Here is a 54389-nt window from a genome sequence, read left to right on the forward strand (position 1 = left end):
ATCGCGGCGATGACCACGGCCAGCATGTTCTTCAACGCATTGAGCTTGTGGTAGTCGCCGGCCTGCGTCAGGCCGAGCGTCGCCAGCATCATGACGCCCATGCCGGCGCCGAAGAAGCCGCCATAGACCGATGTCGCGAACTGCGCCAGCGAACCGGCGAGCGAGCCGACCGAGGCCTGGTGCTCCGGTCCCGCCGTCGGCTTGAGCCACGGCCCGGCGGCGAACAAGGCGGTGGCGGCAATCAGCAGCCACGGCACCAGCGTGCGGAAGGACGGGTTGGAGAGCGCGAGCAGGATGAGCGAGCCGGCCAGCGCGCCGAGCGCCGAGATCAGGCAAAGCAGCAGGGCCCGGCGCCAGAAATGCCTGATGTCGTCGCGATAGGCGAGCGTCGAGGTGATGTAGCCAGGGAACTGCGTCACCGAGGAGGTGGCGTTGGCGACGATTGGCGGCACGCCGACCAGCGTCATGGCGCCGAAGGTGACGAAGGTGCCGCCGCCGGCGACGGCATTCACCGCGCCGGAGACAAAACCCGCGGCAAAGAGAAGGACGGCATCGAAGAAGGTCATCGGGGGAAGGCCTGGGGGATACACTTTCCCCCGCTTAGGAAGCTTGCGAGGCTCGCGCAACCCGACACGACGGCGATATGATGGTGCCATGGCGCAAAAAAAAGCCTCGAAGGCGTGACAAAGCGCCGAAATAGCTGTATGTGGCCGCCCGAACCGGAAGAACGATCTTGCAAGAACGCTCTTCCGGGCCCGTCAACAATGGCGGTGTAGCCGTCCCTGTCCGATGCTTACGGCAAAGGGCATAGCCGAGCGGTCAATGGAACTGCAAGGCGAGCCGAGGACGCTCTGACTGTCGGAAGAACAAGAAGTGGATTTTTGAGATGGATCTCATCCGTCAGCTCGAGGCCGAGCAGGCCGCCAAGATCGAAGCCAAGCGCAAGCTGCCCGAATTCCAGCCCGGCGACACCGTGCGCGTCCAGGTGCGCGTCACCGAAGGCAGCCGCACCCGCGTCCAGGCCTATGAGGGCGTCGTCATCGCCCGCTCCGGCTCCGGCTTCCAGGAGAATTTCACCGTCCGCAAGATTTCCTACGGCGAAGGCGTCGAGCGCGTTTTCCCGGTCTACTCGCCGATGGTCGAGGGCGTCGAGATCGTGCGCCGCGGCAAGGTGCGCCGCGCCAAGCTCTATTACCTGCGCGACCGTCGCGGCAAGTCGGCCCGTATTTCGGAAAACACCGGCGTGCGCGCCCGCAAGCTGAACGACGAAGAGCGTGATGCCCTTGCCGCCGAGCGCGCCCGCATTGAGGCCGAGAAGGTCGCCGCCGCCCAGGCACTGGCCGCCGAGACGGCCGCCAAGGAAGCCGCCGAGAAGAAGGCCGCTGCCGAGGCTGCTTCGGCCGAATAAGACACTACGACGGCATTGTTTTGGAAGAGGCGGCTTCGGCCGCCTTTTCATTTTGGCGGAACGCAAGCGTTTGGAATTTGATCGAAGCCCTTCGCTTTTCGTCATTCTAGGGCGAAGCGAAGCGGAGACCCTAGAATCCATGCCGTTACCTTCGCGAGGTGTGCGGCGGTAGAGAATGGGACTCCGTCGAACCTTCGAAAAGGTTGGTCTGCGCCGTAGCAGCACTCGGAGGTCACGGCATGGATGGGTCTGCGCGCGTCGCTTCGCTCCTTGCTCCGCCCTAGAATGACGACGGTGATAGGGCCAGCGTTCCTTGGCACGCCTTCTATTCTGCGCGTCCGCTTCGCTCCCGCTCCGCCCGTGGATGACGACATTGGGGGTTGACACTCTATTACCTTGTACACTAAATAATCGCGCACAAGATAAATGGAGACCAAAATGTCAGCACTCTACACCACCCAGGCCCGCGTCGTTGGCGGCCGCGCGGGCCATGCCGAGACCAGCGACGGCCTGCTCAAGGTCGATCTGGCGATGCCGAAGGAACTCGGCGGCAAGGGCGGCGCAACCAACCCCGAACAACTCTTCGCAGTCGGCTATGCGGCCTGTTTCGAGAGCGCGGTGCGTTTCGTCGCCCGTCAGCAGAAGCTGCCGCTGGAGGACGCTTCGGTCACGTCCACGGTGAGCCTCCATCCGAACGATCAGGGCGGCTTCAGGCTGGGCGTCGCGCTGGCGGCGGAGATCAAGGGCCTTGATCAGGCGGCCGCGGAAGCGCTTGTATCGGAGGCGCACCAGATCTGCCCCTATTCCAACGCCATCCGGGGCAATATCGACGTGGCGCTTTCCACGGTGGCGCTCGCGGCAAAGGCGGCATGACGACTGAAACCGAAATTCGAGCAAGCGACGTCCCGGCCGATAGCGCCGGGACGATTGCCGTTCCACGGCTCGATCAGCAGCTCTGCTTCGCGCTCTATTCGGCGAGCGGGCTGATGACCAGGCTTTACCGGCCGCTGCTCGACCCGCTCGGCCTCACCTATCCGCAATATCTGGCGATGCTGGCGCTGTGGAAGCGCTCGCCCATGACCGTCGGCGAGCTTGGCGAGGCGCTGGGGCTGGATTCGGCGACGCTGACGCCGCTGATCAAGCGGATGGAAGCGGGCGGCCTGGTCACGCGTCGGCGCGACAGCGCGGACGAGCGCCGGGTGCTGGTCGAGCCGACGGCAAAAGGCCAGGCCCTGCGCGCGAACATGAAGGACGTGCAGGCGGCGCTTGCCTGCAGCATGCCGCTGGAGCGGACCGAGCTCAAAGCCCTGCACAGCACGCTGACGCGACTGGTCGCCGGTTTGCGCGAAGTGGTTGCGGACCCTTCGGAATAATCGCTCCCCCGGCTGCGTTCGGAAAACTGTGCCGATCAGAGCATGGGAATCCGCCTTGGCGCTTGTCCATGCAGCGGATCGGCTTGCAAGGCGCCTGCGGAAAGCTAAAGTCGGCGCCGGGTTTTCATGCGTGCCCCGCATAGCGAGGCATTTCAGGTTCTGGGAGTTTGTCATGACCAAGTCGAAACTGTTGCTGGCCGCCATGCTGGCCTGCCTTCTCGCGCCTGCCGCTGCGCTGGCCGACACGCTGCCCGATCTCGGCGGCAAAAAGGTCGTGGTGGTGACGGAAAACGCCTACCCGCCGCTGCAGTTCATCGACAAGAAGACCGGCAAGCAGATCGGCTGGGAATATGACGCGATGGACGAAATCGCCAAGCGGCTGAACTTCAAGGTCGAATACCAGAATACTTCCTGGGACGCGATGATCCAGGCGGTTTCCGACAACCAGTACAACATCGGCATGACCGGCATCACCATCAAGGACGACCGCAAGGCGAAGGTCGACTTCTCCGACCCCTATATGCGCTCGGAGCAGTTCATGCTGGTGCGCGGCGACGAAAGCCGCTTCACCGATGCCAAGACCTTCGGCGCCTTCAAGGACGGGCTGATCGGGGCGCAGCCCGGCACGACGCCCTTCTACACCGCCGTCTACAGCGTGCTCGACGGCAACGAGCAGAACCCGCGCATAAAGCTGTTCGAGACCTTCGGCGCGACCGTGCAGGCGCTGAAGGCGGGCGACGTCGACGTGGTGCTGACCGACGGCACTGCCGGCAAGGGCTATGTCGATGCCTCCGAAGGCAAGCTCAAGCTGATCGGCGGCCCGCTCGGCACCGAGGATTTCGGCTTCATCTTCCCGAAGGGCTCCGACCTGGTGAAGCCGGTCAACGCCGCGATCGCCGCGCTCAAGGGCGACGGCACGCTCGATGCGCTGAACAAGAAGTGGTTCCTCGACTACAAGATGGGGCAGTGAGCTCGTCTTGTCACGTGCAGCGGGTTTGCAGGAAATCGCGCTGACATTGCGCCAGGGGGCTGTATCGGAACGCGGCCTCCACAACTATATTGTTTGCATTGCCTAATGGCGGCACCGTCCAACTCCACTCCCAAATCCGAATTTCCCTGGTGGCTGGCGACGGCGCTGGCGATGGCATTGGCGGCGGCGCTGGCGATCGCCGCCAGCGATCTCTATGCCGAGGTCTTCGCCACGGTCGCCAAGGGCATCGGCATCACCGTCTTCGTCACCGTCGTCGCCTTCGCACTGGCCTCGGCGTTCGGGCTCGGCATCGCGCTGATGGCGCTGTCGGGGTCGCAATGGCTGCGCCAGATCGCCCGCTTCTATGTCGAGATCATCCGCGGCGTGCCGATCCTGGTGCTTTTGTTCTGGATCGCCTTCGCCGGCGCGCCTGCCTTCGTGGCGGCCTGGAACGCACTGACGGCGCCGCTGCAAAGCGCCGGCTTCATGGGCGAGCTTCTGGTGCGCGACGTCTCGCTGCTGTGGCGCGCCATCATGGCGCTCACCATCGGCTATTCCGCCTTCATCTCGGAAGTCTTCCGGGCCGGCATCCAGTCAGTCGAGAAGAGCCAGATCGAAGCCGCCAAAGCGCTGGGCCTGACGCGCGTGCAGCGCTTCCGGCTGATCATCTTCCCGCAGGCGATCCGCACCATCCTGCCGCCGCTCGGCAACGACTTCGTCGCCATGGTCAAGGATTCCTCGCTGGTCTCGGTGCTGGGCGTCGCCGACATCACCCAGATCGGCAAGGTCTATGCCGCCGGCTCCTTCCGCTTCTTCGAGACCTATTCGATCGTCGCCTATATCTATCTGATCCTGACCGTCGGCCTGTCGCTGGCGCTGAGGGCGCTGGAACAGCGGCTGCGTCGGCAGCACGGGGAATAGCCGCCGGGCACGGAGCGCGCTACTTTCGAGGCGACATTCATCCGGCGCGGAGGAGCCGACCTATGAATTTCGACAAGGCCAATGCTGCGCTGGATTCCGTCTACACGGCCGAGACGCCGGAAGCGCTGGCCAAGGCCTATGCCGAGTGGGCCGCGACCTATGACAGCGAGACCGCCTCGCTCGGCTATCTCCTGCCGTTCCTCATCACCGCCTGGGTGGCGCGCCATGTGCCTGCGGGCGAAGGCCCGCTGCTCGACGCAGGCTGCGGCACGGGGCTTTCGGGACCGTCGCTCAAGGCGCTGGGTTATGGCGACATCGCCGGCCTCGACCTCTCCGACGGCATGCTGAAGATCGCGGGCAGCCGCGGGGCGAATGGCAGGCCGGCCTACAGCGAGCTGAGGAAGGCCATGCTCGGCGGCCCGCTGCCGTGGCCGGACGGCCATTTCCGCGCCTTCCTCTCGACCGGCGTCTTCACCATCGGCCACGCGCCGGCCTCCGGCCTGCACGAGTTGGTGCGCATCACGAGGAGCGGCGGCCACGCCATCTTCACCGTCCGCGACCAGGTTTTTGAAAGCGGCGGCTTCCAGGCGGTGTTCAACGAACTTACGCAAGCTGGGAAATGGCGGGCGGTGGAGGAAAGCCCGTGGTTCCGCTGCTACGCGATCGGCGACCCGGAAGCGCTGGTGAAGACGTTTGTCTTCGAGGTGTTGTGAGCGAGACTCCCCTTCTCCCACGAGGGGAGAAGGGGGCGTCGCGCCAATTGCCGAAAAGCCAAAACATTGCTATCTACGCCGCCATGGAAGAGCTTTTCGGCGATCCGGCCTACAAGGGCTTCGTGCTGCAGGACAGGAAGCGCCTGCCGTCGCGATTTGCCGCGCGCGTCTGCGGCGCGCTCACCAGCCGACTTAGCTGAGGCCGACCGATCCAGGTCGATTCGCCGGTTCGAAACCCGGCGCCAGCCTTTCCCATTCTCGTATCGACGGATTTACGCACATGAGCGCACCGCGCACCCTCTACGACAAGATCTTCGACGACCATGTCGTCGACCGCCAGGACGACGGCACCTGCCTGCTCTATATCGACCGCCACCTGGTCCACGAAGTCACCAGCCCGCAGGCCTTCGAAGGCCTGCGCATGAGCAACCGCAAGGTTCGCCATCCCGAAAAGACGCTCGCCGTGGTCGACCATAACGTGCCGACCTCGCCCGAGCGCAAGTTCGGCATCAAGAACGAGGAAAGCCGCATCCAGGTCGAGGCGCTGGCCAGGAACGCCAAGGATTTCGGCATCGAATATTACTCAGAGAACGACGTCCGCCAGGGCATCGTCCACATCATCGGGCCCGAGCAGGGCTTCACGCTGCCCGGCATGACCATCGTTTGCGGCGACAGCCACACCTCGACGCATGGCGCATTCGGCGCGCTGGCGCACGGCATCGGCACCTCGGAGGTCGAGCATGTGCTGGCGACGCAAACGCTGATCCAGCGCAAGGCCAAGAACATGCTGGTGCGCGTCGACGGCCAGCTTCCGGAAGGCGTCACCGCCAAGGACATCATCCTCGCCATCATCGGCGAGATCGGCACCGCCGGCGGCACCGGCTACGTCATCGAATATGCCGGCGAGGCGATCCGCTCGCTGTCGATGGAAGGCCGCATGACGATCTGCAACATGTCGATCGAAGGCGGGGCGCGGGCCGGCCTGATCGCGCCGGACGAGACGACCTTCGCCTATGTCAAAGACAAGCCCCGCGCGCCGAAGGGCACCGCCTGGGACGCCGCGCTCGCCTACTGGAAGACGATGCATTCCGACGAAGGCGCGCATTTCGACAAGGTGGTCGTGCTCGACGCGCAGAAACTGCCGCCGATCGTCTCCTGGGGCTCGTCGCCCGAGGACGTCGTCTCGGTGCAGGGTTTCGTGCCCGATCCGGCCGGTATTGCCGATGAGAACAAGCGCTCATCGAAGCTGCGCGCGCTCGACTATATGGGGCTGACGCCGGGAACCAAGATCACCGACATCGCGCTCGACCGCGTCTTCATCGGCTCCTGCACCAATGGCCGCATCGAGGACCTGCGCGCCGCGGCCAAGGTGGTCGAGGGCAAGAAGGTAAACCCGCGCGTCAACGCCATGATCGTGCCGGGCTCCGGCCTGGTGAAGGAGCAGGCCGAGGCCGAAGGCCTCGACAAGATCTTCGTCGCCGCCGGCTTCGACTGGCGCGAGCCCGGCTGTTCGATGTGCCTTGCCATGAACGACGACCGGCTGAAGCCGCATGAACGCTGCGCCTCGACCTCGAACCGCAATTTCGAGGGTCGGCAGGGCTTCAAGGGCCGCACCCATCTGGTGTCGCCGGCCATGGCGGCGGCCGCCGCGATCGCCGGCCACTTCGTCGACATCCGCGACTGGAAATAGGCGCGTTTGCAAGGAGGCGCGGCTTGAGCCAGGCCCGCGCCGCAATCCGTCATCGGAACCCCGAGCCGCGCCGCGGCTCGGGGTTTTTCATGGCTGACCGGAGCAAGATTGCGCCTGCGTCAGCTTCCGCTTAACTGCTTGTTTGCGCTTCCGGACTAGCATTCCCCCTGGGTCAAGTGGGGAAAGTCACGGTCCGTTGGACACCGGTCTGCTCATAGCGCTGCTCAATCCGACGATAGCGCTGGCGCTTGGCGCCGCGTTCCTCGTGCTGTGGTTTCATCAGCGCCATCGTCCGTATCTGGCGGTGCTGGCGGCAAGCTACTGCCTGTCGGCGCCGGGCTTCCTGCTGCAATATTTCACGCTTCCGGTCGGCATCGTGGCGACCAAGCTGATCTCCAACATATGCTTCACGATCGCCGCCTGCTGCCTTTCCGGTGCGATCGTCGCGCGCTACGGCAGGCGCGTGCCCTATATCGGCATCGGCATCATGACCGGCGGCGGGCTCGCCGCCTTCGCGTGGTTCATGTTCATGCAGCCGGATCTCACCTGGCGCGTGCTGGCCATGAATTTCGGCTTCGGCGGTCTCAGCCTGCTCGTCGCCGCCGAGCTCAGGACGGTGCGCAACAACGGGCCGACCGAAAAAATCCTGTTCATTCTGGCGCTGCTTTCCGGGCTGAACTTCACCGCCCGCACACTGATCGTCGTCATCGCGCATGGACCGTTCCCGAGCTATGACGGCTTCTACGGCTCGTCCTACTGGACGACGGCGCTGCTTTCGCATGCGCTTTTGTCGCTGCTCATCGCGCTCTGCCTGTTCACGGCGGCGGCGCTCGACGTGCTGAAGGCGCTGAAGGCCGAGACCCATACCGATCCGCTGTCCGGCCTGCTCAACCGCCGCGGCTTCGAGGAACGGGCGGCAGCTCTGCTCGATCAATGCGCCAGGGCGGGGTTTCCCGTGGCGCTGGTGCTTGCCGACCTCGATCACTTCAAGGCGCTCAACGACCGGCACGGACATGAGGCGGGCGACCGGGTGATTGCCGATTTCTCCGCCAAGCTGCGCTTTGCCACGGGCGCCCGCGGTGCCGCGGGCCGCATCGGCGGCGAGGAGTTCGCCGTGCTTCTGCCGCTCAGCGATCTCGCCGCGGCGCGCCTGTTCGCCGAAGCGATCCGCAGCTTCTATTCGGCCGGGGCCGTCGACGGCCTGCCGCCCGGCACCAGGGTGACCGCGAGCTTCGGCGTCGCCGCCCGCACCGGCAATGAAGGGCTGGCGCCGCTGATGCGGCGCGCCGACGAGGCGCTCTACAAGGCCAAGAGGAACGGCCGCGACAGTGTCCGCCTTTCGTACGAGCGCCCCGAAACCGCCTTCGTGCCCGAAGCGGCCAGCGTCGGCTGAGACGGACGGGTCTGGGTCATCGGAGACACCACGCCGTTCGAGATGACCCCCGAGCCATCGCGACCGCCAAGGACGCTTCGCCAAATCTCGAAGATATGCAGCCACCCTAGCCCGCGTTAACATGTTTTTCGCCCGTCGGTGGTTTTCTGTGCCGGGGACTCGAGGAACATGGGCAGCGCTGATTTCATCCTGGTGATCAATCTGTTCGTCGCCGGGCTGCTGGCGGCGGCCTTCATGACGATCGCCATCCATGACGTCGGGCGCGTGTCGGCGCGCTGGCTCGCTTTCGGCTATGGACTCGGCATGGCCTATTTCGCCATCGAGTTCAGCATTCCCGCCTTTGCCGATGCCCGGCTGCCGGTTGTCGTGGCCTTTGCCGTCTTCCTCGGCGCAACCATCGCCTTCAACGGCGGGCTTGCCCACAAATACGGCGTGCGCCCGCCCTGGGCGCCGATGCTGTTCTTCCTGGCTGTCGCCTCGGCCGCCGTCTATCTGGTGCAGGACCTGCCCCGCCACTCGCTCACCCGCATGATGGCCTATCAGCTTCCCTATGCCGCCATGCAGTTCACCGCTCTCGGCATCGTGCTGTCCTCCAGGCAAAGGCTTGGCCGGCTCGATCACCTCTTGATGGCCGTGCTCGCGGCAAGCGCGGCGCAGTTCGCATCAAAGCCTTTCATCGCCGGCGCGCTGGGCGGCTGGGGCGCCAATCCGCAATCCTATGTGCAGACGGGCTATGCGCTGGTGTCGCAGTCGCTCGGCACCGTGTTCGGTCTGGCTGTGGCGCTGCTCGCGCTCGCCATACTGGTGCGCGACGTGCTCGCCGAGGCGATGTCGAAATCGGAGACCGACACGCTGTCGCGGCTGCTCAACCGCGGTGGCTTCGAACGTCATGCCGAGCTCGCAATGAGGGATGCGGTGCGCCAGGGCATTCCGGTGGCGCTGGTCATCGCCGATCTCGACCACTTCAAGAACATCAACGACAGCTACGGCCATGCCAGCGGCGACCGCGTCATCGAAACCTTCGCGGGTCTCCTGCGCGAGGCGGCGGCGGAGCATCATGTCGCCGGCCGCATCGGCGGCGAGGAGTTCGCCATCATCCTGCCCGGCACCAACCTTGCCGCCGCGCGGCTGTTCGCGGAGGGGGCGCGCAACGCCTTCGGCGCGCTGCCGATCGAGGGACTGCCCGCCGGTCACCGCTGCAGCGCGAGCTTCGGCGTCGCCGAGCTTGCCGCGGACGAGGGTTTCTCAGATCTGTTGCGGCGCGCCGACGAGGCACTCTACGCGGCCAAGAATGCCGGCCGCGACTGCGTGCGCGTCGGGCTGGCGACTTTGCGGGGAAAGGCGCTCAGCGGCAGGGGCTGAGATTGGGCATCTCGCCGTCGGAAAGCCCGTACATGTAGGAGCGGCCCTTCACGAAGACCGGCGGCTGATAGCAACCCGGCGCGCCAGCGTCGTCGGAGTCATATATGACATCGGGCTGGCCGGCGCCGGTAAAGTTGGAGAGCTCCTTGGCGTGCCTGCCCTCGCCGACGATGATGCGCTTGTAGCCGGCGGCGCTGTCGATGACGAGATTGCCGAAGGAATCGGCATAGACGCGGTCATGATGGCGCAAACCCGCCTCGGCCGGCGCGGCAATCGCGGTGGCGAGTGCCGCCAGCGTGACAGCCGCGAAGCTTGCCCGCACTGAATTCGAACGCATGTCGCTCTCCCTTAAGCGCTGCGACCTTGTCGGATCGCGCTGCACAACGTCGAATCAGAAATTAACTCTTTCTTAACCTTTGTTAAGAGGCGGATGGCCTCCGCTGGCGGATCTTAATCAACATGGTTAATTTCGGCGGCGTGGATCGCATCGTCCAGCCCAACCCGGCTGACTCAGGGTGAACTTGATCTTGGCGCGCCGCGTGGCTAGCGTGCCGCGCACGAAAGGGGCCGCATATGAGCTTTGGCCGCACGGTTCGGGTGTCGATCGCCATCCCGCTGCTTCTCGTGGCCGCTGCCTGCGTGCCGCAGGACGGCGCGCCGAAGGCGGTGAATGCTGCATCGTCCGCGGTCACGCCCGCACCGGTTCAGCCGCCCGCCGCGCCAGCGGCGCCCCCGACATCCGCAGCACCCCCGATATCCGCAGGGCCCCCGATATCCGCAGGGCCCAAGACGCCCGGAACCTCCCCGGCACCCGCAACAAAGATCATCACCGACCTGACGGCGCCGCGATCCGGCGTCGGAACGGCCACCTACAGATGCGGCAATGGCGGCATGATCACCATCCAGAATCTTGGCCGGTCGCTGCGTGTCATTGGACCGGACGGCGCGGCCGAGGAGTTTGGGGCGTCGCCGGCCAACCAGAGCAGCCGCTACCAGGAAGCGGCGACGCATGACGCAATCGTGATCGACGGACGCGAGGCGCTGGTGATGAAGAGAGGGTCGACGCCGCAGACCTGCAGAAGGTAGCGATCCTCGTTGCCATACCGCACTGCAGCGACGTTGCGCCGGCTTCGCGTCGCCCGCTAATCGATTGAAGCGGATTTCCCCCTTTTTGTCAGACTAAATGACGTTTCCAAAACGATTTTCCGGCTTTGACGCGGTGCAAAAAGCGCATTAGAAACCGCCTATCCGAAGCCATATATGGAGGCGGCAAACGCCGCGCCTGTCGCGGCTCCGGAACGCCGAACTGGGGGAGCCATGAGCAAATCACCAGCCACCCGCGCAGTTGCCAGACATGAGCGGCCGCTTTCGCCGCATCTGACGATCTACCGGCCGCCGATCACGATGACGATGTCGATCATCCATCGCATCACGGGCGGCGCGCTCTATTTCGGCACGCTGCTGGTGGCGGCATGGCTGATCGCGGCTTCGACCTCGCAGGCCGCCTTCGATCTCGTCAACTGGGCCTTCGGCTCCTGGCTCGGCCGGCTGGTCCTGTTCGGCTATACCTGGGCGCTGATGCACCACATGCTGGGCGGGCTGCGCCATCTCGTCTGGGACACCGGCGCAGGGCTTGAGAAACACACCGCCTCGAAGATCGCCTGGGCGACGCTCGCCGGCTCGATCGTGCTGACGCTGCTGATCTGGATCGCCGGCTACATGGCGCGGGGAGCACTCTGATGACCGCAAAGAATTCGGACATGCGCACGCCGCTGGGCAAGGTCCGCGGCCTCGGCTCGGCCCGCGAAGGCACCGGCCATTTCTGGCGCCAGCGGCTGACGGCGATCGCCAACATTCCGCTCATCCTGTTCTTCGTCGGCTTCCTGATCGCGGTCAACGGCCACGGCTATACGGAAGTGCGGGCTTCGCTTGCCAATCCCTTCGTGGCGCTGGTGCTGTCGCTGGTGCTGATCTCCGGGCTCTACCACATGCGGCTCGGCATGCAGGTGATCATCGAGGATTACGTGCATGGCGAAGGCATGAGGCTGGCGCTGATCGCCCTCAACACATTCTTCTCAATAGTAGTGGGCGTCGCTTCGCTCTTCGCCCTGCTCAAACTCGCATTCGGAGGCTGACGTCTTGGCCAAGGACACATCAACCGCCAACACGGCTTCCGCCTACACTTTCGTCGATCACAAATTCGATGTGGTGATCGTCGGCGCCGGCGGCGCCGGGTTGCGCGCCACGCTCGGCATGGCCGAGCAGGGGCTGCGCACCGCCTGCATCACCAAAGTGTTCCCGACCCGCTCGCATACGGTTGCCGCGCAAGGCGGCATCGCCGCCTCGCTCGCCAATATGGGGCCCGACAACTGGCAGTGGCATCTCTTCGACACCGTCAAGGGCTCGGACTGGCTGGGCGACATCGACGCGCAGGAATACATGGTGCGCGAGGCGCCCGCCGCCGTCTACGAACTCGAGCATTACGGCGTGCCGTTCTCGCGCACGGAAGAGGGCAAGATCTACCAGCGGCCATTCGGCGGCATGATGATGAATTTCGGCGAAGGGCCGCCGGTGCAGCGCACCTGCGCCGCCGCCGACCGCACCGGCCACGCCATGCTGCACACGCTCTACGGCCAGTCGCTGAAGAACAACGCGCAGTTCTTCATCGAGTATTTCGCGCTCGACCTGATCATGGAGCCGGATGGCACCTGCACCGGGGTCGTGGCCTGGAACCTCGACGACGGCACCATCCACCGCTTCTCGGCCAAGATGGTGGTGCTGGCGACCGGCGGCTATGGCCGCGCCTATTTCTCCGCCACCTCGGCGCATACCTGCACCGGCGACGGCGGCGGCATGGCCGCACGCGCCGGGCTTGCGCTGCAGGACATGGAGTTCGTGCAGTTCCACCCGACCGGCATCTACGGCGCCGGCTGCCTGATCACCGAAGGCGCGCGCGGCGAGGGCGGCTATCTCGTCAATTCAGAAGGCGAGCGCTTCATGGAGCGCTATGCGCCGTCGGCCAAGGACCTTGCCTCGCGCGACGTGGTCTCGCGCTGCATGACGATGGAGATCCGCGAAGGCCGCGGCGTCGGGCCGAAGAAGGATCACATCTTCCTGCATCTCGACCATCTCGACCCGGCCGTCCTGCATGAAAGGCTGCCTGGCATTTCGGAGTCGGCGAAGATCTTCGCCGGCGTCGACCTAACCAAGGAGCCGATCCCGGTGCTGCCGACGGTGCACTACAATATGGGCGGCGTGCCGACCAACTATTGGGGCGAAGTGCTCGACCCGACGGCCGAGGATCCGGATCGCGTGCTGCCCGGGCTGATGGCGGTGGGCGAGGCCGCCTGCGCCTCGGTGCACGGTGCCAACCGGCTGGGCTCGAATTCGCTGATCGATCTGGTCGTCTTCGGCCGCGCCGCGGCGATCAGAGCCGGTGAGGTGGTCGACCGCAATTCGCCGATCCCGTCGCCGAACGCGGCCTCGGTCGAGAAGATCATGGATCGCTTCGACCGGCTGCGCCACGCCAACGGCTCGACGCCGACGGCGGTCCTGCGTGAGAAGATGCAGAAGGCGATGCAGGAAGACGCGGCGGTGTTCCGCACGCAGGAGTCGCTGGACAATGGCTGCAAGCGCGTTTCCGAGATCTGGGGTGAGCTCACGGACCTCAAGGTGTTCGACCGCTCGATGATCTGGAACTCCGATCTCGTCGAGACGCTGGAGCTGGAGAATTTGATGGCCAACGCCATCACCACGGTCCATGGCGCTGCGGCGCGCAAAGAGAGCCGCGGCGCGCATGCGCGTGAAGATTTCTCGGCCCGCGACGACGCCAACTGGCGCAAGCACACGCTGGCCCACGTCAGCGAGGACGGCAAGGTGACGCTCACTTACCGGCCGGTGCATACCGAGACGCTGCTGGCGGAAAAGGACGGCGGCATCAATCCGGCCAAGATCGCGCCGAAGGCCAGGGTGTACTGACCATGGCATTGGTGGCCGCGGGATATTCCGGCACGCCTCTTCCGGCCAAGCTCGGCCTGAAAGACGGCATGGTCGCCGCCTTCATCGCGCTGCCGCCGGAGCTCGATGAGCTTGCCGACGCCGTATCCTTTGCCGGGGTCGATCGGCTGCCAAAGTGGTCCGCGATCTCGGGCAACCGGAAATACGACGCCGTGCACGCCTTCACCCGGCAGCGCGCCGAGATCGAGGACGGCCTGGCCGGCATCGAGACGGCGATCAAGCGTGACGGCATGGTCTGGGTGTCCTGGCCGAAGAAGGCATCGAAAGTGGCGACAGACGTCACCGAGGACATCATCCGCGCCGAGGCGCTGAAGCGCGACCTGGTCGACGTCAAGGTCGCCGCCGTCAACGAAATCTGGTCCGGGCTGAAGCTCGTCATCCGAAAGGACCGCAGGTAATGGTCGAACTCACGCTTCCCAAGAATTCCAAGGTCCAGCAGGGCAAGACCTGGCCGAAGCCGGAGGGCGCCACAAATCTGCGCGAATACCGGATCTATCGCTGGTCGCCGGACGACGGCCAGAACCCGCGCATGGACACCTATTTCGTCGACATGGACGATTGCGGGCCGATGGTGCTCGACGCGCTGCTGTGGATCAAGAACAAGATCGACCCGACGCTGACGCTGCGCCGCTCCTGCCGCGAAGGCATTTGCGGCTCCTGCGCCATGAACATCGACGGCTCGAACACGCTCGCCTGCACCAAGGGGGCGGAGGACATTTCGGGCGCGGTGAAGGTCTATCCGCTGCCGCATATGGCTGTGATCAAGGACCTGGTGCCAGACCTCACCAATTTCTACGCCCAGCACGCCTCGATCGAGCCATGGCTGAAGACGGTGTCGCCAACGCCCGCCACCGAGTGGCTACAGAGCCATGAGGACCGTGCGAAGCTCGACGGGCTCTACGAATGCATCCTGTGCGCCTGCTGCTCCACCTCCTGCCCGAGCTACTGGTGGAACGGCGAGCGCTATCTCGGCCCGGCGACGCTATTGCAGGCCTATCGCTGGCTGATCGACAGCCGCGACGAGGCAACCGGCGAGCGGCTCGACAATCTCGAAGACCCGTTCCGGCTCTATCGCTGTCACACCATCATGAATTGCGCGCAGACCTGCCCCAAGGGTCTGAACCCGGCCAAGGCGATCGCGGAGATAAAGAAGATGATGGTGGAAAGAAGGGTTTAAGGTTTCGGCCCAATGACCGACCTCCCCGTTCTCTCCCCCGCCGAAGCGCGTGTGCTCGGCTGTCTGATCGAGAAGAAGGAGCTGACGCCGGACGTCTATCCGCTGACGCTCAACGGCGCGCATCAGGCCGCCAACCAGAAGACGGCGCGCGAGCCGGTGATGGCACTGGAACTGACGGAGGTCCGGCGGGCGCTGAGCCAGCTCGAGCAGAAGGGCCTGGTGCGCCAGGCCTTCGCCTCGCGCGTCGAGCGCTACGAGCATCTGATGGCGCAGCGGTTTTCGCTCACCACGCCGCAGATCGCCGTGATCGGGCTTTTGCTCCTGCGAGGCGCGCAGACCGCGCATGAACTGCTCGCGCGTTCGGAGCGGATGGCGCGCTTCGCCTCGATCGAGGAGCTTCGCGACAATCTCGACCTGATGATCGGCCGCCGGCCGCCGCTGGTGCAATTGCTTGAACGCGCGCCCGGCCAGCGCGAGGAGCGCTATGTGCACCTGCTGAGCGGGCCGGTTGAGCCAGCGGCGGTCTCGCCTTGGCAGCCGACAGCGTCGGCATTGGACTCCGATCTGGAGGCGCGTGTGAAGGCGCTGGAGGAAGAGGTCGCGGCGCTGCGGGCGAAGATCGAGGCGCTGGGCGGTTAACCTTACCCGAAGCGTTGGCGCGAGGCCCCCCTCTCTGTCCTGCCGGACAGAGAGGGGGCTAAGGATCGCCGCCCTCCAAAACCAGTCACCCCAACTTAGCGTCCAACGAAACCTTTATCGCCCCGAGCGCCTTCGACACCGGGCATTCGGCCTTGGCCTTCTCGGCCAGCTCCTTGAACTTTGCCGCGTCGATGCCCGGCACCTTGCCGACGACGGTGAGAGCGCTGCCGGTGATGCCGGTGCCGGGCACCAGCGTCACCACCGCCTTGGCGTCGAGTTCGGTGGCGGGCGTGCCGTTCTCGGCGAGGAAATGCGAGAACTGCATGGCGTAGCAGCCGGCATGCGCGGCGGCGATGAGCTCCTCCGGGTTGGTGCCGGATTTGCCGCTCTCGTCCTCGAAGCGCGCCTTGAACGAATAGGGTGTGCCTTTAAGCGCCCCGCTCTGGCTGTCGAGCGTGCCCTTGCCTTCCTTCAGATTGCCATTCCAGACGGCGTTCGCGGTGCGGTCCATGAAATCCTCCTTGATCGTCGGGGTTGCGCCGGCGGAACGCCAGCGTTCCCCCGAACTATAGCGCGGGCACGCGCGAAGGCCACCGCGCTCTTGGAGCGGCGGCGTCCAAAATTCTTTTTTAAAAAGGCGCGCGCAAAAATGTCGACTTCCATCGGGCTCGACCGTCCTGCGGGCGGCCACGGATTTCGCGGTCGGATGGAGGCTCACATGGACAATCTGTTTTTCACGCTGTGGAAATGCCCCTGGGCACAAGGCCGGGCGACAGGAAGACTATTGGCTCGATCCGCCGCCCTCCGGCTTCGGCCGGCTGCTGGCAGCGGTCGCCATCATCGGCATCGCGGCATGCCTTCTCGATCATGCGGCGGCGTTCGGAGGCGCGGCTGACACCATCATCACCGCATCCTATGGTCCATCACAACACGGGAGATCGGAATGAGATATGTCTGCCTGGTCTATGGCGAGGAACAGAGCCTGTATGCGTTGACCCCGGAAGGATCGGCCAAGCTAGACGCCGATTCGCTGGCCTATGACAGATCGTTGGACCAACAAGGCAAGCTGATCATCGCGCAGGCGCTGCAATCGGTGAAGACGTCGAAGAGCGTGCGGCGGCGCAACGGGAAAAGACTGGTCACCGACGGCCCGTTCGCCGAAACCAAGGAGCAATTGCTCGGCTTCGTCATGGTCGAGGCGGCGGATCTCGACGAGGCGCTGGCGATCGCCGACGGCATTCCGCTGGCCGAACTGGGCACCGTCGAGGTCAGGGCGATCTACGACATACCGGGTTCATAACCGCCGGTCAGGCTGGGCGCGCCGCATTGAAGCTGTCTCTCGCGGGAAACATCTTCAGGGTTTCTTCACAGACGCAACCGTTGCGTGTTGAAGCAGGGCCGCACTTCTCTTATCGTCGCCGCGATTTCGGGGGAATTCGGCATGCCTTTCCTGATTGCGATCCTTGGCCTGCTCGGAGCGGCCGCCATCTGGTGGTACCGGCTGAAATATATGAGCGACGCCGCGCGCGAAGTCGCCGACGTCGTCGGCCGGGTTCAGGGAAATATCCGCCGCAAGAAGTTGCGCAAGCAGGCGGCGCTGTCGCCGCTGACGGCGATCGATGACCCGGTCGTCGCGGCCGCGACGCTGATCACCGCGATCGTTTCGGAACAGGGCCCGGTCCTGCCGCAGCGCGAAGCCGTCATCCGCGAGGTGATTTCGCAGATCGCGAGCAGCCAGAAGAAGACCGACGAGGCGGTGGTCTACGCCAAATGGGCCGCCGCGCAGATCGACGATACGACGATCGTCATCGACAAGCTGGCGCCATTCCTGCGCGAACGCCTCGACCCGCACGAGCGGGACGATCTGCTCAGGATGCTGAACCGCGTCGCGCAAGGCGGCGAACAGAGCCTGAAGATACCGGACCAGCGGATGCTGAGGCTGCGGCAGAAGCTCGGCTTCGAGGTCAATTGATCTAGGCGACCATCGATCTTTGAACGCGAGACAGTTGTGCCTACATCAGTGGTGGGTACACCGAACCGTCAAGGCACAGATGGAAGCAATTGCCTACGTGGCTGCCGAATTGGCCGATCTGATTGACACGCTGTTTGGAGACAGGTTGCGCAAATCCAGGGCCGGCAGGTTGGTGATCGGCATGCTGGCCGCCGTCGTGGTCTTCTATTATCTCCTTTGGCTGCTAGATCGCCTCGCCCTTCAATAGCCGCGGCGTGTCGCCGGACAGGCCCGAGGCCTGGCGGATGAAGAAATCCTTGAGCTTCGGCATGCGCTCGACGAGGCCGAGGCCGATGTCGCGTACCGCGCGCAGCGGGCCGATGTCGTTGGAGAAGAGCCGGTTCAGCACGTCGGTGGTGACGCCCATCTGCAGCGTGTCGAAACGCCGCCACTGCTGGTAGCGTTCAAGCACGTCGAGGGCGCCGATGTCCTGGCCGAGGCGGTCGGCCTCGACCACCACTTCGGCCAGCGCGGCGACATCCTTGAAGCCGAGATTGAGGCCCTGCCCGGCGATCGGATGGATGCCGTGCGCGGCGTCGCCGGCAAGCGCGATGCGGGGCGCGACGAAGGCACGGGCAAGCGTGAGGCCGAGCGGCCAGGCGCGCGGTTTGTCGGCGACGTGGATCTCGCCGAGCTTGAGCCCAAAACGCTGCTCCAGTTCGTGCTCGAAGACGAACTCGTCGCCGTCGACCAGTTTCCGGGCATCTTCCGATCGCTCGACCCAGACGATCGAGGAGCGGTTGGTGCCGTCCTTGCCGGGCTTCAGCGGCAAGGTGGCGAAGGGGCCGGCCGGCAGAAAATGCTCCTCGGCGCGGCCGTTATGCGGGCGCTCGTGGGCTATCGTGCAGACGATGCCGGACTGGCCGTATTCCCATTTCACCGTCTTTATGCCGGCCATGTCGCGCAGCTTCGAATGGACGCCGTCGGCGGCAATCAGCAGCCGCGCCTTGAGCGTCGCGCCATCCGCCAGATGCACGGTGATGCCGGCGCCGCCCGGGTCGAAGGCGCTGACGGCCACGCCTTCGATGATGTCGATGCCGAGCTTTTCGGCACGGCGGCGCAGCGCCCCGTTCAGATCCCGGTTTGCGACCATATGCGCGAACGGTTCGCCGGGCGCCACCTCGCCGTCGAAGGTCAGGAACACCGGGCGCACCGGATCGGCGGCGCGAGAGTCGGTGATGATCATCTCGGTGATCGCCTGCGCCTCGGGCGCGATCTCGTCCCAGACGCCGAGCAGCTCCAGCATGCGGCACGCCGCGGCGGCGATCGCCGAGGCCCGGCCGTCCTTTTCCCAGACGCCGGCGGGCGCGGCGTCGACGATCGCGACGCCCAGGCTCGGGCGCGCCTGCTTCAGCGATACCGCGGCGGCAAGGCCGACATAGCCGGCACCGGCCACCAACACATCCAGCGACGCCTCGCCTGCTCTATCCGCCTTGCGATCGACCATGGCACTTTCCTTTCGCGGCTTCCGGTCCCGGCTGCCGCCGTAGCAGCTTGACTGCTTGCCTGTCCTGTCCGAAACCCGCCATGGCACATCTTTTCAAGGACGTGGAACATGACGGCAGCCATGGACGAGCTTCTCGACATTCTCGACCTCGAGCAGCTCGAACACAATCTGTATCGTGGTCGCAGCCCGAAGCTCGACTGGCAGCGCGTGTTCGGCGGCCAGACCATCGCCCAGGCGCTGGTCGCGGCCCAGCGCACCGTCGAGCCGGAGCGCCATGTGCACTCGCTGCATGGCTATTTCATGCGGCCCGGCGACACCAAGGTGCCGATCGTCTACGAGGTCGACCGCATCCGCGACGGCGGTTCCTTCACCACGCGCCGGGTGGTGGCGATCCAGCATGGGCAGGCGATCTTCTCGCTGGAAGCTTCCTTCCAGCAGGACGAGGTGGGTCTGGAGCATCAGCTGCCGATGCCGCGCGACGTGCCGGCGCCCGACACGCTTTTGTCGCAGCGCGAGCTGCTCGGCAAGTTCGGCGAGGCGGTGCCGGAAGGCATCAAGCGCTACTGGGAGCGCGACCGGCCGATCGAGATGAAGCCGGTGATGCTGAAGCACTATACCAGCCGCGAGAAGCTGGAGCCTGAGCAGAACATCTGGATCCGCACCACCGGCCCGGTGCCGGAAGACCGCGCGACGCAGGCGGCGGTGCTTGCCTATCTCTCCGACATGACGCTGCTCGACACCTCGACCTTCGCGCATGGCCGCGCCATCTTCGACCGCGACATCCAGGCGGCCAGCCTCGACCACGCCATGTGGTTCCACCGCAGCCATTCGCTGGACGACTGGATCCTCTACACGCAGGACAGCCCCTCCACGCAAGGCTCGCGCGGTTTCACCCGGGGCTCGCTGTTCGCGCGCGACGGAACGCTGATCGCCTCGGTCGCCCAGGAAGGCCTCATCCGGCTGAAGCGCTGAGCCGGCTTCCGGTTAAAGCCTATAAAGCGGGCATTTTCGAAATTTTGCCTATTTCTTAATCAGTTGCCCTGACGCCGCTGCGCACGATTTCTGTGCAAGGGCCGCCCATTCCCTTTGTTTACAACAGGTTAACGGCCTGCTTCGGCAATTGGCACGGAGCTTGAATCCTGTCCGGCACTCTCCGGCTCTCATGGGATCGGCGAAGGTGTGCAAACGCGGGGGACCGCAACAGCAAAGGGTGAAACCTTATGAAAATCGTGATGGCAATCATCAAGCCGTTCAAGCTCGACGAGGTGCGCGAAGCGCTCACCGCCGTCGGCATCCAGGGCCTGACCGTCACCGAAGTCAAAGGCTACGGGCGTCAGAAGGGACATACGGAAATCTACCGCGGCGCGGAATATGCGGTGAGCTTCCTGCCCAAGATCAAGATCGAAGTCGCCGTCGGCGCCGACATGGTCGACAAGGCCGTCGAAGCCATCACCGCGGCCGCCAAGACCGGTCAGATCGGCGACGGCAAGATCTTCGTCTTCGGCATCGACCAGGCGGTGCGCATCCGCACCGGCGAAACAGACACCGACGCGCTGTAAAGCGGCGACCAGCTATTCCAACGGAGAGTTCAATGAATATTCCTTCCACCTTGAAGACGACGGGACGCGCCGCCGCTGCGCTCGCCCTCGTAGCGCTCAGCACGGCCGCCGCTTTCGCCCAGGAGGCCGCCCCGGCCGCGCCCGCCGCACCCGCCGCGCCGACCCCGGTGCTCGACACCGGCAATACCGCCTGGATGCTGACCTCGACGGCGCTGGTGCTGATGATGACCATTCCTGGCCTGGCGCTGTTCTACGGCGGCATGGTGCGCAAGAAGAACGTGCTCGCCACCATCATGCAGAGCTTCGCCATCACCTGCCTGGTGACGGTGCTGTGGTTCATGTTCGGCTATTCGCTGGCCTTCTCCGACGGCGGCGGCATGAACGCCTATCTCGGCGGCTTCTCGAAATTCTTCCATCACGGCATCACCACCTCGACGCTGTGGCTGCCGGGCGTGGCGAACATCCCTGAATTCGTCTTCTCGATGTTCCAGATGACCTTCGCCATCATCACGCCGGCGCTGATCGCCGGCGCGTTCGCCGAGCGCATGAAGTTCTCGGCGCTGCTCATCTTCATGGGCTTGTGGCTGGTCTTCGTCTACGCCCCGATCGCGCACTGGGTCTGGGGCGGCGGCTTCCTCGGTTCGGCCGGCGTTCTCGACTTCGCCGGCGGCACGGTCGTCCATATCAACGCCGGTGTCGCGGGCCTGGTCTGCGCGCTCGTCCTCGGCAAGCGCGAGGGCTACGGCACCACCAACATGGCGCCGCACAACCTCGTCTATTCGGTGATCGGCGCCTCGCTGCTGTGGGTCGGCTGGTTCGGCTTCAACGCCGGCTCGGAGCTTGCGGCCGACGGCCTCGCCGGCGCGGCGATGATGAACACGCAGGTCGCCACCGCCGCGGCGGCGCTGGCCTGGATGTTCGCCGAATGGATCGTCGCCAAGAAGCCTTCGGTGCTCGGCATCATCTCGGGCGCCGTCGCCGGCCTCGTCGCGGTGACGCCGGCTTCCGGCTTCGTCAACCCGACCGGCGCCTTCATCGTCGGCCTCATCGCCGGCGTCGTCTGCTACCTCTCGGCGGTCAAGCTCAAGCATGCCATGGGCTATGACGACTCGCTCGATGCCTTCGGCGTCCACGGCGTTGGCGGTGTGGTCGGCGCCCTGCTCACCGGCGCGCTCGCCGATCCAGCGATCAATGCGCTCGGCAAGGGCGCTTCGGTCGGCACGCAGATCTACGGCATCGTCTTCACCATCCTGTGGACGGCGATCGCCACCTTCGTCATCCTCTTCATCGTCAAGGCGCTGGTCGGCCTGCGTCCGAGCAGCCAGGAAGAGGTCGAGGGCCTCGACGTCACCCAGCACGGCGAAGTGGTGCCGTAAGGCGGGCTTTGCCAAAGGGCCGGCGGATCCTCCTCCCGCCGGCCCGGATATCAACGAAGACACCAACGAAAGCCGCGCTGCGGCTTTCTGGATCTCCTCCCAAGATCCCGTCGTGATGTTCTCGAAAGAGGCTCACGCCTTGAGGCCCGGAAAGACCTTCCGGGCCTCCTTTTTGTTTGGCGGATCGTCAGGCGGACTTTCGATCACATTCACTTGATTGCGCCTGCATGAAACGCTGGCTGTCGCGGTTTCGTACTTGGATGGCGACCGCTGCCGTGGCGCTCGCCAAACAAAAGGGAAGGAACCAACCCATGAACGTCAAGAATATCTTCCTGGGAGCAATGGCTCTGTCGATGGTCAGCGGGGTTGCACTTGCTGGCGCGCTCGACGAGCCGGACAACATGGCGCCGTTCTTCACCGATGCCGGCATGAAGACCATGAAGCCCGAGGCCGATTTCAAGGCCGCCTGGGCCGCGACAGCCAAGGACAAGCAGGACATGATGATGAAGGAGTGCCAGGACGCGGCGATGAGCAAGCCCCACGCCGAATTCTGCGCCAACCTGATGATGTACGCCGGTCACATGTGATTTGCGGCAGATCGGGTCCGGACGGGCCTGATCGTTTCAGCGTCGCCGATGAGAGATGGCGGGCTCCACCGGCCCGCCATTTGCTTTCCGAGGGCATCCCGTAAAGGGCCATGGTTAATGCGGCCTTAACCTTCCCGCCGATAGTCTGTCGTCCGAATCTGCCGGAGTGCGCCAAGCGCCGGCCAGGCAACGACTAACGGGGAAGAGGCATGCGTTCAGGCGCTTCAGCACCGCTCGCGCTGACCGATACGGGGCACGGCATCCAGGCGTTCGCGCGGCGGCAGGTCGGACGGCTGGTCGGCGCCGGCCTGTTCGTGTTCACCGCTTTCGGCGTCGCCAGCCTCGCCACCTGGAACGTGGCCGATCCGAGCTTCTCGCACGCCACCAACAACATCGTCACCAACGCCATGGGCTATGCAGGCGCGGTGTTTTCCGACCTCGCCATGCAGTTCTTCGGCCTGGCCGCCGTCGCGGGCCTGGTGCCGGCGGTGGTCTGGGGCTTTCTTCTCTTCTCCGCGCGCGGTGTCGACAGGCTGCCGAAACGCGGGCTGGCCTGGTTCGGCTATGCGCTCACCGCAGCGGCGATGGCCGGATGCGTCACGCCGCCCAACACCTGGCCGCTGCCGACGGGTCTTGGCGGTGTGTTCGGCGACATGGTGCTGAAAATCCCCGGCATCGCCGTCGGCGGCTATCCGAAGGGCCTTTTCGCCAGCATCATCGCGGTGGTTCTCGCCGCGCCGGCGCTGTGGCTGTTCGCCTATGGCTCGGCGCTGATTGCGCGCAGGAACGGCTTTGCCGTCATGGAGCGCGCCGCCGCGCCCGATCCGCGCGAGCAGGACGATCTGCTCTTCGACGAGGATGAGGACGAAGGCGACGAAGGCATCCTGGCGCTTGGCGCCGTCACCCACTGGTGGCTGTCGTTCCGCGCATGGATGCACCGCCGCGCCGCGCGCCGCAGGCAGGAGCGCGACGAGTTCGAGCCACCGATGGAGCCGCGGGCAAGCGCCTGGCGGCGCGCCGCCGAGCGGGTCGAATCGGCCGAATATGCGGAGGCCAGGATGAGCCCCGGCGGCCGCGCCCGCGTCGAGCCGGAATTCTTCGCCGCCATGGTCAACGACCGCAGCGCTTCGGTCGACCCGGTCGATGACGACGTCTTCGACGACGAGGAAGACGCCGATCTCGACGAATTCGATGACGAGCAGCCGGTACAGCGCCGTGCCAATGTGCGCAACTTCCGCTCGGACGCGGCGACCCGCGTCGAAGCCCCGGCGCCGCGCCCGGTGCAGGGCGCGCGCGTCCAGCGCGAAGCGCAGACCTCGCTGATAGGCTCCGGCGCGTTCGAGATGCCGTCGCTGCATTTTTTGTCCGAGCCGAAGAACGTGGCGAAGGATCCGAGCTTGTCGAAGGATGCGCTGGAGCAGAACGCAAGGCTGCTCGAAGGCGTGCTCGAGGATTTCGGCGTCAAGGGCGAGATCATCCATGTCCGCCCCGGCCCGGTCGTAACGCTCTATGAGCTGGAGCCCGCGCCCGGCATCAAGTCCTCGCGCGTCATCGGCCTTTCCGACGACATCGCCCGCTCGATGAGCGCGATCGCCTGCCGCGTCGCCGTCGTGCCCGGCCGTAACGCCATCGGCATCGAATTGCCGAACGCCAAGCGCGAGACGGTCTATCTGCGGGAAATCATGGCAAGCCGCGACTTCGAGACGACGAAGGCCAAGCTCGCGCTGGCGCTCGGCAAGACCATCAACGGCGAGGCGGTCATTGTCGACATCGCCAAGATGCCGCACGTGCTGGTCGCCGGCACCACCGGCTCGGGCAAGTCGGTCGCCATCAACACCATGATCCTGTCGCTGCTCTACCGGCTGACGCCGCAGGAATGCCGGCTGATCATGATCGATCCGAAGATGCTCGAGCTCTCGGTCTATGACGGCATACCGCATCTGCTGACGCCCGTCGTCACCGATCCGAAGAAGGCGGTGGTGGCGCTGAAGTGGACCGTGCGCGAGATGGAGGACCGCTACCGCAAGATGTCCAAGGTCGGCGTGCGCAACATCGACGGTTTCAACGCGCGCGTCCAACAGGCGGAGAAGAAGGGCGAGAAGATCTCGCGCACGGTGCAGACCGGCTTCGACCGGCAGACCGGCGAGGCGATCTACGAGACGGAGGATCTCGATCTCGAGCCGATGCCCTACATCGTCGTCATCATCGACGAGATGGCCGACCTGATGATGGTCGCCGGCAAGGACATCGAAGGCGCGGTGCAGCGCCTGGCGCAGATGGCGCGCGCCGCCGGCATCCATGTCATCATGGCCACGCAGCGCCCCTCGGTCGACGTCATCACCGGCACCATCAAGGCCAACTTCCCGACGCGCATCTCCTTCCAGGTGACGTCGAAGATCGACAGCCGCACCATCCTCGGCGAGCAGGGCGCCGAGCAGCTGCTCGGCATGGGCGACATGCTCTACATGGCCGGCGGCGGCCGCATCCAGCGCGTCCACGGCCCGTTCGTGTCGGATGACGAGGTCGAGCGGATCGTCGGCCATCTCAAGCTGCAGGGCGTGCCCGAATATCTCGACGCCATCACCGAGGACGACGATGAAGATGACGAGGACGGTTCGCCGAGCAAAGGCTCCGGCGGCGGCGGCAATTTCGAGGATTCCGACGATCCCTACGACCAGGCGGTGGCGGTGGTGCTGCGCGACGGCAAGGCCTCGACCAGCTATATCCAGCGCCGGCTCGGCATCGGCTACAACCGCGCCGCCTCGATCATCGAGAAGATGGAGAAGGAAGGCATCGTCGGCCCGGCCAACCACGCCGGCAAGCGCGAGATCCTGGTGCCGACGGACGAAGATAAGTTTTAGGCCATGTCGGCGGACGGCAACTTTGAACCTTCCGGCGCGTTCATGCGACCAAGCGCCCGTGTGACCCGCCAAACTTAGGCCCAACTGGGGGTCCAGAGACTGCGACCAAGAACGAATCACAGGAAGTGACCGGCATGAAGACCCAGACAGATTTCGCCCCGACCCGCCGGCAGGTGCTCGGCCTCGGGCTTGCGCTCGCGGGCGCGGCCGCAATCAATGTCATGCCGGGCTTCCAGCTCCTGGCCCAGGCGCAGGCCGCGATTCCGCCGGCGGCGCAAAAGATCGCCGACCACTTCTCCTCGGTCAAATCGATGAGCGGCGAGTTCGTGCAGTTCGGCCCGAAGGGCGAGCAGACCGGCGGCAAGTTCTTCCTCGAACGTCCCGGCAAGATCCGCTTCAACTATGACGGGTCGTCGAATTTCCGGGTGATCTCCGACGGCAAGTCGGTGGTGATCCTCAACAAGAAGCTCAACACGTCAGACCTCTATCCGCTGTCGAAGACGCCGCTGAAACTATTGCTCGACGACAGGATCGACCTCTCCGGCGGGCGCGTGAAGGCGGTCAAGGAAGAGGACGACCTCACCACAATCCAGCTCTCCGACAAATCGGTGTTCGGCAACGCCCGGATCACCATGATGTTCGATCCGAAGAGCTATGAGCTGCGCCAGTGGACGATCACCGACGCGCAGGGCAAGGACACGACGGTGATGATCTTCAATGTCAAGGAAGGCGTCTCCATCCCGCCGGACACCTTCGCCATCGACTATACGGCGAACCGCGAGCTGAACACGAAGACGCGCTGACCGCCAATTTAGCGCGTCGATCCATAGCTTTCGTCATCCTAGGGCGAAGCGACGCGAAGCGGAGCGCAGACCCTAGGATCCATGCCGTTACCTCTGACGAAAGATGCAGAGGTTTGGAATGTGGCGCACGGCAAGCGCTCCGTTTTGCACCGCTGGCTTGCCGTTGATCGAACGGCATGGATCCTAGGGTCTACGCGCGTCGCGTCGCTCCTTGCTCCGCCCTAGGATGACGAAGTTGGGAAGCCTTGGCCGATCTCGAAGATTGGCAACATGCTTGGCTTGTCTTCGCTGCCCGTCACTGGCAGGGTCCGGCACGGACTCTTTTCATAAAAAGCGTCATTTCCCGTCAGCGTCATCCCAGTCCTGGCAGGTCTTGCGCTTATCCCGGACCCGCCTGAATGCCCTTCACCATCGCCACCTGGAACATCAACTCCGTGCGCCTGCGCATGCCGATCGTCGAGCGGCTGCTCAGGGAGCATGCGCCGGATGTGCTCTGCCTGCAGGAAACCAAGGTGCCGGACGAGCTTTTTCCCGAGAAGGCCTTCCGCAAGGCGGGCTACGAGCACATCCATTTCCATGGCCAGAAGGGCTATCACGGCGTGGCGACCGTGGCGCGCCGGCCGATCGAGCTGGTCGAGAAACGGCGTTTCTGCGAGATCGACGACAGCCGGCATCTGTCGGTCAAAGTGCAGGCCGGCGACAGGTCGATCCTGCTGCACAATTTCTATGTGCCGGCCGGCGGCGACGAGCCAGACCCGGAGATCAACCGGAAATTCCGACACAAGCTCGACTTCGTCCACGAGATGAACGGCGTGCCGGCGAGCCGGGACGATCAACCCGCCTCGATCCTGGTCGGCGACCTCAACATCGCGCCGCAGGAGCATGACGTCTGGTCGCACAAGCAATTGCTCAACGTCGTCAGCCACACGCCGGTCGAGACCGAAAACTTCGAGGCGATGCGGCAGGCCGGCGGCTGGGTCGACCTGATGCGGCTCAACGTGCCCGCCGAGCAGAAGCTCTACACCTGGTGGAGCTACCGCGCGAAGGACTGGGAGGCTTCGGATCGCGGCCGCCGGCTCGACCATGTCTGGTCGTCGGCCAATCTGGTGCCGAGCTTCAAAGGCTACGAGATCCTGAAGGTGGCGCGCGGCTGGGAGAAGCCGTCGGATCATGTGCCGGTGATTGCCAGGTTCGATCTGGATTGACGCCCGGTGACGAGAGAGAGCGCCTGCATTTCCGTCGCCATTGCGCCGTTCGTCAGGCCGCTCACCCCGTAAAGCGCGGCGCGAGTTCCTCGATGCGGGCGATCATCTCTCGGAATTCTTCCAGGATGCGCTCGTGCAGCTGCGCCGCCAGCTCCGGATATTCCTCCAGGATGCGGCGGAACATCTTGCGGCTCAAGCGGATCACCTCCGAATCGGCCGCGGCCGAGGCGCTGGTCAGGCGTCTGGTGTCGGCGATCAAAGCGAGCTCGCTGAGCATGGCGCCCGGGCCGGCCGTGCCGATCGGGATGCGCTCGCCGCCCTGCTCGCGGTAGAGCGCGATCAAGCCGCTGACCACGATATAGGCCGAGTCGGCCTCGTCATCCTCGAGATAGAGCTTGCGATCGGCCTGCAGGAAGGTGTTTTCCGCGCCGAAGGCGAGCAGGCGCAACTGTTCCTGCGTGAAGCCCTGAAAAAGCTTCACGGCGGACAGGATGCGGATGTCGTCATCGAGCGCCATCCTAGCTGTGTCCCCGAGCGGTCAGTCCAGTCCCTCCTTTGGAGCGTCGCGTCCCTTCGGATGCGCGCACTCCAACCTTCCAATCGCGCATCGTGCGATGCGTCCGGCAAGCCGATCCATCACCCTCCAGCACCAGGATCGCACCCGAAGCGGTCCCGCCCGACCGCTCAGTCTGTCTGTTTCGACGCAATTCCGGACGGAAAACCGCCTCACACTTTCCTGGAATTGCTCTAGATCATGAAATGTTTAAGGAACCAGCTTGTAGCCGCCGCTTTCTGTCACAAGAATTTCGGCATTGGAAGGATCGCGCTCAATCTTCTGGCGCAGCCGGTAGACATGGGTTTCAAGCGTATGCGTGGTGACGCCTGAATTGTAGCCCCACACCTCTTCCAGGAGCACGTCGCGCGTTACCACTTTCTGGTCGGCGCGGTAGAGATATTTGATGATCGAGGCCTCCTTTTCGGTCAGCCGCACCTTGGCGCCGCGCGAATCGATCAGAAGCTTCTGGCTGGGCTTGAACGTGTAGGGGCCGACCGAGAAAGTGGCGTCCTCGCTCTGCTCGTGCTGGCGCAGTTGCGCACGGACGCGCGCCAGGAGCACGGCGAAGCGGAAGGGCTTGGTGACATAGTCGTTGGCGCCGGCCTCGAGCCCCAGGATCGTGTCGGAATCGGTGTCGTGGCCGGTCAGCATGATGATCGGCGCCTTGTAGCCGCCCTTGCGCAGGATCTTCACCGCCTCGCGGCCGTCCATGTCGGGCAGTCCGACATCCATGATCAGCAGGTCGACGAGGCCGCCGCGCGCCGCGGCGACGCCTTTTGCGGCGGTGGATTCCTGCTGGACGTCGAATTCTTCGTAAAGCGCCAGTTGCTCGACGAGGGTGGCTCGCAGGTCGTCGTCGTCGTCAACGATCAGAATGGTCCGTGATGTCATGATCAATCCGTTGTTTTAAAAAGAATATTCAGTTGACCTCCCCCCATTTATGCGGAAGCTCACCGGCGCAACAGCCGATCACAGTGATTTGTTCCGTGAGACAATCATACAAGAAAAAACGCGCGCGCAATGAGGCAGGCGCATTTTTGCCGAAGGGTCTGCATGTCCTGGTTGTGCGTGCGAGGCCAGGCAACCCTGCGCAGGGGTTGCTGCAAGCCGGCAAAACGGTGTTTCCCTGCGCGCTCGGGCGCGGCGGCATCTCCGCCGGCAAGCGCGAAGGCGACGGCGCGACGCCGCTGGCCGCGATGCGCATATTGTCAGGCTATTTCCGCAACGACCAGTTTCCCGGCGGGCGCCGGACCAGGCTGGCGATGGCGCCGATCGGGCCGGACCTCGGCTGGTGCGAGGTGCCGGACGACCGCAACTACAACCGGCCGGTGAAGATCCCCTATGGCGCCAGCCATGAACGGATGCGTCGGGACGACCGGCTCTACGATGCCTGCCTGGTGCTGGACTGGAACGTCGCGCCGCGCCGTCGCGGGCGCGGCAGCGCGATCTTTTTCCATCTGGCGCGCCCGGGCTTCACGCCGACGCAAGGCTGCGTCGCGGTCACGGCGCGCACCATGGCGAGGCTGCTGCCGCTGTTGTCGGATCGCACGGTGGTGAGGGTGGTGAGGTAGGGGAGTAGGGGAGTAGGGGAGTAGGGGAGTAGGGGAGTAGGGGAGCGGGTACTGCCTTTCCCTACTGCCCTATTGCCTTGGTCCCTTATCGACGCGGCTGCTGCCAGCCCGTATCCAGCAACCCGATCCGGCCAAGCTCGCGGTCCATCGCCTTTGAGACGTCCCGGCGCTCGCCGCCGATGTCGCGCAGCTGGCGGTCGGAGAGATCCTCGACCGCATCGTGGGGAAGCCGGACGGCGACTCGAGCCTGGCGCAGCCAGTCGATCGTGGCGCGCAGCCAAAGGGCTACACCGGAGCGGGGGTTCAAGGCGGTCTTGGGCTTGAGAACGATCTCGGTCATGGCTTCACCCGTGTTCTCCGGACGTCAAATCCGGTTTGATAGTGTTTCGATGACGCCATCATGCCGGATTGAAAAATAAACGAGAAACGAGTAGTTCTTGTTCGATCATAAAGTTTTATTTGGAGATCGGATGTCCCGCCTGCTGCCCGGAACGCGCGCGTTGAGGACTTTCGAGGCGGCGGCCAGGCATCTCAATTTCACCCGCGCCGCCGATGAGCTCGGCCTGACGCCGGCGGCGGTCAGTCATCAGATCAAGGAAATCGAGGATCAGCTCGACCTGGTGCTGTTCACGCGCACCAGCCGCACCATCCGGCTGACCGAAGCGGGCAATGTGCTTCACGAGGCCTCGGTCGATGCGCTCGACCTGCTTGGCCGTGCCGTCAGCCGCGCGCGCAAGATGAGCAGGGGCACGGCGCTGCTCAAGATCACGCTCGACGCGCAGTTCGCCACAAAATGGCTGATGCGGCGCGTCGACGATTTCCGTAGGCAGCGGCCGGGGATCGAGCTCCGCTTCGACATCACCTCCAAGCTGCGCGAGTTCGAACGTGACGATGTCGATGTCGGGATCCGTTTCGGCGCCGGCAAATATCCGGGACTATGCGCTGACCGGCTGTTCGAGAACGTCATCATTCCCGTTTGCAGTCCGGCTCTGCTGCGGGCCGGACCGCCGCTAAAGGAGCCGCGCGACCTTTTCCGTCACACGCTCGCCCATATCGAATGGGCCCGTCAGGGTATCACATGGCCGAACTGGCGCATGTGGATGGCGGCGGCCGGCGTCGATGATTTCGACGACAGCCGGACCATCGTGTTCGACACCTCGACAGATGTCGTCCAGGCGGCACTCGACGGCATTGCCGTCGCGCTTGCCGATTTCGCCATGGTCGCCAAGGATCTGTCCGAGGGCAGGCTGATCCGGCCCTTCGAGCTCGGCATCAAGGTCGCGCCGGAGTTCGCCTACTTCCTGGTCTATCCGGAAGCGATGAAGGATGACGCGCGGATCATTGCCTTCCGCGATTGGCTGCTCGATGAGGTGGCGAAGGACGAAGGGGCGGAGTAGCGATGCTGCGGATCGCTTCGCACTTTCTGACGTCACTTTAGCCCGCAGGAGCCGCCGGCGCGCCGAACCAGCCGATCACCACGCCGATGATGATGAGCACGCCCAGCCAATGGCCGGCGTCGATCAGCGTCAGGTCCCAGCCGAAACCTTCATAGCGGTGGTTGACCGAAAGCGTGGTGGCGACGAAGCCCAGCCAGAGAACGAAACCGAAGATCACACCAGCGAGCGGATTGGGCTCGCCGCCGGTGATCGCGCCGACCACCAGCGTCATGACCAGCGCCATGATCAGCTCCGCGATGAAGCTGATGATGAACGGAGCGACAGAGCGCTTCATGGTTGCCGGGTCGAGCTTTGCCGCTCTGAGCCAAGGCTTGCTCAAGCCCGTATACCAGACAGCACCGAACAGCCACGCCACGACGGCGGCGACGATCACCGCCAGCCAGTTCACCGTTGAGAAATCCATGAGTACCCTCCCGAATGGCAGCCGATGGAATCCCTGTTCGCCGGCGGCGTCAAGCGGGGAGAGCGGGATCCCACCGCCAGACGGTCGTGCGCTTGACCTCGGCATCCTCCAGCACTCGCGTCACCGGCACCTGGTAGACGGCGAGCGATCGCAGCCCCTTCTTCGGCAGGTAGGCTCGGCCGGGATCGCCGACGAGGATCTCGGCGCCGCGCGCTTTCAGGCTGCTGAACCACGGCGCCAGCCTGTCCGCCAGCGGCTTGTCGTAGAAGACGTCGCCGGCGAGCACGACGTCCCAGCCGTCATCCGTACCGATGCAGTCGGCATCCAGGAAATCGGCCTTCACGCCATTGGCTTCCAGGTTGAGCGTGATCACCGTTTGGCAAAAAGGGTCGATATCGGCGGCGATCACTTGCGCCGCGCCGGCCTTCAAGGCGGCGATCGCGACCATGCCGGAGCCGGAAGCGAAATCGAGCACGCTTTTTCCCCGCACCATCGCCGGATGGTCGAGCAGATAGCGGGCGAGGCCCTGGCCGCCGGCCCAGGCGAAGGCCCAGAAGGGCGGCGGCAGGCCGATCTCGGCCAGCTCCACCTCGGTGCGCAGCCACAAATCATGCGCATCGTCGGCCAGGTGCAGCAGCACTTCCGGCACATGCGGCGGCGCCATCAGCGCCGTGTTATCGAGGATGAAAGTCTTTGCGCTTTTGGGCGAGAGCCGGGTCACGGCGCCGGGCTGAGATCGGCCATGCGGCAGACCTCTTTCCACTCTGCCGGCGTCACCGGCTGCACGGAAAGCCGGCCAAGCCGGACCAGCGCCATGTCGGCCAGCTTCGGATTGGCCTTGACCTGTTCCAGCGTCACCGGCTTCGGCACGTCTTCGAAAGCACGGATATCGACGCATTCCCAGCGCGGATCGTCGGTGGTGGTGTCGGGATGGGCGAGCGCGCAGACCTCGGCGATGCCGACGATGTCGAGGCCCTCGTTGGAGTGATAGAAGAAGCCGAGATCGCCGATCTGCATCGCCTTCATGTTGTTGCGTGCGGCGTAGTTGCGCACACCGTCCCACTGCGTGCCGGCCTTGCCTTTCGCCTTCAGCGCCTCGAAGGAAAAGACCGAGGGTTCGGACTTGAACAGCCAGTAGTTCATCTCAGTTGTCCTGTTGCCGTTGTCGGTGAGTCATTATTCAGCGCTGGCGCTGCCCCTCACCCTACCCTCTCCCCGTGAGGACGGGGAGAGGGGGTCGCCAGCGTTGGAGCTTCTCCCTTCTCCCCGTTCTTACGGAGAGAAGATGCCGGTCCACCCTCCGCAGCTGCAGCGCAGCTGCTGCGGAGGACGGGCAGGCGGATGAGGGCAGCGCAAACGAACCTCATTCGGCCGCGGGCTTCTGGAAGACCCAGTTCCACGCTCGGATTTCGACGCTCTCGAACAGGCCGGCCTTGGCATAGGGGTCGGCGGCCGCCAGAGCTTGCGCGCCGGCCATGTCAGGCGCTTCGATCATCACCAGGCTGCCGTCGGGCTTGCCGTCTTTGTCGAGAAACGGGCCGGCAAAGGCAAGTTTCCCCTCGCTGATCAGGCCTTCCAGGAACGCCGCATGCGCCGGCCGCGTGTCGACACGCAGCTGCAGGCTGCCGGGCTTGTCCTTGCAAATCAACGCGAACAGCATGTCTAAAACTCCGATGCTTCAGATGTCGGTTTCGGTTTTGAGCGGCCGCGTCATCAGCGTGGTCACCGCCTGGCCGATGGTCACCTTGCGATCCAGGATGGCGGCGACGGCCGAAATGATCGGCGCCTCGATTTGGCGCTCGGCGGCGATGCGGGCGGCAATGCCGGCCGTCGGCACACCTTCGGCGAGCGGCAGGCCGGCGAGCGGCTTGCCCTGGCCCAGCGCCAGGCCATAGGCGAAGTTGCGCGACTGCGCCGAGGAACAGGTGAGCAGCAAGTCGCCGAGGCCGGAAAGCCCCATCAGCGTCTCCGGCCTGGCGCCGAAGGCCGCGCCGATGCGGCGCAGTTCGACGAAGCCGCGCGTCACCATGGCGGCCTGGGCGCTGGCGCCGAGCCGGGCGCCGGTGACGGCGCCGGCTGCGATGGCGAAGACGTTCTTCAGCGCGCCGCCGATCTCGACGCCGATCAGGTCGTCGCTGGAATAGCAGCGCAGGTTCTCGGCCGAAAAGCGGGCGGCGAGCTCCGCCGCCAGTTGCCCGTCCCGGGCGGCAACCACGACGGCCGTCGGCAGGCCGCGCGCCACATCGCTGGCAAAACTCGGACCGGAAAGTGCCGCGACAGGATTGCCCGGCAGGTTTTCCTCCACGATCGCCGACAGCAGCGCGCCGGTATCGCGCTCGATGCCCTTGGCGCAGAGGACCAGCGGCACGCCGTTCGGCACATGGCCGCCGGCCGTGGCCAGCACCGCGCGCAGCGATTGCGCCGGCGTCACCGCCAGCACGCAATTCGCACCGTCGAGCGCCGCGGCGACATCGCTGGTGGCGACGATGCCCGGCTCGATCGCGATGCCGGGCAGATAGCGTGGGTTTTCGCCACGATCGATCGCGGCGACGGTTTCGGCATCGCGCGCATAGAGGCGCACGAAATGGCCGGCGCGCAGCATGGCCAGCGCCAGTGCCGTGCCCCAGGCGCCGCCGCCGAGCACCGCAACGCGCCATCCGCTCGCAGGTCTTCTTTCGCCGCTCTCGGTCATGCCTTGGCACCGCGCCGGCCGGAGCCGACCAAAGGAGCCGAAATGCTGTCCAGCGGCCAGCGCGAGCGCGGCACGAAGTCGGCGGCATTCTCGCCGACGATCCCGGCGCGCAGCCGCTCGATGCCGGCCCAGGCGATCATCGCGGCATTGTCGGTGCAGAGCTTCTGCGGCGGCGCCACGAATGCAAAGCCGGCTTCGGAGCACAGGGCTTCGAGCGTCGCCTTGATCGTCCGGTTGGCGGCGACACCGCCGGCGACGACCAGCGCGGGGTTCGCCTTGTCGGGAAATTCCTTATGGAAACGGGCGAGCGCGCGGGCGACACGGTCGCCCAGCGCATCGGCCACCGCCGCCTGGAAGGAGGCGCAGATGTCGGCGACATCCTGGTCGCTGAGCGGCGCGATCGCCGTCGCCGCCTGGCGCACGGCGGTCTTCAGGCCGGAGAAGGAGAAATCCGGCTGCGCGGCACCTTTCATCGGACGCGGAAAGGCAAAGCGGCTCGCATCGCCGCTTACCGCCGCCTTCTCGACATTCGGTCCGCCCGGATAGGGCAGGCCGAGCATCTTGGCCGTCTTGTCGAAGGCCTCGCCCAGCGCGTCGTCGATGGTCGTCGCCCAGCGCTGGTAGTCGCCGACGCCGCGCACCGCGACGATCTGGGTGTGGCCGCCTGAGACCAGCAAAAGCAGATAAGGGAAATCCAGCCCATCGGTCAGCCTGGCGGTCAGCGCATGGCCTTCGAGGTGATTGATGGCAATCAACGGCTTGTTGGCGGCGGCGGCGATCGCCTTGGCGGTCATCAGCCCGACGATCAGTCCGCCGACAAGGCCGGGCCCGGCGGTCGCGGCAATCGCATCGACCTCGTCCAGCGAAACCGCCGAATCGGTCAGTGCTGCCGCGACGATGCCGTCCAGCGCCTCGACATGGGCGCGCGCGGCGATCTCGGGCACGACGCCGCCGAAGGCCGCGTGTTCCTCGATCTGGCTCAGCACGATGTTGGACAGGATTTCGGGCGCGGAGCCGCCGTCCAGCGCCACCACGCTGGCCGCCGTCTCGTCGCAGCTCGTCTCAATGCCCAGAACGCGGATCAATTCGTCGCTGTCCTCGAAGATTGTGTCTCAGGCCTTTCCTATATAGGAGGTCAGTCGGTATTCAGGTGATGCCGGCCTGCAAAAGGCGGTTTCTGCGCTTCCGCTGCTCACGTACCAAAAGTACGCTGCGCTCGGCTCTCGAAACCCACCAATGTCGGCGCGGCCTGACCTGAATCTCGGCAGACCTCAAAGCCGCCTGGGGTATCACGGACCGCGCGCCATGCAAACAACCTTGAAAATCGGAACACGCGGCAGCCCGCTGGCGCTGGCCCAGGCGCATGAGACGCGGGCGCGGCTGATGAAGGCGCACGGCCTTCCCGAGCAGGCTTTCGAGGTGGTGCCGATCTCGACCAGCGGCGACCGCATCCAGGACAGGCCGCTTTCGGAAGCCGGCGGCAAGGGCCTGTTCACCAAGGAAATCGAGGAAGCCCTGCTCGATGGCCGCATCGACATCGCGGTGCATTCGTCGAAGGACATGCCGACGGTGCTGCCCGCAGGGCTGGAGCTCGCCACCTTCCTGCCGCGCGAGGACGCGCGCGACGCCTTCATCGGCAAGGCGGTGAAGCGGATCGCCGATCTGCCGCACGGCGCGACGATCGGGTCTTCGTCGCTGCGGCGCCAGGCGCTGATCCGCCGGATGCGGCCGGACCTCGACGTGGTGATGTTCCGCGGCAATGTGCAGACGAGACTGCGCAAGCTGGACGAAGGCGTCGCCGAGGGCACCATCCTCGCCTGTGCCGGGCTGAAGCGGCTCGGGCTCGAGAGCGTCATCACCGATTTGATGCCGCTGGATGTTTTCCCGCCGGCGCCTGGCCAGGGCGCGATCGGCATCGAAAGCCGCATCGGCGACGGCCCGGTGGCAAAAATGCTGGCGGCCATCCACGATGTGCCGACCGGTCAGGCATTGGCCTGCGAGCGCGCCTTCCTCGCCGCGCTCGACGGCTCCTGCCGCATGCCGATCGCCGGCCACGCGACCATATCGGGCGAAAAACTGGCTTTCGCCGGGCTGATCATCTCGCCCGACGGCACCGAGTCGCATGAGGTCCGGCTGGACGGCCCGGCTCGGGACGCGGCGAAAATTGGCGCAGAGGCTGCACGGACGGTGCGCGCCAAGGCCGGCGCCAAATTCTTCGAGGGTTGGGCCTGACATGATCCGCGTCCTGGTGACGAGGCCGGAGCCGGGCGCCTCGCGTACGGCCCGAAGGCTTGAAGCCCAGGGATTTCAGCCCATCCTGCTGCCGCTGACCGAAACGGCGGCGCTGCCGGTCGAGGCCAGCGTCTTTCCCGCCGCAGCGGTCGCCGTCACCAGCGCCAACGCGGTTCGTCTCGCGCCGGCGAAACTGGTCGCGGCGCTTGCCGCCTTGCCTTGCCACGCGGTCGGGAAAAGGACCGCCGAAGCCTGCCGAACGGCTGGATTTACGTCCGTCTCCGAAGGCCCCGGCGACGCCGAGGCGCTGGCCGGTGCGATAGCCGACAGGCTCGCAGGCAAGGATATGATCTATCTTTGCGGCCGTGTGCGCTTTCCAGTGTTCGAGGAACGGCTTGCGGCGGCGGGGATGCGCGTTCGGCCTGTCGAGACTTACGACACCGTCGAACTGGAGTACAGCGATGCCGACGTCATTGCCCGATTGTCGGGCGTGCCGGTCGAGGCGGTGCTGCTCTATTCAGCCAAGGCGGCCGCTGCGACGATTAGGCTGATTATGCGCCCAACGCTGCGGCATCTCTTTGAAAGGACGGAGTTTTTAACCCTTTCGGCGCGTGTCGCCAAGGCATTGGACGGGGTCGGCCGGCAAAAGGTCCGCATTGCCTCGCAACCCGACGAGGACGGGCTGCTGGCGCTTTTGTCGCTGCCGCGCTGAGCCACGTCATCACACCGCCCCTTTTCACCGCTTGGTGATGTGCTAGAGCATCCCCTAGACCCTTCGAACCATCCACAAGCCAGTTCGCGGAGCCCAAGCATGGTCAAGACGCCGAAGACGCGACATTCGAGGAGCCGCCGCGAGCCGGTGACGATCGAGCTCGAGCCCGGCGCCGTCTCGCGAATCGCCGATGAGGATGCCGCCAAGGACGAGGCCAACCCGCAACAGACCGACGAGGCGAAGGCGGAGGAAGCGGCCGACGCCTCGCAGCCGGAAGCTCCGGAGGAACCGATCCATGCGGAGCAGGCTGACATCGAGCCGTGGGAACACGCCGATGCGGCGCAGGCCGGGGTCGATGGACCCGAGGCCAAGATCAAGGACGAGGCTGAAGCGCCGTATCCGGGCGGTGAAGAGGCTGCGAAAAGCGAGCCAAAGAGCTTCGGCTACAATTTCGAGGATGCGTCGGCGGCCAAGACCAGTTCTGCCGCCGCCGCGCCGAAACCGGGCGAGACCCGGAGCGACGATCGCGGCTCGCCGGCCGCCAGGCGCTCTGGGGTCAACATGATTGCCGCCGGCGTCATCGGCGGCGTGATCGCCCTTGCCGGCGCCGGTCTCCTGCAGGCGGTCGGCCTGCTCGGCTCTCCGGCCTCGGGCGGACGGTCGCTCGACGGCGTCAATGGCGAGATCGCTTCGCTTAAGGGCGAGATCGCGGCGCTGAAGGAGGCGGGCGATGCCGGCGGCTCGGCCAAGGTCGACGGCCTGTCCTCGGCGCTCGACCAGGTGAAGTCGGATATCGCGGCGCTGAAATCGTCGGCCGGGCAAAGGGGCGACGGCACCGCGCTCAAGGCGCTCAACGACAAGCTCGGCCAGATAGAGACGGCAGTCGCCGACCTGCAGAAGGCCGGCAGCGCCGCTCCCGTCGATCTCGGACCGCTCAACGAGAAGCTCGCCGGGCTCGACGCGCTGGTGAAATCGGCCGGCGACGCGGCGAAGGCCGAAGACGGCCGGATCGCGGCGCTGGAACAGTCGGTGCAGCAGCTCTCCGGCAAGGTCGAGGCGCAGGCCTCGCAGCCGAAGATCGCGCTGGCGATTGCCGCTTCGGCGCTGAAGGCGGCGCTCGATCGCGGCGCGCCCTTTGCGACCGAGCTCGATACGTTCGCCGCGATCGCGCCGGACGCGCCCGAGCTTGGCGTTCTGCGCGGCTATGCGGAAAAAGGCGTGCCGACCCGCGCCACGATCGCCTCGGAAGCCGATGCCGCTGCCAATGCCATGGTCGAGGCGGCGACGCCGGTCGACCAGAATGCCGGCTTCTTCCAGAGCCTGGTGTCGAGCGCCGAATCGCTGGTCAAGGTGCGGCCGGTCGGCGCCGTCGAAGGCAAGGGCGCGCCCGAAACGGTGGCGCGCATGGAGGTGGCGGTCAACCAGGGCGACTATGCCAAGGCGCTCGGCGAATACGACACGTTGCCCGACGCGGCGAAAGCGGCCGGCGCCGATTTTGCCGGCAAACTGAAGGCGCGGCTCGAGGTCGAAAAGCAGATCGAAGCGCTGATTGCCGGCGCGACGAAGGCGTGAGGACCATCCGATGATCCGCATCCTCATCTTCCTTGCCGTCGTCTTCGCGCTGGGGCTGGGCTTCGCCTGGCTGGCCGACCGTCCGGGCGAGATGCTCGTCACGTTCAACGGCTACCAGTACCAGGTCACGCTGATGGTGGCGGCGGTGGCGATCGTCGCCGTGGTCGCCGCGGTGATGATCGCGTGGTGGCTGATCAAGTCGCTGTGGAACAGCCCTTATACGATCTCGCGCTATTTCAGGGTGCGCCGCCGCGACCGCGGCTACCAGGCGCTGTCGACCGGCATGATCGCCGCCGGCGCCGGCGACGGCGCGTTGGCGCGCAAGAAGACCAAGGAGGCTGCCAAGCTGATCAGCTCCGACCAGGAGCCGCTGATCAACCTGCTCGACGCGCAGGCCTCGCTGCTCGAAGGCGACCATGAAGGCGCGCGGGAAAAGTTCGAGCGCATGCTCGACGATCCGGAGATGCGGCTGCTCGGCCTGCGCGGTCTCTATCTCGAAGCCGAGCGGCTGGGCGACCGCAACGCCGCGCGCCATTATGCCGGGCGTGCCGCGGCGGTGGCGCCGCAGCTCGCCTGGGCGGCGGAATCGACGCTGGAGGAACTGACCGAGCGTGGCGACTGGGACGGCGCCCTGAAGCTGGTCGAGGCGCAGAAATCGACCCGGCAGATCGAGCGCGACGCCGCCAACCGCCGCCGCGCCGTGCTGCTCACGGCCAAGGCGCAGGCGCTGGTCGACAGCGATCCGAATGCCGCCCGGACCGCGGCGCTGGAAGCCAACAAGCTGGCGCCCGATTTCGCGCCGGCCGCGGTGATCGCGGCCAATATGCTTTTCCGGCAAAACGATGTGCGCAAGGGGTCCAAGATCCTGGAGACGGCCTGGCGGGCCGAGCCGCATCCGGACCTCGCCGAGCTCTACACCCATGCGAGGCCGGGCGATGCCGTGCTCGACCGCCTCAACCGGGCGAAGAAGCTGCAGGAGATGAAGAAGAACCACGCCGAATCGTCGCTTGTAGTGGCGCGCGCCGCGCTCGACGCGCAGGATTTCGCCACCGCCAGGCGCGAGGCGGAAGCCGCGATCCGCATGGACCGTCGCGAGGGCGCCTATCTGTTGCTGGCCGACATCGAGGAGGCCGAAACCGGCGACCAGGGCAAGGTGCGGCAGCTTTTGTCGAAGGCCGTGCGCGCGCCGCGCGATCCGGCATGGGTCGCCGACGGCGTCGTCTCCGAGCGCTGGGCGCCGGTGTCGCCGATCACCGGCAAGCTGGACGCCTTCACCTGGCGCGCGCCGATGGAGCGGCTGGGGCAGCTGATCGACAGCGAGATCGACGCCGCCATTCCCGCCATCCCCGCCGCCGCGCCCGCTGCCCCGGATGAAGACAAGACGATCGATATCGCGCCTGACGGCACAGCCGAGAAGCCGGCCGCCGCGGCTGCGAACGGGGAACAGAAGGACGGGGCCGTCGCCGCTGCCGACGACATTGCGGGCGAGCAGGCGCCGGAGCCGCCGCGCTTGCCGGATGATCCCGGGGTGACGCCGGAAGACGAGGCGGAAAAAACGCCGCGCCGGTTTCGTTTGTTCTGAGGCCCGGGTCTGGCGGACAGGGAATGGTTTAGATGTTCGAACGTGTGCTGTCGTTCTTGAGGGATTTGCCAGCCGGCGGCGGGGCCAAGCCGAACGCCGACGATCCGCGCGTCGCGGCCTCGGCGCTGCTCTACCATGTGATGAACGCCGACGGCGTGCGCCAGGATGTCGAGTGGGAGCGGTTCAAGGAGATCCTCGCCGAGACCTATTCGATCAGCGGCGACGAGCTCGACGCATTGGCGGCCGCCGGCGAGCGCGCCGACAACGAGGCGATCGACCTCTATGCCTTCACCAGCGTGCTCAAGCGCCATCTCGATGCCGAGGCGCGCAAGGCCTTCATTGGCCTGATGTGGGAGGTCGTCTATGCCGACGGCGAGTTGCACGAGCTGGAAGACAACACCGTCTGGCGCGTCGCCGAACTGATCGGCGTCGAGCGCCAGGACCGGATCGAGGCGCGCCGCAAGGCGGCGGCCGAAGCGCCCGGCGCGCGCGGAACCTCGAGCGACGAATAGGATTTCGCCTGCCCATGCCACCCGGACCGCGGCCGAGACCAAAGATCCTGATCGTGCTGCATCAGGAGACTTCGAGCCCCGGCCGGGTCGGCCACATGCTTCTGGAAGAAGGCTTCGATCTCGACATCCGCCGGCCGCCGCTTGGCGACGAATTGCCGGGCACGCTGGACGGCCATGCCGGGGCGGTCATCTTCGGCGGGCCGATGAGCGCCAATGACGGGGATGAGTTCGTCCGGCGCGAGACCGACTGGCTCGAAATCCCGCTCAGGGAGAACCGGCCCTTCCTCGGCATCTGCCTCGGCGCGCAGATGCTTGCCAACCATCTCGGCGGCAAGGTCGACGGCCATGACGAAGGGCTGGTCGAGATCGGCTGGTATCCGCTGAAGGCGACCGAGGCCGGCAAGAAGCTGCTGCACTGGCCGGAGATGGTCTACCAGTTCCACCGCGAGGGCTTTTCGCTGCCCAAGGAGGCGACGCTGCTGGCGACGGCGGAGACCTATCCCAACCAGGCCTTCCGCTATGGCGACAATGCCTGGGGCATCCAGTTCCATGGCGAACTGACCCGGGTGATGATGCAGCGCTGGGTTGTGCGCGGCGCGCATCGCTTCGAATTGCCCGGTGCGCAGCCAGGCCGCGACCACCTCGGCGGCCGGCTGATCTGGGACATGCACCTCAAGCGCTGGTTGGGCGAGTTTCTGGGGCTGATTTTTGGCAGGCCGGCGGTGGGTTAGAGCAAAACCCAATTGCTTTGGGTGGCTGGACAACTTCGCATAGTCCTGCGCCTAGCCCCACCTTACCTTCCGATTTGTGATGCCGCCGACATCAGCTCCTGAGTGTTTGGGGCGCCGAATAGGCCACCATCGAGTATCTCGTTGGAAGTCCAGCGAACGACGCCATCACGGTCCAGCAAGAACTGACCGACGAGCTGCCCAACGCCGGTGGCCATCATCTGTTGATCCGCTTCGGTGATATCGTAGCCGTCCTTCTTGTTCAGATATTCGAGCGCCGCAAACGGGTCCATCGGTTCCGGCATCTCGCCCGGCAAGTCGACCCGCATCGACTTCACTTCGCTCATCGAAACCTTTTGCGGCCATGCGCTCTCCTCTTCAGTGATCTGCATATTCGGCAAGCCAAAGGCGCGGTGTGAGGTCCGCTCCGGATCGGAGGCCGCGAGCAGGCCGAGCATCGGATGGTACCGCAGATAGAGGCGGGCCCGGTCGATGGGCGTGTTGACCACTGTCAGGTTTTCGATACCCTTCTCGTTGAGGGCCGGGGTGAGTTGCGAAAGCATGGCGATATGGCGCCTGCAAAAAGGACAATGGAGACCTCGATACAGCCCAACCAGCACCGGTTTCTCGCCTCGGAAATCGTCGATGGCGATCTTGCCCTCGCGGGTAATCGCGTCGAGCACGACATTGGGCGCCATTTCGCCAAGTTGCAGCGGGCCTATGTTGAGACGTTCTGACATGCTGATCCCTCCTCCCGGGTCAATTCGCAACGGATGTGTGGGCGGGTGGCTTGAGCCCATGTGCGGCACATACGTCCTTGGGCATGCTGAAATGACGGTCGGCCATAGGTCGGCGTCGATAGTCCAATTATAGCACGGAGTGGGCGGACTCTAAGGCGTCCTTACGGAGGGCAACGCTTTGCTAGATGGCGCTGGTGTCCGCTTTAGCCCAATTGCGTAGATTGAACGTCCGCTATGTCTAGTGCGTCTCACCGTTTCACGGAAACGGCGAAACGCACTATCTCCTTGTTTTGACGCAATTCCAGACGGGAAATCGCTCACACTTTTCCCGGAATTGCTCTAAATGCCGACAGCTGCAGGTCTGCGACGGCTCATCTCAGCCGTTGTCGGCGCAAGGCTGGCGCCCAATCAGTTCCGACTGTCGAGATGCCGTACCTGTCGCAGCGCCGGGAACAGCCAGGCCCAGAGGCCGGCCACGGCGATGGCGCCGATGCCGCCGAGCACCACCGCCGGCACGGTGCCGATCAGCGCCGCCATGGTGCCGGCGCGGAATTCGCCGACCTCGTTGGAGGCGCCGACGAAGACCTGGTTGACGGCGTTGACGCGGCCGCGCACCTCGTCGGGCGTCCAGAGCTGGATCAGCGTCTCGCGGATATAGACGCTGAACATGTCGGTGGCGCCGAGCATGGCGAGCGCCGCGATCGACAGCCAGGTGAGGGTCGAGACGCCGAACAGAACGGTGAAGGCGCCGAACAGACCGACGAAGCCCAGCATGATCTTGCCGGCGTGGTCGCGGATCGGGTGGCCGGCGAGCCAGACCGCCACGGCGATAGCGCCGATGCCGGGCGCCGAGCGCAGCAGGCCGAGACCCCAGGGCCCGAGTTCCAGAATGTCGCGCGCATAGACCGGCAGCAGCGCCGAGGCGCCCGACAGAAGCACGGCGAAGAGGTCGAGCGAGATGGCGCCGAGCACGATCTTCTCGCTCCAGATATAGCCGAAGCCGGCAAACAGCGTCTGCATCGTCGGCTTGTCGGTGGCCGTCTGCTGGGCAGGCTTGGGGATGGTGAAGACGAGCAGCGCCGCGACAAGCATCAGGATGGCTGCGGTGGCGTAGGCGGCTTCCGCCGAAAGGCCGTAGAGCAGGCCGCCGGCAACCGGGCCGACGATGGTCGCCATCTGCCAGGCGGACGAGTTCCAGGCGATCGCGTTGGCGAAATCCTGCGGCGGCACAAGATTGGCGACCAGCGAGGACGATGCCGGCCCGTAGAAGGCGCGGGCGATACCGAACATGGCGAGCACGACGAAGATCGGCACCGGACTGCCAGGGCCGCGCAGCGTCAGCAACAACAGGGTGAGCGCGCAGCCGGCCTCGACAAGCGACGACAATGTCATGATCAGGCGGCGGCCGAAGCGGTCGGCGACGACGCCGGTGATGAGCACCAGCAGCAACGAAGGCAGGAACTGGACGATGCCGACGATGCCGAGATCGAAAGGGTTGCGCGTCAGGTCGTAGATCTGCCAGCCGACGGCGACGGAGACGATCTGGGTGGCGAAAGTGGTGAGGAAGCGCGCCGTCCAGTAGCTGAGGTACGGCCGGTGCCGGAAAGCGGCGTAGCGCTGTTCAGGTGAAACTGCTTCGGCGGTCATGATTCAAAGGCCCCGTTGTGACATCGGCCGGCGGGGCACTTCCACGGTGGGCGCTGGTCCGGCGGCAAACCCTTAGCCCAGTTCGTCCTGCCATGCGCGCAAAAAATCCGCGCGGGATGAAGGAAATGCGGAAATCATTGTTCGCAATGGAAGAGGCTCAGCCTCTCAGCGCGGCCGAGATGGCCTCCAGCCCGCCGCGCAATTCAGCCTCTTTCGGCCAGCCGAAGCCGACGCGGAAGAAGCGCTTCGGCATCTCGAACCAGTGGCCGGGGCCGACATAGGTGCCGTGCTCTTCCAGGAGCCTGGCGTAGAAGCGGTCGAGGTCGAAGCCGGCATCGACGTCCAGCCGCGGGAAGCCGACGACGCCGCCTTGCGGCCGTACCCAGTCGACCAGCGGTTCGCCGTCAATCCAGGCTTGCACGATGTCGCGACGCTTCGTCATCTCCGGCAGCAGCGACTTGAGGAAGACGTCGCGGCGCTCGAGCATGGAGCGGGCGACCGCCTCGTCGATGACGCTGCCGCAGATGCCGATCTGCTCCTTGGCGGCGAGGAATGTCTCCTGCAGTTCCTTGTCCCTGGTGACCAGCCAGCCGATGCGGATGCCTGGAATGCCGAAAGCCTTGGACAGAGAGGAGACGCTGATGGCGGCGGCACTCAGCGATGCCGCCGAAGGCAGCTTTTCGTCATAGGAAAGGTCGCGATAAGTCTCGTCGACCAGGAGCCGGCAGCGCCGGCTCTCGGCAAGCGCGATCAGCGCGTCGAGATCGGCGCGGGCCATCATCGTGCCGGTCGGGTTGTGCGGGCAGGTGACGCTGATCAGCCTGGTGCTTGGCCGCACCGCCGCCGCGACGCGCTCGATGTCGATCGCAAAGCCGTTGTCGAAATCGAGATCGACATAGGAGATGGCGCAGCCGATCGCCTTGGGCGTCTCGATGTTGGTGGCATAGTTCGGCCGCAGGACGACGAGATGGTCATCGGCCGAAAGCAGCGAGGTGGCGATGATGAACAGCGCGCCGGCAGCGCCCGCGGTCACCAGAACGTCGTCGGCGGAGAGTCCTCCGTCCTGCGCGGCGATCAGTGCGCGCAGCTCTTTTTCGCCGCGATGCTCGCCGTAGAACAAGGTGAGGTCGGGCAGCGAAAGGCCGATGTCGGAGAGTTTCCGGTCGGCTATCGAGCTTTCGGAAAGGTTGTAGCGGATGCGGTCGTAGCCATACTCCTCCGGCGCCTCCTTCTCGATCACCATCCTGGCGTAGTTCATGGCCTTATCCCCACCAGCCTGCTTCTGCCGTCATCCAAGCCACAAAAGCAGGAAGCCTGCCAAGGCGCTTTCGCCCGGCAGGCTTCCTGAAATCGTTGGTGCAGCCGGATCGGCTCAGGCCGTCGCCTTGGCCCGTCTTGCCCTGGCGGGCTTCACCGGCGCCGCTTCCGCCTTGCGGCCGAGGCCGATCGACTTGGCGAGCTCGGAGCGCGAGGCCGCATAGTTGGGCGCGACCATCGGATAGTCCGCCGGCAGGCCCCATTTGGTCCGGTAGGCCTCCGGGGTCAGTCCGAAATGCACGCCGATATGGCGCTTCAGCGATTTGAACTTCTTCCCGTCCTCGAGGCAGATGATGTAGTCCGGCGTCACCGAGCGGCGGGGGTTGACGGCGGGAACGGGCGGGGGTGCCGCCGGGGCCGGCGGCTGGTTCAGCCCGCCGATCGAGGAGGCGACGCTGGCGATGAGCCCGCCCAGGTCCGAAGCGGGCAGCCGGTTCTTGGCGACATAGGCCGACACGATGTGAGCGGTGAGCTCGAGCAGGTCGACTTCTTCCCTGGCTGTATTGGTATCCTCGTCCACGTCAATTCCTCCTCACGGCCGCAAATCGGGATGCAAATCAGAGCACTGCCGTTCCTTCACACGCCGGGAGGGCGCATGGCGGCGGCAGGCCGGCGAATTCCTAGTCGGCAAATCTGCTCGGCGCAACGATAAGCGGCGCAATCACACGCTATTTTGAACAAGTATACTGGAAAGTAAAAATATCAGACGACCAGCGCCTTGTCGCGCCACAGTCGAAATCCGCCTTCGAAGGCGCGTGTGTTGTCGCCGCGCCTGGACTTTTCCGGCAATTCATCGAGCTTGTCGACATTGCCGCCGCCGATAACCACATAGTCCGGCTGCAAGGCGGCGCGAAGCCTGTTTACGACATCGAAAACGTATTTGCGCCATTTCTTCTTGCCGTGCTTTTCCAGGCCGCGCTCGCCGACATAATCCTCGAAGGTGCAGCCTTTCTTGTAGGGAAGGTGGGCAAGCTCCATCGGCTGCCCGACGTGGTCGAGGATCATGGCGGCGCCCAGGCCGGTGCCCAGGCCTAGGAACAGCATGCGGCCACCTTCATAGCTGCCGATCGCCTGCAACAGCGCATCGTTGACGACCTTGACGGGCTTGCCGAAGGCGGCGCCGAAATCGTAGCCGTTCCAGCCCTTGCCGAGATTGAAGGGATCGAGCGAAGGCTTGTTGTCCCTGACCGGGCCCGGATAGCCCATCGAGATCACGTCGTAGTCCAGACCCTCGGCCAGTTTCTTCACCGAAGCGACCATCTGCTGCGGTGTCAGGCCCGGCCCGGACTCGGCGCGGCGCATGTCGCCGCCGGCGCTGGTGAGGATCTTAACATGCGAGCCGCCGACGTCGATGGTGAGCACGACCGGTTCGCCGGTCGCCGCAGCCGGTTTTGCCGCTTTCGCCATTCCGTTCCTCCCATGCTACCTGGTCGGATTGATCCAGCCGTTGGGCGGGCCGAAGCCGTTCATGGCATCGGCCGGTCCCCAGGTCTTCGGCGCATAGATCTGCGGCGGCGTGGTGTCGCCGAGCACCGGTCCGACAATGCGCCACGCGAGTTCGGCCGCGTCCTGGCGGGTGAACAGCTGGCCGTTGCCGTTCATGGCGTCGCCGATCAGCCGCTCGTAGGGCGGCATGTCGCCCTTGGTGTCGTCGAGCGCGGTCAGTTCCACCTGCTCGCCGATCATGTCGTCGCCGGCCACCTTGCGCTGGGCGCCGATCGAGATCGCCACCTGCGGGTCGATGCGGAAACGGACGTAGTTGGCGTCGCCCGGCTTGATCGGGTCGAAAACGTCGAGCGGCGGCCGCTTCAGCCGCACGATCACTTCGGTGGCGTGCACCGGCATGTTCTTGCCGGCGCGGATGAAGAACGGCACGTCCCGCCAGCGCCAGGTGTCGACGAAGAAGCGGACCGCGGCGAAGGTTTCGACCGGAGAGTTCGGCCGCACGCCAGGCTCCGCCAGATAGCCGTCGAACTGGCCGCGCACGACATCGTCCCTGGTCAGCGTGCGGATCGCGCGCAGCACCTGCACCTTCTCGTCGATCAGGTCGTCGGCCGAGCGGCCGACCGGCGGCTCCATGGCCAGAAGCAGAAGGATATTGAGCAGATGGTTCTCGATGACGTCGCGGATGCAGCCGACGTCGTCATAGAATTTGCCGCGGCCGTCGATGCCGAAATCCTCGGCCATGGTGATCTGCACGCTCTCGACGAAGTTGCGGTTCCAGATCGGCTCGAGAAAGGCATTGGCGAAGCGGAAATAGAGCAGGTTCTGGATCGCTTCCTTGCCGAGATAATGGTCGATGCGGAAGATCGACTGTTCGTCGAACACCAGATGCAGCACGCGGTTCAGCCAGCGCGCCGACTGCAGATCGTGGCCGAAGGGTTTCTCGACCATCAGCCGCGCGCCGCGCGCGGTGCCGGATTGTTCCAGTCCCTGCACGACGGTTTCGAACATGGTCGGGGGCACGGCCATGTAATGCAGCGGCCGCTGCGCCGGGCCGAGCGCCGTCTTCAGCCTCTCGAAGGTGGCGGGATCGCGATAATCGCCGCTGACATAGCGCAGCAGCGAGGCGAGCTTGGCGAACACCTTGTCGTCGACGGCGCCCAGCGCATTGACGATGCCGTCGCGGGCACGGTCCACCAGTTTGGCCAGCTCCCAAGGGTCGAAGGCGACCCCGATCACCGGCTCGGCGAGCGTCCCCTTGGCGACCATGTGGTAGAGCGCCGGAAATATCTTCTTGTGCGCAAGGTCGCCGGTCGCCCCGAAAAGCACCAGCGTGTCGGACCTCTCCTGGCTCATCCTGTCTCTCTCCTCAGGCGCCGGTCTTCGGCTTCTCGACATGCCCTCCGAAGGCATAGCGCATGGCGGACAGAAGCTTGTCGGCGAAGGCGGATTCGCCTTGCGATGAGAAGCGGTCGAACAGCGCCGAGGAGAGTACGGGCGCCGGAACGCCGGTGTCGATCGCCGCCTTCAGCGTCCAGCGGCCTTCGCCCGAGTCCGACACCCGGCCGCCGAACTGCGTGAGCGCGGGGTCGTTCTTCAGCGCGCCGGCGGTGAGGTCGAGCAGCCAGGAACCGATGACGCTGCCATGCCGCCAAACCTCGGCCACCTGGGCGAGGTCGATATCGAACTGGTAATATTGCGGGTTTTCCAGCGGACTGGTCTCGGCGTCCGCGGTCCGGCCGCGTTTGCCGGCGTTGGCCGATTTCAGGATGTTGATGCCTTCTGCATAGGCGGCCATGACGCCGTACTCGATGCCGTTGTGCACCATCTTGACGAAATGGCCGGCGCCGCTCGGCCCGCAATGCAGATAGCCGAAGGCCGCGGTTCCGGCGTCTTTTGAGGGGTTGGTTCCGGCATCGGCGCCGGGCGCCAGCGTGGCGAAGACCGTATCGAGGTGCTGCACGGCTTCATCGGGGCCGCCGATCATCAGGCAGTAGCCGCGCTCGAGACCCCAGACGCCGCCGCTGGTGCCGACATCGACGAAGCTGATGCCTTTGGTCGCCAGTTTCGCGGCCTGGTCGACGGCGTCATGATAATAGGAATTGCCGCCGTCGATGATGATGTCGCCGGGCCCCATCAGCGCCGCCACCTGGTCGACGATCCTGCCGGTGATCGCGGCCGGCAGCATCAGCCAGGCGCAGCGCGGCTTGGCGAGCTTGGCGACGAACTCTTCCAGCGAGGCGGCGCCGACGGCGCCGTCCTTGACCATGCCGGCGACGCTTGCCGAATTGATGTCGTAGACGACGCATTCGTGGCCGTCGCGCATCAGGCGGCGCACCATGTTGGCGCCCATCCTGCCCAGTCCCATCATTCCGATCTGCATGGTGCCATCCCGATTGCTTGAGGAAAGAAGATTCTGCTGGCCGTCTTATGCGCCGATATCGAGAGTGAAGTCGACATTCTCCCAACGGCTGGCTTCGGGCCAGAAAAAAGTGAAGGCGATCGTCGATCCCGGCGGCAGGTCCGCTACGGCCAAGTCGACCAGATGGACGCCGAAGGCGTTCTCGGTCGTCTTGTCGTCATGCACCGTCAGCCATTTGTCGCTGCTCCAGTGAACAACGCCGCGCGCCGCAAGTTCCACACGCAGGACCTTGCCGGCGGGAATGGAGCGGATCTTGTTGTTGAAGCGCCATGAGCGGAAGGGCGAGACGGTCTTTTGCTTGATATAGCGTTCGACGCCTTGGGGCGGGATGTCGAAGACCCTGCGATCGCGCAGCGAGCGCAACAGCTTGATATGCTCGGCATGCGCCCAGACCAGCGGCATGGCGCTGCCGGAGGGCGCGCCGAGCCGCAATTCGCGCTCCGGCATGTCGGACCTGTCCCAGACCTGCTCCGGCAGCAGGCCGCCGACGCTGGCCGAGCGCTCGAATGTTTCGAGCAGCTCCGCCGCTTTCCCGGGACGTCCGGCGGCCAACTCGTAATGCGCGCGCTCACCGGCAAGCAGCGGCCAGGGCCGGCCCCGGCCGGTGCCGTCGAAGGGTGAGCCGTCGTCATGCTCGCCATAGCCGTCGCCACTGTAGCGGTACCAGACCGGGCCCTGCGGCAGGTCGCAGCGCAGCGTGGCGTCGATGACCTTGACGGTGTTCAGGATGCGCGGATCGTCGGCGGCCCTGAGCCCGAAACGGACCAGCGCCAGCGCATCCGGGCTGACGATGGCATCGGCTGGCTTGTCGGTGTCGCCGGGCGGCCGGTTCTTGATCGGCACGAAACCGTCCTTGGGCGAAGCGGCGCCGGCATCGTTGGATGGGGCGATGCGGATATAATAGCCATCGACGCCTTCCCTGGCGCAGAGTTCGGTGCCGGTGACATAGGTCCAGCGCTCGATCTCTCCGTTCCAGCAATCGGCGGTCTCGCGCAGATAGTTTGCCGGCTCATTTTTGCCGCAGGCATCGAGCATGTCGGCGGCGGCGAGAAGAGCCGCGATCTCGACGGCCAGCGTGAACGGGCTGTAGCCGGCGTCCTCCTCCCAGCGGTCCTCGCCGGTGACGGGGCCGTTGCGCACCACATAGGAGGCCGCGCTCTCGATCATGGCCAAGAACTCGCCAAGTTTGGCGGGCGGCAGATGGCCGGCGCGGCGCAGCGCGTCGGCGAGCAGCAGCGGAAAGGCGCACTCGTCCATCTGGATGCCGGGCCAGTAAGGCGTTCCGCTCGACCAGCAGTTTTGCGGCCAGTGCCCGTCCGGCTGCTGGATCGAGCGCAGATAGGTGAGGATCTGCAGCGCCTGCCTGGCGTCGCCGGCGGCGAGGAAGCCGCCCGCCGTCTCGACCAGATCGCGCGGCCAGACCAGATGGTAGCCGCCGAGATCGTCGTCGCCCTTGTTGAAGCCCCAGGGGATCGAGAGACTGGCGACGGCGGCGCCGGGCTTGGCGACCGACAGATGCGAGGCGAGCACCGCCGTGCTGATGCGGTAGGTGTTCAGGCCAGAAGCAGAATGCCGGTCGAGCTTTTCCAGCCCGGCCTGGAATTTCCGCCAGTTGACGGCATAGGTTTCGGCGGCCGCCTCGAAACCGCCCTTCAGGCTGGCCAGCGCGATCTCCGCCGCCTCTTCAGGCCAGGCGCCGAAGCCGAGCGCGAGCAGGGCCATGCCCTTGCCTGCCGGGAAGCCGATCTCGCCGGTCAGCGCCACATTGCCGTCCTCCGCGCGCTCAAAGGCCGGATCGAGCGCGCCGCCATCCCGAAGCTGCTGCCAGCCGTCGGAGAAGCCGACATAGCCGGCCGAGCAGTCGCCCCAGGGCAGCGATGAGGCGAGCGCGAGCGAGACGCCGCGGCCTGACGCAAAAAGGATGCGCTGTCCCTTGTGCTCGCCGACCCAGGCGGTGTTGCCCATGCCGGCATTGACCAGATGCGGCGCAAGCAATGCGTAAACGCGATAGTCCGCGGGCGGGCCCGTAAGCGCCGCGAAGGTGATTTCCTGCAGCAGGGCAGGTCGTGTCGGGTCCGTAACAATGCGCTTTTCTACCCGGTACGAGCCATCGGCCGCCGTGTTGACCAGGCGGTAGGCCGGCACGCCGTCCTCGAACGGCTCGATCGTGCGCACCGCATCGCGCTTCTCTTCCGAGAAGGAGCCGTGGGGTCCGGTGACGATCAGCTCCATGTCGCGCGTGCAGGCGCTGTCGAGGCGCGGATAATAGACCTCGTTCAATATGCCGTGGCTGACGGTGAACCAGAGCGGGCTCTTCGCCGAAAGCGCGGTGCCGATGCCGCTCTTGGCGCTTGACGTCCAGCGCGCGGGAATTCCCGGGGCGCCCTGTGCAATGGTCGGCGTCACTGCCATGCATTGATCTCCTGGCGCCGTTCCTAATGCGCATCGCGATCTTTCAGATTCGCTCCATGCGCTTTAGGTTTTTGATCTTACGCAGGTCTTTGTCCCGAAACCGGTTCCCACTTTCGGGAGGCATGCTTAGACCAGGAGCCGGCGGGTTTTCAATCTTCGCACCTGAAGTTGATCGCCCTGCCGCAACGTGAGCCCTCGTTGACAGGCGCACCGTCAAGCGCTCACTATTTCGCAACCAGGGAGGACTGCGGAAAAGCATTGGAGGCTGCGCCGCGAGGCCCGGCATGGCGCGTTTTTCCGCGGCATCATCCAGGGAGGAAACATGTCGGAGGTATCTCCCCAGCTGATCGACCGGCTGCTCGCGATCTCGCGGGCCCTGGCCGGGCATATCGATCCGGGTTCGGCGTTCCGGGCGACGGCGATCGAAATCGGCACGCTCATCCCGCACGACCATATCGACCTGGCGGTGCTGTCGCTCGATGGACGCATGCATGCCTGCTACGAGGCCGGCTTCCACACCAGCTGGAGCGATCTGGCGCAGCACCCGGTCGACGGTAGCCCGATCCGTCGCGTCCTGCGGGGCGAGACGCCTTATCTCCTATCCGGCAATGCGCTGATCGACGACCGCTTCCATTTCGAGGGAGCCTTCGACGGGCCGATCTTCGCCGCCAAGCTGCGCAGCCGCATCATCGTGCCGCTCAGGGCCCGCGGCAGCGTCATCGGCGCGCTCAACATCAGCCGGCACGAAGCCGGCTGCTACACCCAAGAAGACGTCGAGATCGCCCAGCAATGCGCCGACCTGATTGGCCCTTACATCTTCGCGCTGATCCAGACCGAGGAGGCGCGCCGCGCCATGCTCGCCGAGAGCGAGGCGCGCAACCGCGCCGAACTGCTGAGGGTCGGCGCCTCGCAATTGACCGAAGGCATGGAGCGCGAGCGCCGCCGCATGGCGATGGACCTGCACGACCAGACGCTCGCCGACCTCGCCCGCATCGCGCGCCAGGTCTCGGCCTTCCGCAGCCGGGGCGTGGCGCGGACGGCCCAGCTCGCCGATCTCGAGCAGGAGGTGGCGGGCTGCCTGGCGGAGCTGCGCCACATCGTCGACGACATGCGGCCGAGCGTGCTTGAACTGTTCGGCCTGCGCGACGCCGTCGAGGCGCATCTCAACCGCAGCGTCGCCCGGGCCAAGCCGCCGATCGCGGTGCGCATCGCCGACACCAGCGACGGCAGCGCCGACAGCCTGTCGGAAACGTTGCGTACGGCGCTCTACCGGATCGTGCAGGAAGCCATCAACAACGCGGTGCGCCATGCCGGGCCGAGCCGCATCGAGGTGCAGCTCGCCTCCACGCCGGGCACCTTCAGCGTGACCGTCTGCGATGACGGCCATGGCTGCGGCACGGTCGACCCCGCCGCTCAGGGCGGCATCGGCCACATGCATACGCGAGCGGCGCTTGTCGGGGCGCGTCTGCGTTTCGAGCCGGCCGGCCGCAAGGGCGGCACGCGGGTCGTCATCGAGATCGACCGCGAGCCGACGATGGGCAAGGGCTCGACACGAACCGTAGCGCTGGCAGGCCAATCCGTGGCGGAGGCAATCTGATGCTGGTGATGATCGCGGAAAATGACGGGCTGCACCGCACCTTCGCGCGGCGCACCGTCGAGCAATTGTGGCCGGGCGACGTCGAGGTGATCGAAGCCGGCGACGGCGAGGACGCCATCAGCCTCGCCGCCGAGCGGCAGCCGCCGCATGTCGTGCTCGACCTGCAGCTGCCCAAGGCGACCGGCATCGAGGTGGCCCGCGCCATCTGGAGCCGGCGCGCCGGCACGCATATCCTGTTCTGGTCGAATTTCGCCGACGAGGCCTATGTGCGGGGCGTGGCGCGCATCGTGCCGCCGGGGTCCGTCTATGGCTATGTGCTGAAGTCGGCGACCGAAGAAGGCATGCGTTCGGCGCTGCGCGGCGTGTTCCGCGAAGGGCACTGCATCATCGACCGCGAGATCCGCGGCATCCAGCACCGCGTCCAGGACCGATTCGAGGGCATCACCGACGGCGAATATGAGAGCCTGATAGACATTGCGCTCGGCCTGACCGACCGGGCGATCGCGGCGCGGCGCGGCCTGTCGATCCGCGGCGCGCAAAGCCGCATCAAGCATGTCTACGACAAGCTCGGCATCGTGCCGCCGGAAGACGGCGCCGGCGAAGCGTCGGTCTTCAATTCGCGCACCCGCGCCATCTATCTCGCCATGGCGCGCGGGCTGATCAACATCGACGCGCTGCGGCGCGAGCAGGAGCAGCTCGACGCCTGGCTCGCTCAGTCGACGCCGCCGCAGGATCAGTAGGCCCGGCTCAGTTTGAATTGTGATTGCTCTTGGCCCTCAGAGCGATCGGCGCGGTTTCGATCAGCCTCAGCGACCTGACCATATTAGCGGTCCGCGACTTGTACTTGAGAAAGTGTGGTGTGGTCAGGTGGGCTTGGTAGGCGAACTGATCGGCATAGCATTCGATCACGCGTACCATTTGAGGCGCATCCTTGACCGAGACCGCATGAAGAAACGGCACGCCGGGCTCGTTCTGCACCGAGGCCTCGATCTCTTCGGCGAGCAAGGTCCTGAAGCTCTCGATCTGGCCCGGATCGATCTCCAGTTCCGCAATCCGCACGATCCGCTCGACTTGACGCTCCGCCATCACTGTTCTCCTGCTTGCATCTGCCGACTGTGCAAAACCACAGTCGGCGATGCGCTTAGACCCGTATCGCCCAGCCTGCATCCTGGTTACGCTTTTTTGTCCTACAAAAAGAAAAAATAGCGGGAGGTGCCCATGCCGTTCGTCAGCATACGGATACTCGAGGGCCATTCGCAAAAGCGCAAGAACGAGATCTCGC

General features: G+C 65.4%; 60 protein-coding genes (2 of these 60 cut by a window edge). 38 read left to right on the forward strand and 22 right to left on the reverse strand.

Annotated elements, in window-relative coordinates; genetic code table 11:
* Positions 1–566, reverse strand: the 5' portion of a protein-coding gene (locus EN874_RS21505; RefSeq protein WP_127427170.1) for a sulfite exporter TauE/SafE family protein. It extends 187 nt beyond the left edge of the window; only the first 566 of its 753 coding nucleotides appear in the window; its start codon is at positions 564–566; the stop codon falls past the left edge of the window.
* A 320-nt stretch (positions 567–886) separates the two neighbouring features.
* Between EN874_RS21505 and rplS the strand changes: the two genes are divergently transcribed.
* From rplS to EN874_RS21560, 10 genes are all read left to right on the forward strand, one after another.
* Complete coding sequence (gene rplS, locus EN874_RS21515; RefSeq protein WP_095820273.1) at positions 887–1408, forward strand: 50S ribosomal protein L19; 522 nt, start codon at positions 887–889, stop codon at positions 1406–1408.
* Positions 1409–1846: 438 nt separating this feature from the next.
* Positions 1847–2281: an organic hydroperoxide resistance protein gene (locus EN874_RS21520; protein WP_127427171.1), complete on the forward strand. Its 435-nt coding sequence runs from the start codon at positions 1847–1849 to the stop codon at positions 2279–2281.
* On the forward strand, positions 2278–2781 hold the full coding sequence (locus EN874_RS21525; protein ID WP_127427172.1) for a MarR family transcriptional regulator: 504 nt from the start codon (positions 2278–2280) through the stop codon (positions 2779–2781). Before EN874_RS21520 ends, EN874_RS21525 begins: the two co-directional genes overlap by 4 nt.
* A 172-nt stretch (positions 2782–2953) precedes the next feature.
* Entirely contained in the window at positions 2954–3751 is a 798-nt protein-coding gene (locus EN874_RS21530) for a transporter substrate-binding domain-containing protein (RefSeq protein WP_127427173.1), read from the forward strand.
* Positions 3752–3856: 105 nt separating this feature from the next.
* Positions 3857–4672, forward strand: coding sequence for an amino acid ABC transporter permease (locus EN874_RS21535; protein ID WP_127427174.1), 816 nt, complete (start codon positions 3857–3859; stop codon positions 4670–4672).
* A gap of 62 nt (positions 4673–4734) precedes the next feature.
* A complete protein-coding gene (locus tag EN874_RS21540) occupies positions 4735–5385 on the forward strand; it encodes a class I SAM-dependent methyltransferase (protein ID WP_127427175.1) in 651 nt (216 codons plus the stop codon).
* 47 nt (positions 5386–5432) lie between these two features.
* Positions 5433–5585, forward strand: coding sequence for a hypothetical protein (locus tag EN874_RS21545; RefSeq protein ID WP_168247536.1), 153 nt, complete (start codon positions 5433–5435; stop codon positions 5583–5585).
* Positions 5586–5665: 80 nt separating this feature from the next.
* Complete coding sequence (gene leuC, locus EN874_RS21550) at positions 5666–7075, forward strand: 3-isopropylmalate dehydratase large subunit (RefSeq protein WP_127427176.1); 1410 nt, start codon at positions 5666–5668, stop codon at positions 7073–7075.
* Between the two features lie 196 nt (positions 7076–7271).
* Positions 7272–8468, forward strand: a complete 1197-nt coding sequence (locus EN874_RS21555) for a GGDEF domain-containing protein (protein WP_127427177.1) — start codon at positions 7272–7274, stop codon at positions 8466–8468.
* 168 nt (positions 8469–8636) lie between these two features.
* Complete coding sequence (locus tag EN874_RS21560; RefSeq protein ID WP_127427178.1) at positions 8637–9830, forward strand: GGDEF domain-containing protein; 1194 nt, start codon at positions 8637–8639, stop codon at positions 9828–9830.
* Here the strand turns inward: EN874_RS21560 and EN874_RS21565 are convergent.
* On the reverse strand, positions 9814–10167 hold the full coding sequence (locus tag EN874_RS21565; protein ID WP_127427179.1) for a hypothetical protein: 354 nt from the start codon (positions 10165–10167) through the stop codon (positions 9814–9816). The two genes, EN874_RS21560 and EN874_RS21565, sit on opposite strands and share 17 nt — an antisense overlap.
* Positions 10168–10403: 236 nt before the next feature.
* On the opposite strand from EN874_RS21565, the gene EN874_RS21570 reads away from it, so the two are divergent.
* The 7 genes from EN874_RS21570 to EN874_RS21600 all read left to right on the forward strand — a co-directional run bounded on the left by EN874_RS21570 (position 10404) and on the right by EN874_RS21600 (position 15663).
* Positions 10404–10916, forward strand: coding sequence for a hypothetical protein (locus EN874_RS21570; RefSeq protein ID WP_127427180.1), 513 nt, complete (start codon positions 10404–10406; stop codon positions 10914–10916).
* Between the two features lie 231 nt (positions 10917–11147).
* The gene (sdhC, locus tag EN874_RS21575; RefSeq protein ID WP_127427181.1) at positions 11148–11570 is read left to right on the forward strand and encodes a succinate dehydrogenase, cytochrome b556 subunit; all 423 of its coding nucleotides are present in this window, start codon (positions 11148–11150) and stop codon (positions 11568–11570) included.
* Entirely contained in the window at positions 11570–11965 is a 396-nt protein-coding gene (gene sdhD, locus EN874_RS21580; RefSeq protein WP_127427182.1) for a succinate dehydrogenase, hydrophobic membrane anchor protein, read from the forward strand. The genes sdhC and sdhD overlap by 1 nt, the downstream gene beginning before the upstream one ends.
* A gap of 4 nt (positions 11966–11969) precedes the next feature.
* On the forward strand, positions 11970–13808 hold the full coding sequence (gene sdhA, locus EN874_RS21585) for a succinate dehydrogenase flavoprotein subunit (RefSeq protein WP_127427183.1): 1839 nt from the start codon (positions 11970–11972) through the stop codon (positions 13806–13808).
* Between the two features lie 2 nt (positions 13809–13810).
* Positions 13811–14245, forward strand: coding sequence for a DUF3052 family protein (locus EN874_RS21590; protein ID WP_127427184.1), 435 nt, complete (start codon positions 13811–13813; stop codon positions 14243–14245).
* Complete coding sequence (locus EN874_RS21595) at positions 14245–15024, forward strand: succinate dehydrogenase iron-sulfur subunit (protein WP_126086903.1); 780 nt, start codon at positions 14245–14247, stop codon at positions 15022–15024. Before EN874_RS21590 ends, EN874_RS21595 begins: the two co-directional genes overlap by 1 nt.
* Before the next feature lie 12 nt (positions 15025–15036).
* Positions 15037–15663: a DUF480 domain-containing protein gene (locus EN874_RS21600; RefSeq protein WP_127427185.1), complete on the forward strand. Its 627-nt coding sequence runs from the start codon at positions 15037–15039 to the stop codon at positions 15661–15663.
* 85 nt (positions 15664–15748) lie between these two features.
* On the opposite strand, the gene EN874_RS21605 is transcribed toward EN874_RS21600, so the two are convergent.
* Positions 15749–16174: an OsmC family protein gene (locus EN874_RS21605; RefSeq protein WP_127427186.1), complete on the reverse strand. Its 426-nt coding sequence runs from the start codon at positions 16172–16174 to the stop codon at positions 15749–15751.
* Between the two features lie 432 nt (positions 16175–16606).
* Between EN874_RS21605 and EN874_RS21615 the strand changes: the two genes are divergently transcribed.
* From EN874_RS21615 to EN874_RS33775, 3 genes are all read left to right on the forward strand, one after another.
* On the forward strand, positions 16607–16963 hold the full coding sequence (locus EN874_RS21615; protein ID WP_127427187.1) for a YciI family protein: 357 nt from the start codon (positions 16607–16609) through the stop codon (positions 16961–16963).
* A gap of 141 nt (positions 16964–17104) precedes the next feature.
* Entirely contained in the window at positions 17105–17635 is a 531-nt protein-coding gene (locus tag EN874_RS21620) for a hypothetical protein (protein ID WP_127427188.1), read from the forward strand.
* Positions 17636–17714: 79 nt separating this feature from the next.
* Positions 17715–17882 carry a hypothetical protein gene (locus tag EN874_RS33775; RefSeq protein ID WP_168247541.1) on the forward strand — a complete coding sequence of 56 codons (168 nt, stop codon included), beginning with the start codon at positions 17715–17717 and terminating at the stop codon, positions 17880–17882.
* On the opposite strand, the gene EN874_RS21625 is transcribed toward EN874_RS33775, so the two are convergent.
* On the reverse strand, positions 17859–19121 hold the full coding sequence (locus EN874_RS21625; RefSeq protein ID WP_127427189.1) for a ubiquinone biosynthesis hydroxylase: 1263 nt from the start codon (positions 19119–19121) through the stop codon (positions 17859–17861). The genes EN874_RS33775 and EN874_RS21625 overlap by 24 nt on opposite strands.
* Before the next feature lie 108 nt (positions 19122–19229).
* Between EN874_RS21625 and tesB the strand changes: the two genes are divergently transcribed.
* From tesB to xth, 7 genes are all read left to right on the forward strand, one after another.
* Positions 19230–20093, forward strand: a complete 864-nt coding sequence (gene tesB / locus EN874_RS21630; protein WP_059189448.1) for an acyl-CoA thioesterase II — start codon at positions 19230–19232, stop codon at positions 20091–20093.
* 248 nt (positions 20094–20341) lie between these two features.
* Positions 20342–20680 (forward strand): P-II family nitrogen regulator, encoded by a 339-nt coding sequence (locus EN874_RS21635; RefSeq protein ID WP_006327120.1) that lies wholly within the window; start codon positions 20342–20344, stop codon positions 20678–20680.
* Between the two features lie 32 nt (positions 20681–20712).
* Positions 20713–22056 carry an ammonium transporter gene (locus EN874_RS21640; RefSeq protein ID WP_127427190.1) on the forward strand — a complete coding sequence of 448 codons (1344 nt, stop codon included), beginning with the start codon at positions 20713–20715 and terminating at the stop codon, positions 22054–22056.
* A 311-nt stretch (positions 22057–22367) separates the two neighbouring features.
* Positions 22368–22643: a hypothetical protein gene (locus tag EN874_RS21645; protein WP_127427279.1), complete on the forward strand. Its 276-nt coding sequence runs from the start codon at positions 22368–22370 to the stop codon at positions 22641–22643.
* Positions 22644–22852: 209 nt separating this feature from the next.
* Positions 22853–25504 carry a DNA translocase FtsK gene (locus EN874_RS21650; protein WP_127427191.1) on the forward strand — a complete coding sequence of 884 codons (2652 nt, stop codon included), beginning with the start codon at positions 22853–22855 and terminating at the stop codon, positions 25502–25504.
* Between the two features lie 134 nt (positions 25505–25638).
* A complete protein-coding gene (locus EN874_RS21655) occupies positions 25639–26307 on the forward strand; it encodes an outer membrane lipoprotein carrier protein LolA (protein WP_126086912.1) in 669 nt (222 codons plus the stop codon).
* A gap of 398 nt (positions 26308–26705) precedes the next feature.
* Positions 26706–27512, forward strand: a complete 807-nt coding sequence (gene xth / locus EN874_RS21660; protein WP_127427192.1) for an exodeoxyribonuclease III — start codon at positions 26706–26708, stop codon at positions 27510–27512.
* Between the two features lie 61 nt (positions 27513–27573).
* Here the strand turns inward: xth and EN874_RS21665 are convergent, their stop codons facing one another.
* Together EN874_RS21665 and EN874_RS21670 are read right to left on the reverse strand one after the other, a co-directional pair.
* Positions 27574–28029, reverse strand: a complete 456-nt coding sequence (locus EN874_RS21665; RefSeq protein WP_126086914.1) for a cyclic nucleotide-binding domain-containing protein — start codon at positions 28027–28029, stop codon at positions 27574–27576.
* Positions 28030–28275: 246 nt separating this feature from the next.
* Positions 28276–28959 (reverse strand): response regulator transcription factor, encoded by a 684-nt coding sequence (locus tag EN874_RS21670; RefSeq protein ID WP_126086915.1) that lies wholly within the window; start codon positions 28957–28959, stop codon positions 28276–28278.
* A gap of 83 nt (positions 28960–29042) precedes the next feature.
* Here EN874_RS21670 and EN874_RS21675 point away from each other — a divergent pair, with 83 nt between their 5' ends.
* The gene (locus EN874_RS21675; RefSeq protein ID WP_127427193.1) at positions 29043–29639 is read left to right on the forward strand and encodes a L,D-transpeptidase; all 597 of its coding nucleotides are present in this window, start codon (positions 29043–29045) and stop codon (positions 29637–29639) included.
* An 85-nt stretch (positions 29640–29724) separates the two neighbouring features.
* Here EN874_RS21675 and EN874_RS21680 read toward each other — a convergent pair whose 3' ends face one another.
* Positions 29725–29979, reverse strand: coding sequence for a hypothetical protein (locus EN874_RS21680; protein WP_127427194.1), 255 nt, complete (start codon positions 29977–29979; stop codon positions 29725–29727).
* Between the two features lie 130 nt (positions 29980–30109).
* Here EN874_RS21680 and gcvA point away from each other — a divergent pair, with 130 nt between their 5' ends.
* Complete coding sequence (gene gcvA, locus EN874_RS21685) at positions 30110–31036, forward strand: transcriptional regulator GcvA (protein WP_127427195.1); 927 nt, start codon at positions 30110–30112, stop codon at positions 31034–31036.
* A 37-nt stretch (positions 31037–31073) separates the two neighbouring features.
* Here the strand turns inward: gcvA and EN874_RS21690 are convergent, their stop codons facing one another.
* The 6 genes from EN874_RS21690 to tsaD form a co-directional block, all read right to left on the reverse strand.
* Positions 31074–31499 (reverse strand): DUF1761 domain-containing protein, encoded by a 426-nt coding sequence (locus tag EN874_RS21690; RefSeq protein WP_127427196.1) that lies wholly within the window; start codon positions 31497–31499, stop codon positions 31074–31076.
* Positions 31500–31548: 49 nt separating this feature from the next.
* The gene (locus EN874_RS21695) at positions 31549–32220 is read right to left on the reverse strand and encodes a methyltransferase (RefSeq protein WP_127427197.1); all 672 of its coding nucleotides are present in this window, start codon (positions 32218–32220) and stop codon (positions 31549–31551) included.
* Entirely contained in the window at positions 32217–32642 is a 426-nt protein-coding gene (locus EN874_RS21700) for an EVE domain-containing protein (RefSeq protein WP_127427198.1), read from the reverse strand. The genes EN874_RS21695 and EN874_RS21700 overlap by 4 nt, the downstream gene beginning before the upstream one ends.
* Before the next feature lie 220 nt (positions 32643–32862).
* Positions 32863–33159 carry a YciI-like protein gene (locus EN874_RS21705; protein WP_127427199.1) on the reverse strand — a complete coding sequence of 99 codons (297 nt, stop codon included), beginning with the start codon at positions 33157–33159 and terminating at the stop codon, positions 32863–32865.
* An 18-nt stretch (positions 33160–33177) separates the two neighbouring features.
* Positions 33178–34191: an NAD(P)H-dependent glycerol-3-phosphate dehydrogenase gene (locus EN874_RS21710; protein ID WP_127427200.1), complete on the reverse strand. Its 1014-nt coding sequence runs from the start codon at positions 34189–34191 to the stop codon at positions 33178–33180.
* Positions 34188–35273, reverse strand: a complete 1086-nt coding sequence (tsaD, locus tag EN874_RS21715; RefSeq protein WP_189394128.1) for a tRNA (adenosine(37)-N6)-threonylcarbamoyltransferase complex transferase subunit TsaD — start codon at positions 35271–35273, stop codon at positions 34188–34190. Before tsaD ends, EN874_RS21710 begins: the two co-directional genes overlap by 4 nt.
* A gap of 223 nt (positions 35274–35496) precedes the next feature.
* Between tsaD and hemC the strand changes: the two genes are divergently transcribed.
* The 6 genes from hemC to EN874_RS21745 all read left to right on the forward strand — a co-directional run bounded on the left by hemC (position 35497) and on the right by EN874_RS21745 (position 41532).
* The gene (hemC, locus tag EN874_RS21720; RefSeq protein ID WP_127427202.1) at positions 35497–36423 is read left to right on the forward strand and encodes a hydroxymethylbilane synthase; all 927 of its coding nucleotides are present in this window, start codon (positions 35497–35499) and stop codon (positions 36421–36423) included.
* A 1-nt stretch (position 36424) separates the two neighbouring features.
* Positions 36425–37135 (forward strand): uroporphyrinogen-III synthase, encoded by a 711-nt coding sequence (locus tag EN874_RS21725; RefSeq protein WP_127427203.1) that lies wholly within the window; start codon positions 36425–36427, stop codon positions 37133–37135.
* A 99-nt stretch (positions 37136–37234) separates the two neighbouring features.
* Complete coding sequence (locus EN874_RS21730) at positions 37235–38707, forward strand: COG4223 family protein (RefSeq protein WP_127427204.1); 1473 nt, start codon at positions 37235–37237, stop codon at positions 38705–38707.
* A gap of 10 nt (positions 38708–38717) precedes the next feature.
* Positions 38718–40289: a heme biosynthesis protein HemY gene (locus tag EN874_RS21735; protein ID WP_127427205.1), complete on the forward strand. Its 1572-nt coding sequence runs from the start codon at positions 38718–38720 to the stop codon at positions 40287–40289.
* A gap of 32 nt (positions 40290–40321) precedes the next feature.
* The gene (locus EN874_RS21740) at positions 40322–40801 is read left to right on the forward strand and encodes a TerB family tellurite resistance protein (RefSeq protein WP_127427206.1); all 480 of its coding nucleotides are present in this window, start codon (positions 40322–40324) and stop codon (positions 40799–40801) included.
* Positions 40802–40815: 14 nt separating this feature from the next.
* Complete coding sequence (locus EN874_RS21745; RefSeq protein WP_127427207.1) at positions 40816–41532, forward strand: glutamine amidotransferase; 717 nt, start codon at positions 40816–40818, stop codon at positions 41530–41532.
* 62 nt (positions 41533–41594) lie between these two features.
* Here the strand turns inward: EN874_RS21745 and EN874_RS21750 are convergent, their stop codons facing one another.
* The 8 genes from EN874_RS21750 to EN874_RS21785 form a co-directional block, all read right to left on the reverse strand.
* The gene (locus tag EN874_RS21750; protein WP_127427208.1) at positions 41595–42269 is read right to left on the reverse strand and encodes a peroxiredoxin-like family protein; all 675 of its coding nucleotides are present in this window, start codon (positions 42267–42269) and stop codon (positions 41595–41597) included.
* Between the two features lie 408 nt (positions 42270–42677).
* Positions 42678–43916, reverse strand: a complete 1239-nt coding sequence (locus EN874_RS21755) for an MFS transporter (RefSeq protein ID WP_127427209.1) — start codon at positions 43914–43916, stop codon at positions 42678–42680.
* 157 nt (positions 43917–44073) lie between these two features.
* Positions 44074–45174, reverse strand: coding sequence for a pyridoxal phosphate-dependent aminotransferase (locus tag EN874_RS21760; RefSeq protein ID WP_127427210.1), 1101 nt, complete (start codon positions 45172–45174; stop codon positions 44074–44076).
* Positions 45175–45288: 114 nt separating this feature from the next.
* Positions 45289–45753: a MucR family transcriptional regulator gene (locus tag EN874_RS21765; RefSeq protein WP_127427211.1), complete on the reverse strand. Its 465-nt coding sequence runs from the start codon at positions 45751–45753 to the stop codon at positions 45289–45291.
* A gap of 182 nt (positions 45754–45935) precedes the next feature.
* A complete protein-coding gene (locus EN874_RS21770) occupies positions 45936–46640 on the reverse strand; it encodes an ROK family protein (RefSeq protein WP_127427212.1) in 705 nt (234 codons plus the stop codon).
* Positions 46641–46655: 15 nt separating this feature from the next.
* Positions 46656–48032 (reverse strand): glucose-6-phosphate dehydrogenase, encoded by a 1377-nt coding sequence (gene zwf, locus EN874_RS21775; protein WP_126086936.1) that lies wholly within the window; start codon positions 48030–48032, stop codon positions 46656–46658.
* A gap of 13 nt (positions 48033–48045) precedes the next feature.
* Entirely contained in the window at positions 48046–49059 is a 1014-nt protein-coding gene (gene gnd / locus EN874_RS21780; protein ID WP_127427213.1) for a phosphogluconate dehydrogenase (NAD(+)-dependent, decarboxylating), read from the reverse strand.
* A gap of 45 nt (positions 49060–49104) precedes the next feature.
* Entirely contained in the window at positions 49105–51510 is a 2406-nt protein-coding gene (locus EN874_RS21785; protein WP_127427214.1) for a glucan 1,4-alpha-glucosidase, read from the reverse strand.
* A 322-nt stretch (positions 51511–51832) separates the two neighbouring features.
* Between EN874_RS21785 and EN874_RS21790 the strand changes: the two genes are divergently transcribed.
* Both EN874_RS21790 and EN874_RS21795 read left to right on the forward strand, forming a co-directional pair.
* Positions 51833–53107: a histidine kinase gene (locus EN874_RS21790; protein WP_127427215.1), complete on the forward strand. Its 1275-nt coding sequence runs from the start codon at positions 51833–51835 to the stop codon at positions 53105–53107.
* The gene (locus EN874_RS21795) at positions 53107–53847 is read left to right on the forward strand and encodes a response regulator transcription factor (RefSeq protein ID WP_127427216.1); all 741 of its coding nucleotides are present in this window, start codon (positions 53107–53109) and stop codon (positions 53845–53847) included. Before EN874_RS21790 ends, EN874_RS21795 begins: the two co-directional genes overlap by 1 nt.
* 7 nt (positions 53848–53854) lie before the next feature.
* On the opposite strand, the gene EN874_RS21800 is transcribed toward EN874_RS21795, so the two are convergent.
* Positions 53855–54193 carry an antibiotic biosynthesis monooxygenase gene (locus EN874_RS21800; RefSeq protein ID WP_127427217.1) on the reverse strand — a complete coding sequence of 113 codons (339 nt, stop codon included), beginning with the start codon at positions 54191–54193 and terminating at the stop codon, positions 53855–53857.
* A 132-nt stretch (positions 54194–54325) separates the two neighbouring features.
* Between EN874_RS21800 and EN874_RS21805 the strand changes: the two genes are divergently transcribed.
* Positions 54326–54389: the 5' portion of a 4-oxalocrotonate tautomerase family protein gene (locus tag EN874_RS21805; RefSeq protein ID WP_126086941.1), read on the forward strand. Its footprint extends 131 nt past the window's final position; the window shows 64 of its 195 coding nt (coding positions 1–64); the start codon lies at positions 54326–54328; its stop codon lies off the right edge, out of view.

The organism is Mesorhizobium sp. M1D.F.Ca.ET.231.01.1.1 (assembly GCF_003999155.2).
Classification (GTDB): domain Bacteria; phylum Pseudomonadota; class Alphaproteobacteria; order Rhizobiales; family Rhizobiaceae; genus Mesorhizobium.

What these genes read in the sequence shown, in the direction of transcription:
- rplS (WP_095820273.1), top strand. Translation starts at nt 887, where the DNA reads ATGGATCTCATCCGTCAGCTCGAGGCCGAGCAGGCCGCCAAGATCGAA.
- EN874_RS21520 (WP_127427171.1), top strand. Translation starts at nt 1,847, where the DNA reads ATGTCAGCACTCTACACCACCCAGGCCCGCGTCGTTGGCGGCCGCGCG.
- EN874_RS21525 (WP_127427172.1), top strand. Translation starts at nt 2,278, where the DNA reads ATGACGACTGAAACCGAAATTCGAGCAAGCGACGTCCCGGCCGATAGC.
- EN874_RS21530 (WP_127427173.1), top strand. Translation starts at nt 2,954, where the DNA reads ATGACCAAGTCGAAACTGTTGCTGGCCGCCATGCTGGCCTGCCTTCTC.
- EN874_RS21535 (WP_127427174.1), top strand. Translation starts at nt 3,857, where the DNA reads ATGGCGGCACCGTCCAACTCCACTCCCAAATCCGAATTTCCCTGGTGG.
- EN874_RS21540 (WP_127427175.1), top strand. Translation starts at nt 4,735, where the DNA reads ATGAATTTCGACAAGGCCAATGCTGCGCTGGATTCCGTCTACACGGCC.
- leuC (WP_127427176.1), top strand. Translation starts at nt 5,666, where the DNA reads ATGAGCGCACCGCGCACCCTCTACGACAAGATCTTCGACGACCATGTC.
- EN874_RS21560 (WP_127427178.1), top strand. Translation starts at nt 8,637, where the DNA reads ATGGGCAGCGCTGATTTCATCCTGGTGATCAATCTGTTCGTCGCCGGG.
- EN874_RS21565 (WP_127427179.1), bottom strand. Translation starts at nt 10,167, where the DNA reads ATGCGTTCGAATTCAGTGCGGGCAAGCTTCGCGGCTGTCACGCTGGCG.
- EN874_RS21570 (WP_127427180.1), top strand. Translation starts at nt 10,404, where the DNA reads ATGAGCTTTGGCCGCACGGTTCGGGTGTCGATCGCCATCCCGCTGCTT.
- sdhC (WP_127427181.1), top strand. Translation starts at nt 11,148, where the DNA reads ATGAGCAAATCACCAGCCACCCGCGCAGTTGCCAGACATGAGCGGCCG.
- sdhD (WP_127427182.1), top strand. Translation starts at nt 11,570, where the DNA reads ATGACCGCAAAGAATTCGGACATGCGCACGCCGCTGGGCAAGGTCCGC.
- EN874_RS21590 (WP_127427184.1), top strand. Translation starts at nt 13,811, where the DNA reads ATGGCATTGGTGGCCGCGGGATATTCCGGCACGCCTCTTCCGGCCAAG.
- EN874_RS21595 (WP_126086903.1), top strand. Translation starts at nt 14,245, where the DNA reads ATGGTCGAACTCACGCTTCCCAAGAATTCCAAGGTCCAGCAGGGCAAG.
- EN874_RS21600 (WP_127427185.1), top strand. Translation starts at nt 15,037, where the DNA reads ATGACCGACCTCCCCGTTCTCTCCCCCGCCGAAGCGCGTGTGCTCGGC.
- EN874_RS21605 (WP_127427186.1), bottom strand. Translation starts at nt 16,174, where the DNA reads ATGGACCGCACCGCGAACGCCGTCTGGAATGGCAATCTGAAGGAAGGC.
- EN874_RS21615 (WP_127427187.1), top strand. Translation starts at nt 16,607, where the DNA reads ATGAGATATGTCTGCCTGGTCTATGGCGAGGAACAGAGCCTGTATGCG.
- EN874_RS21620 (WP_127427188.1), top strand. Translation starts at nt 17,105, where the DNA reads ATGCCTTTCCTGATTGCGATCCTTGGCCTGCTCGGAGCGGCCGCCATC.
- EN874_RS33775 (WP_168247541.1), top strand. Translation starts at nt 17,715, where the DNA reads ATGGAAGCAATTGCCTACGTGGCTGCCGAATTGGCCGATCTGATTGAC.
- EN874_RS21625 (WP_127427189.1), bottom strand. Translation starts at nt 19,121, where the DNA reads ATGGTCGATCGCAAGGCGGATAGAGCAGGCGAGGCGTCGCTGGATGTG.
- tesB (WP_059189448.1), top strand. Translation starts at nt 19,230, where the DNA reads ATGACGGCAGCCATGGACGAGCTTCTCGACATTCTCGACCTCGAGCAG.
- EN874_RS21635 (WP_006327120.1), top strand. Translation starts at nt 20,342, where the DNA reads ATGAAAATCGTGATGGCAATCATCAAGCCGTTCAAGCTCGACGAGGTG.
- EN874_RS21640 (WP_127427190.1), top strand. Translation starts at nt 20,713, where the DNA reads ATGAATATTCCTTCCACCTTGAAGACGACGGGACGCGCCGCCGCTGCG.
- EN874_RS21645 (WP_127427279.1), top strand. Translation starts at nt 22,368, where the DNA reads ATGAACGTCAAGAATATCTTCCTGGGAGCAATGGCTCTGTCGATGGTC.
- EN874_RS21650 (WP_127427191.1), top strand. Translation starts at nt 22,853, where the DNA reads ATGCGTTCAGGCGCTTCAGCACCGCTCGCGCTGACCGATACGGGGCAC.
- EN874_RS21655 (WP_126086912.1), top strand. Translation starts at nt 25,639, where the DNA reads ATGAAGACCCAGACAGATTTCGCCCCGACCCGCCGGCAGGTGCTCGGC.
- xth (WP_127427192.1), top strand. Translation starts at nt 26,706, where the DNA reads ATGCCCTTCACCATCGCCACCTGGAACATCAACTCCGTGCGCCTGCGC.
- EN874_RS21665 (WP_126086914.1), bottom strand. Translation starts at nt 28,029, where the DNA reads ATGGCGCTCGATGACGACATCCGCATCCTGTCCGCCGTGAAGCTTTTT.
- EN874_RS21670 (WP_126086915.1), bottom strand. Translation starts at nt 28,959, where the DNA reads ATGACATCACGGACCATTCTGATCGTTGACGACGACGACGACCTGCGA.
- EN874_RS21680 (WP_127427194.1), bottom strand. Translation starts at nt 29,979, where the DNA reads ATGACCGAGATCGTTCTCAAGCCCAAGACCGCCTTGAACCCCCGCTCC.
- gcvA (WP_127427195.1), top strand. Translation starts at nt 30,110, where the DNA reads ATGTCCCGCCTGCTGCCCGGAACGCGCGCGTTGAGGACTTTCGAGGCG.
- EN874_RS21690 (WP_127427196.1), bottom strand. Translation starts at nt 31,499, where the DNA reads ATGGATTTCTCAACGGTGAACTGGCTGGCGGTGATCGTCGCCGCCGTC.
- EN874_RS21700 (WP_127427198.1), bottom strand. Translation starts at nt 32,642, where the DNA reads ATGAACTACTGGCTGTTCAAGTCCGAACCCTCGGTCTTTTCCTTCGAG.
- EN874_RS21705 (WP_127427199.1), bottom strand. Translation starts at nt 33,159, where the DNA reads ATGCTGTTCGCGTTGATTTGCAAGGACAAGCCCGGCAGCCTGCAGCTG.
- EN874_RS21710 (WP_127427200.1), bottom strand. Translation starts at nt 34,191, where the DNA reads ATGACCGAGAGCGGCGAAAGAAGACCTGCGAGCGGATGGCGCGTTGCG.
- hemC (WP_127427202.1), top strand. Translation starts at nt 35,497, where the DNA reads ATGCAAACAACCTTGAAAATCGGAACACGCGGCAGCCCGCTGGCGCTG.
- EN874_RS21725 (WP_127427203.1), top strand. Translation starts at nt 36,425, where the DNA reads ATGATCCGCGTCCTGGTGACGAGGCCGGAGCCGGGCGCCTCGCGTACG.
- EN874_RS21730 (WP_127427204.1), top strand. Translation starts at nt 37,235, where the DNA reads ATGGTCAAGACGCCGAAGACGCGACATTCGAGGAGCCGCCGCGAGCCG.
- EN874_RS21735 (WP_127427205.1), top strand. Translation starts at nt 38,718, where the DNA reads ATGATCCGCATCCTCATCTTCCTTGCCGTCGTCTTCGCGCTGGGGCTG.
- EN874_RS21740 (WP_127427206.1), top strand. Translation starts at nt 40,322, where the DNA reads ATGTTCGAACGTGTGCTGTCGTTCTTGAGGGATTTGCCAGCCGGCGGC.
- EN874_RS21745 (WP_127427207.1), top strand. Translation starts at nt 40,816, where the DNA reads ATGCCACCCGGACCGCGGCCGAGACCAAAGATCCTGATCGTGCTGCAT.
- EN874_RS21750 (WP_127427208.1), bottom strand. Translation starts at nt 42,269, where the DNA reads ATGTCAGAACGTCTCAACATAGGCCCGCTGCAACTTGGCGAAATGGCG.
- EN874_RS21755 (WP_127427209.1), bottom strand. Translation starts at nt 43,916, where the DNA reads ATGACCGCCGAAGCAGTTTCACCTGAACAGCGCTACGCCGCTTTCCGG.
- EN874_RS21760 (WP_127427210.1), bottom strand. Translation starts at nt 45,174, where the DNA reads ATGAACTACGCCAGGATGGTGATCGAGAAGGAGGCGCCGGAGGAGTAT.
- EN874_RS21770 (WP_127427212.1), bottom strand. Translation starts at nt 46,640, where the DNA reads ATGGCGAAAGCGGCAAAACCGGCTGCGGCGACCGGCGAACCGGTCGTG.
- zwf (WP_126086936.1), bottom strand. Translation starts at nt 48,032, where the DNA reads ATGAGCCAGGAGAGGTCCGACACGCTGGTGCTTTTCGGGGCGACCGGC.
- gnd (WP_127427213.1), bottom strand. Translation starts at nt 49,059, where the DNA reads ATGCAGATCGGAATGATGGGACTGGGCAGGATGGGCGCCAACATGGTG.
- EN874_RS21785 (WP_127427214.1), bottom strand. Translation starts at nt 51,510, where the DNA reads ATGGCAGTGACGCCGACCATTGCACAGGGCGCCCCGGGAATTCCCGCG.
- EN874_RS21790 (WP_127427215.1), top strand. Translation starts at nt 51,833, where the DNA reads ATGTCGGAGGTATCTCCCCAGCTGATCGACCGGCTGCTCGCGATCTCG.
- EN874_RS21795 (WP_127427216.1), top strand. Translation starts at nt 53,107, where the DNA reads ATGCTGGTGATGATCGCGGAAAATGACGGGCTGCACCGCACCTTCGCG.
- EN874_RS21800 (WP_127427217.1), bottom strand. Translation starts at nt 54,193, where the DNA reads ATGGCGGAGCGTCAAGTCGAGCGGATCGTGCGGATTGCGGAACTGGAG.